Below are 57,671 nucleotides of genomic sequence, written 5' to 3'. Positions count from 1 at the left end.
AGGCGTCGAAGGAATATTCTCCGCGCCGCATCTTCAGCGAGAAGTTGGTCATGCCGATCAGCGGCAGAGCGAAATAAAGAAGGCCGAAGACCAGCGCGCCCCAGGCGAAGAAACGCTTCATTTCAGCCACCTTTCGCTGCGGGCTCGCAGCCAGATATAAAGCGCATTGGCAATGCCGGTGACGACGATCATGCCGAAGGCAAGCGCGTAACCGAGATGCGGATTGCCGAGAACGTCACCACGGATCTGCGCGAAGAGCAGGATAGGCACGATGTTGAGCGAGGAGCCGGTGAGCGCGATTGCGGTGGCCACCGCGCCGAAGGCATTGGCAAACAGCAGCGACATGGTGCCGAGCAGCGACGGCAGCAGGATGGGGAAGGCCACCATGCGCCAATATTGCAGGCCGGTGGCGCCAAGGATTTCCGCAGCCTCGCGCCATTCGCGCTTCAGCCCGTCCAGCGCCGGCGTGATGATGAGGATCATCAGCGGTATCTGGAAGAACAGATAGGTGACGGTCAGGCCCCAGAAGGACAGGATGTTGAAGCCGAGGAGCCTCAGATCGATGCCGATCTGCGTCTTCAGAAACACGGTGAGCAGGCCGACCGGGCCGAGCGTCGCGATAAAGGCGAAGGCGAGCGGCACGCCGGCGAATTGCGAGGCGACGCCCGAAAAGGTCAGAAGCGGTCCGCGAATGCGCTGCGGCAATCCGCCCAGCACCACGGCGGCGGCGACGGCAAAGCCGATCAGGCAGCCGAGAGCCGCCGAGGCGAGGCTGATCTTGATCGAAATCCAGTAGGCCGCGAGAATGGAAGAGGTGAAAAGTCCGGCAATGTTTTCCAGCGTGAAGCTGCCATCGGTACGCTGAAATGCGCCGATGACGATCTTCATCGTCGGCATGATCAGAAACAGCAGAACAAAAACGGCAAAAGGCAGGACGCCTATCCAGTGAAGCGGCAACTTCCTGCCCGCATCGGATGGTCCGCCGGTGTTGGTTGATGGCATGCCTTGTCCCCAAACGCCGTTTTTAAAACGGTCTGTCTATTAAGGTCTTTTCTCGAGCTCGTCCGGTCAAAACGGAAATGTCGGACGCGCTCTCGATTTTTGTCTTGCGCATTTTCCGGACGTAAAACCGCTACGCACTTTTACTGGAAATGCTTTTAAAGAAAGCACCCCGGCTTTTGACCGGCCGGGGTGCGTTTTCAACAGTTTACTTCACGTTTGCGCCGACGACGCTGTCCCAGCCGCCGGTAACGGCAGCCTTGTTGGCATCAACTTCCTCGAGCGTCGGGAAGATTGCCTTTTCATAGGCTGCTGCCGGCGGCAGGCTGTCGATCAGTTCCTGCGGAACCTTGCCGGCCTTGACCATGGCGTTGAAGCGGATCGGGTGGCAATAGCCCTTCAGCCAGCCAAGCTGACCGTCGTCGGAGTAGAGGTGTTCCATCCAGAGCTTGGCAGCGTTCGGATGCGGGGCGTAAGCGGAGATGCCCTGAACATAAACGCCGGCCAGAACGCCCTTTTCAGGAACGACAACTTCTGTCGGCGGGTTGTCGTTCAGCGTCTTCTTCCAGGACAGCGCGTTATAGTCCCAGGCAACGATGATCGGGGTCGCGCCCTGCGCCAGCGTGCCGGCTTTGCCGATAACAGGCAGGAAGTTGCCAGCCTTGTTGAGATCGGCAAAATATTTCAGGCCAGCTTCACCGGCTTCCTTGCCGGACTTCGCGCCCGTGGCAAGACCGGCGGCGAGAACGCCGAGGATAGCCTGGTTGGAAGCGCGCGGGTCACCGGCGAGCGCTACCTGACCGGAATATTCCGGCTTCAGCAGGTCGGCCCAGTCCTTCGGTGTGTTCTTGACGAGGTCCTTGTTCACGAACATCGACATGACGCCGTAATAGTCGCCGTACCAGTAACCGTCGGCATCCTTGACGTTGTCAGGAATTTCGGACCAGGTGGAGACCTTGTAGGGCTGCAGCAGGCCTTCGGCCTTCATCTGCGGGCCGAAGGCAAGACCGACGTCGATCACGTCAGGAGCCTGCGGGCCCTTGTTGTCCTTGTTGGCCTTCACCGCTTCCACTTCGTCGGCGGAGCCGGCGTCGGGGTTCAGCTCATTGACGGTGATTTCCGGATACTTCGCCTTGAAGGAGGCGATCACGTCACCGTAACCGCACCAGTCGTGCGGCAGCGCGATGGTCGTCAGCATGCCTTCCTTCTTGGCGGCAGCGATCAGTTCGGCGCTCGGCTCAGCAGCAGCGATCGCGGTGGAGGCGATGACCAGTGCGGTGGTGGTAGCAAGCAGTCGGCGGCAGTGAGAGATCACTTTTTTCTCCTCTTCGTGTTCTCATATTGCGGACGCTGATACGGATTGTAGATGAAGCTAATGTGACGGTTGGATTGCAATTTATTTATCCGGATTCCGTCACTTTACGCCCATTTTCCGCCATCGTCAGGCTTTATGCCTGCAATTGCGGGAGAATCCCCTCATCATCCATTGGTCAGATATGTTCCCCAGCTTGGTCATTTATCCTGTTTTATCGTGCTGGTAGCGATTACAGGTATCCAATCAGCGAGTGGCATCCGCGTCAAGCAAGATGCCGGCTATATAGTTTTCAAGTCCGGTCAGGTCTGCGAAACAGGCGTGTCTGCTCAAACAGACCCTCCAGCGCATTCATACGCTCCTTCGTTTCATCCCACGTGCCGCTCTGCACCGCTTCGATCAGCGCTTCGACGACAAACAAGGTGACAACAGAGGAATCCCATGCCGAGGGCGCTTCGATCTTCACACGGAATGTGTGGAGCGCGTGACGCGCGACGGGCGACGTCCATTGATCGGTGAAGAGGATGATCTGCACGCCGTTTGCTTTCGCCACTTCGGCGAGCGTCGTCATGTCGTGTTCGTAGCGGCGGATGTCGAAGATGACCAGCACGTCGCCAGCGCTCATATTCAGCATATATTGCGGCCAGGCGCTGGAATTCGACGACATCAACGTCGTTTTCGGGCGGATCACCTGCATATGGGTGAAGAAATATTCGGCGAGCGCGCCGGTGATGCGCCCGCCGACGAAATAGATGCTGCGCTTGCGGTCAGAAAGCAGTGCCGCGGCATTGTCGAAGACGGCGGTGTCGAGATCACCAAGCGTATCGCGCAGATTGCCGGTGATGGCGTCGGCGAAGCGGTTGAGAATGTGGAGGCCGGGGGCATTGGTGGCCCAGCGGTCATGTTTCGCAATCGGGCCCGATATCGTTGCTTCCAGTTCCTGGTGCAGATGCGCCTGAAACTCCGGGTAACCCTTGTAGCCGAGCTTCTGCACCATGCGCGCCACTGTCGGCGTCGAGACGCCGGCATTTTCCGCGATGGTGGTAATGCTGCCAAGGCCGGAGACGGGGTAGTTGCCGAGCAGGCTCTCCGCCAGCCGTTTTTCCGAACGGGTCAGCGCGTCGTAATGGGCATGGATGACATCCGACACGGTCGCCGTCGTGCTGCGCAAATCTTTCCCCTTCCGGTCTTTCTGCCGGTGTAACCGCTAAAATAAACATCTGCGCCAGCTATCGAGTCAATGGCAAAATGAAGAGAAAATTTCAAAATTCCATTTGACACTCGCAATAATGTGAAGAATTCTTTTCGTCATTGGCGGGACGGCGGGTTGCCGGGTGGGGTTCGTGCATGACGGTGCGTTCACGGTTTTTCACAGAAGCGGAAGGGCAGGCGGTTGACGTCGAGAACGCCGCAGCGAAGGGCGACGTCCTTCTTGTCTGCGAACACGCTTCCGCCACCATCCCGGAAAAGTTCGGCACGCTCGGTCTTTCGCAAGAGGTTCTTTCCAGCCATGCGGCATGGGATCCGGGGGCGCTGGCCGTTGCGAGGCTGCTTTCGCAGAGCCTCGACGCGACGCTTATCCATCAGCGGTTTTCGCGGCTTGTCTATGATTGCAACCGTCCGCCCGAATCACCTTCCGCCATGCCGGTGAAAAGCGAAATCTATGACATTCCCGGTAATTTCGATCTGAGCGAAGCGGAGCGTTTCGCCCGTACCTCCGCGCTTTACGTGCCGTTTCACGACCGTGTGAGCGAGATCATCGCCGAACGGCAGGCGACCGGTCGCCGAGTGGTGGTGGTGACCATTCATAGTTTTACGCCGGTCTATCACGGTAAATTCCGCGAGGTGCAAATCGGCATCCTGCACGATACCGACAGCCGTCTGGCCGATGCGATGCTTTCGGATGCTGAAGGCTCCGCGCTCACGGTCCGGCGCAATGATCCCTATGGTCCGGAAGACGGGGTGACGCATACGCTGCGGTTGCACGCGCTGCCGGACGGACTTTTGAATGTGATGATCGAGATCCGCAACGATCTGGTCGCCAATGAGCAGGACCAGTCGGCCATTGCCGGCTTCCTAAACGAACTTATGGGGAAGGCGCTCTCATCAATCGATGAGTGAGGGAGCAAGGGCCGGCCGACGGTGAAAACACCGCGGCCGGCCGTCAAAACGAGACTGCCGCCATCGAATAAAAGCCGGCCATGAAGCCGAAAAGACATGCAGCGGCAAGGGAACAGCAAGTGCGTGCGGCACAGGGCGGGAAACCTCGCGAAGGTGCTGAAAACTGGGGCACAATCGGCCAATAATGGCTGACTGGCTTGTTTTTTTCTTATTCAGGAGAGAAGGGCATGGACAGTTCATCATCAGGCGTCAGCTACAAGAAGGCTGATGCATCCTATTTCGAAAAACGCGGACTTTCCCGTTATGCGGGCGTGTGGTCGCTCTGGTCGCTGGGCGTCGGCGCGGTTATTTCCGGGCATTTTTCCGGATGGAATTTCGGCTTTTCCACTGGCGGCTGGGGCGGCATGCTGGTGGCGGGCATCATCATCGCCATCATGTATCTCGGGCTGACATTTTCGATCGCGGAAATGAGCCCGGCATTGCCGCATACCGGTGCGGCCTATTCCTTCGCCCGCACGGCCATGGGCCCCTGGGGCGGCTTCATTACCGGGCTTTGCGAGAATGTCGAATATGTGCTGACGCCGGCGGTCGTCGTCACCTTCATCACGGCGTATGTGAACTCCATTCTCGGGCTCGATCCGGCCTATTCACCTTTCGTGTGGATAGTCTTTTATGCAATTTTCCTTGCGCTCAACGTCTTCGGGCTTGAGCTTTCCTTCAAGGTCACGCTGGTCATCACGCTGATTTCGCTCACGGTTCTGGTGTTCTTCTGGATCAGCGCCATTCCCAATATCGATTTTTCGCGTTTTGCGCTCAATATCGGTGTCGGCCCTGACGGCAAGGCGGTGGAGCTGCCGGAAGGCGGCGGTTCCTTCTTCCCCTTCGGTTTTTCGGGCGTTCTCGCCACGCTGCCCTTTGCGGTCTGGCTGTTCCTTGCCATCGAGCAGCTGCCGCTGGCGGCGGAAGAATCGGTCGATCCGAAACGTGACATGCCGAAGGGCATCATTCTCGGCATGGTGACGCTGATGGTCTCGGCCTTCATGATCGTATTGCTCAACCCGTCCCTGCCGGGCGTCGGCGCCTTCCATCTCAGCTCCTCGCTCGAGCCGCTGCTTGATGGCTTCAAGGCGATCTATGGCGATGGCGGCGTGGTGGTGCTGGGTCTCGTTGCCTTGACCGGCCTGATCGCCAGCTTCCATACGATCCTCTATGCACAGGGCCGGCAGATCTATTCGCTGTCGCGTGCCGGTTACTTCCCGACCGTGCTGTCGATCACCCATTCCAAATACCGCACGCCATACGTTGCCAATATCACCGGCGCGATTGTCGGTCTCGCGGTCATGCTCGTTATCTGGTTCTCGCTGGGTGCGGAAGAGGGCGGCAGCATCATCGGCAGCGTGCTTTTGAACATGGCCGTGTTCGGCGCCATGTTCTCCTACATCATGCAGGCGATTTCCTTCATTCTGCTCAGGAAAAACCTGCCGCATATCGAGCGGCCGTTCCGCTCGCCCTTCGGCATTCCGGGCGCGGTGCTGACGGTCATCATCGCCATCGTCACGCTGCTTTACCAGATCCAGGATCCGAACTTCACCAAGGGCGTGCTCTGGGTCGCCGTATGGTTCGCCGTGGCGATCGCCTATTTCGCCTTTGTCGGACGCCATCGCCTCATCCTGTCGCCGGAAGAGGAGTTCGCGCTGGAGCACAAGCAGGCTGCGGTTGCCGCAGCGGCTGCAAAGGCCTGATGCTCAAACGAAACGGGCGGCCGTATCCCGGCCGCCCGGTCGCCACAATAAGAGGGAACGGACAAAATGACGAGCTACACATTCGACGCGCTTAAAATGGATGTCGCCGAGGGGCGCATCGACACGGTTCTGGCCTGCCTTGTCGACATGCAGGGGCGTCTGATGGGCAAACGGTTCCAGGCGGAATTCTTCGTTGAAAGCGCCTTTGAGGAAACCCATAGCTGCAATTATGTGCTTGCCACCGACATGGAGATGGAAACCGTTCCCGGCTACAAATCCTCCAGTTGGGAAAAGGGCTATGGTGACTATGTGCTGAAGCCCGATCTTTCGACGCTGCGGCGCGTGCCGTGGCTGGAAGGCACGGCGCTGGTGCTGTGCGATGTGCTCGATCATCACACCCATGAAGAAGTGCCGCATTCACCGCGCGCGCTCTTGAAAAAACAGGTGGCGCGGCTGGAGGCCATGGGGCTAAAGGCCTATATGGCGACCGAACTGGAATTCTTCCTGTTCGACCAGACTTTCGATGCGGCGCGCGCCAACGGTTACAAGGGCCTGAACCTCGCCAGCGGTTATAATGAGGATTACCATATCTTCCAGACGACCAAGGAAGAGGATGTCATGCGGGCGCTGCGCAAGGGCCTGCAGGGCGCAGGCATTCCGGTCGAAAATTCCAAGGGCGAAGCATCCGCAGGTCAGGCGGAAATCAACGTGCGTTATGCCGATGCGCTGACCATGGCCGACCGGCACGCCATCATCAAGAATGCCACCAAGGAGATCGCCTGGTCAAAGGGCAAGGCGGTGACGTTCCTCGCCAAGTGGAATTACAACGCCGCCGGCAGTTCCTCGCATATTCACCAGTCGCTGTGGAGTGCCGATGGCAAGACGCCTGCTTTCCTCGACAAGGACGCCAAGCACGGCATGTCGGAACTGATGCGGCATTATGTTGCCGGGCTTCTTGCCCATGCCAGCGAGATCACCTATTTCCTCGCGCCCTATATCAATTCCTACAAGCGGTTCATGGCCGGCACCTTTGCGCCCACCAAGGCGATCTGGAGCCTCGACAACCGCACGGCCGGATACCGCCTCTGCGGCGAAGGCACCAAGGGCATCCGCATCGAATGCCGCGTCGGCGGCTCCGACCTCAATCCCTATCTCGCCATGGCGGCTTTGCTCGCGGCAGGCATTGACGGCATCGAAAATAAACTCGAACTTGAGCCCGCTTTTGTCGGTGATGCCTATGGCGGCAAGGACGTGCGCGAGATACCCAAGACCCTGCGTGACGCCACTGCCTTTCTGGACGGATCGAAAATGCTGCGCAACGCCTTTGGTGACGATGTGATCGATCATTACGTCCATGCCGGACGGTGGGAACAGGAAGAATACGACCGCCGCGTGACCGACTGGGAAGTGGCGCGCGGTTTTGAGAGAGCGTGAGATCATGGCGTTGTTGAAATCTCAATTTTAGAGTAGATTGTTGCTATTACCTCAATGGAGGCGTGACAATGATCGGTGATCGGATTGATAAGGCGTGGTTTTCACAACAGTTGAAAAAAAGGGGCGGGAGTCAGGCTGACCTGGCTCGCTTCCTGATGCTGGACCGAAGCGCGGTGACGCGCATGTTGAATGGGGAACGAAATATGAGCGTTGAGGAGCAGGACCGGATTGCCGAATATCTCAACGTTCCCGTCGGCGACGTCGCTCTTCATCGTCGGGGCGGTGCCGCCGGTTTTTCGGAAAACAGCCAGTCGACCTATGCCGGGCCTGCTTCGTCCGGAGGAGCAGGTCGCGACGTGCGTAACGTCGGTGCGGCTGAGCGTCGACATCCGATTTTCGGCTGCATGAAAGGCACGATCACCGTCATGCCGGATGTGGACCTGACCGAACCCGTTGATTTTGAATGGGGAGAAAAGCTCTACAATGAGTGACGGCTTTCTTCTCGATACGTGTGCTGTGATCTGGATGTCGCAAGGTGAGCCGGTTTCGGATGACGCGGTTAATGCCTTGAGCCGATCCTACAAGACGGGCGAGCCTGTTTGCGTTTCCGCCGCCACCGCATGGGAAATGGGCATGCTGGTTGCGAAGGGACGCATCAGCGAGACCAAAAGTCCGAAGCGCTGGTACGACGATTTCCGAAGGGAGGCAGAAGTTGTCGAGCAACCGGTGACTGCGGATATTTTTATCGCATCCTGTTTTCTTCCCATGCTTGCTCACAAAGATCCGATCGATCGTATTTTAATTACGACTGCGCGAGAACACGACCTGACGATCATCACGCGAGATCGCGCCATATTGGCTTATGGCGAGGCCGGCCATGTGAAGACGTTGACCTGCTAGAACCGGAGTTTTTCAGTATGACCATGATCCAGAATATCTCGCCCATCGACGGCTCGGTTTATGCCGAGCGGGAGGCGATGTCGCTGGAGGCGGCGCGGGCCGCCGTTTCGAAGGCGCGCAAGGCGCAAAAGGACTGGGCGCGGCGTCCGCTTGAGGACCGCGTTCAGCTGGTTCTGAAGGGTGTCGCCCGCCTCAATGAAATGGTGGCGGAAGTCGTGCCGGAACTGGCGCATATGATGGGCCGTCCGGTTCGTTACGGCGGCGAGTTCAAGGGATTCAACGAACGCTCCAACTATGTCGCCTCCATCGCGGCCGATGCGCTGGCGCCGCTCGTCATCGAGGAAAGCGGCAATTTCGAACGCCGCATCGAGCGCGAGGCGCATGGCGTGGTCTTCGTCATTGCGCCGTGGAACTATCCTTACATGACGGCGATCAACACCGTCGCGCCTGCTCTGATGGCGGGAAATACGGTTGTCATCAAACATGCGGCGCAGACGCTGCTGGTGGGCGAGCGGATGGTGCGGGCTTTCGTTGAGGCCGGCGTGCCTGACGATGTCTTCATCAACGTCTTCCTCGACCACGGCACGACTTCGGCGCTGATTTCCGAAGGTCTGTTCAATTTCGTCAACTTCACCGGTTCGGTGGAAGGCGGCCGCGCCATCGAGCGCGCCGCTGCCGGTACCTTCACCGGTCTCGGGCTTGAACTCGGCGGCAAGGATCCCGGCTACGTGATGGAAGACGCCGATCTCGACGCCGCCGTCGACACGTTGATGGATGGCGCCACCTACAATTCCGGGCAGTGCTGCTGCGGTATCGAACGTATCTACGTCAACGAGAACCTCTATGACGCATTCGTCGAGAAGTCCGTGGCGTGGGTTTCCAACTACAAGCTTGGTAATCCGCTGGAGCAGGAAACGACGCTCGGGCCGATGGCCAACAAGCGGTTTGCCAAGGTGGTGCGGGCGCAGATTGCCGACGCCGTTGCCAAAGGTGCGAAGGCATTGGTCGATCCCAAGCTTTTCCCTGCCGATGACGGTGAGAGCGCTTATGTCGCGCCGCAAGTTCTCGTCAATGTCGATCATTCGATGGAGTTCATGACCGAAGAAACCTTCGGCCCGGCCGTCGGCATCATGAAAGTGAAGAATGACGATGAAGCCATCGCGCTGATGAATGACAGCAAATATGGCCTCACCGCCTCGCTGTGGACGCAGGATGCCGCCCGCGCCGGGCGCATCGGTCGCGAGATCGAAACCGGCACCGTGTTCATGAACCGCGCCGATTATCTCGACCCCGCCCTTTGCTGGACCGGTGTGAAGGAAACCGGCCGTGGCGGTTCGCTTTCCGTCCTTGGTTTCCAGAACCTGACCCGACCGAAATCCTACCATCTGAAGAAAGTCACGAAATGAATATCGTCGCCAACTGGAGCTACCCCACCGCCGTCAAGCTTGGCCGTGGCCGGATCAAGGAACTGGCGGAAGCCTGCAAGACGCTCGGCATCAGGAAGCCGCTGCTTGTCACGGATCGCGGCCTTGCCAATATGGCGATCACCGCGCATGCGCTCGATGTGCTGGAAGAGGCTGGCCTTGGCCGTGCAATTTTCGCCGAGGTCGATCCGAACCCCAACGAGATCAACATGGAAGCTGGCGTGAAGGCCTATCGCGATGGCGGCCATGACGGCGTCGTCGCCTTCGGCGGCGGCTCTGGCCTTGATCTGGGCAAAACCATCGCCTTCATGGCCGGGCAGACGCGCCCGGTCTGGGATTTCGAGGATATCGGCGACTGGTGGACGCGGGCGGATGCCTCGAAGATCGCACCGATCGTCGCCGTTCCAACGACAGCGGGCACCGGTTCGGAAGTCGGCCGCGCCAGTGTCATTACCAATTCGCAGACCCATGTGAAGAAGATCATCTTCCATCCAAAGCTCTTGCCCGGCGTCGTCATCTGCGATCCGGAGCTGACGGTCGGCATGCCGAAGGTCATCACGGCGGGCACGGGCATGGATGCCTTTGCCCATTGCCTGGAAGCCTATTCGTCGCCCTTCTATCACCCGATGAGCGCCGGCGTGGCGCTGGAGGGCCTGCGTCTCGTCAAGGAATTCCTGCCGCGCGCCTATAAGGACGGCACGGATATTGAAGCGCGCACCAATATGATGGCAGCGGCGGCGATGGGGGCGGTTGCCTTCCAGAAGGGTCTCGGGGCCATTCACTCGCTGTCGCACCCAATCGGGGCAGTCTACAACACCCATCACGGCATGACCAATGCCGTCGTCATGCCGGCGGTGCTGCGCTTCAACCGCCCGGCCATCGAAGACAAGATTGCCCGTGCGGCCGCCTATCTCGGCATCTCGGGCGGTTTCGACGGCTTCTATGACTATGTGCTCGAGCTTCGCAAGGAACTCGGCGTGCCGGAAAACCTGACCGCCATGGGCATCAAGCCTGATCGTATCGACGAACTGACGGCGGAAGCTATCAAGGATCCGAGCTGCGGCGGCAATCCGGTGCCGATGACGCTGGAGAATACCAGGAAATTGTTTGAGGACTGCTTTTAAAGGGTCGTTATGGCAACGATGAGAGTTTCAGTCTTTTCGCCATTGCTTGCAGTGGCGTTTTTAAGCCTACCCCTTGTGGCGCAGGCCGCTTCTTTCAAGGAGCTTTCCGGTCAGGGTTACAAAGTCGGAGCTCTGTCGAGCAATAAAGCAGGAATCCGGGGATGGAATTTGTCCAAGGGCTCAGACCGCTATTTCTGTGAAATGCGCGCGACTATGGCGTATTCCGGAAAGAATGGCATGGTGTCCTTCACCAGTGCCGGACGCATGATCACGCTTGATCGTGCAACCGTTGAGAAAAGGCTGGGCAGCTCCCTGAATTTGCCGAAGTACGAAGATCTCAAAGCCGGCCGCCTTAGGACGGATGATGTGGGGTCGTGCCGAAAGCTGGTGTGATCAATCAGATGTCAGAAGCCCGCGATTTATCGCGGGCTTTTTTGTTGTCCCCAAAAACGATCTTAGTCTTTTCTTAACCATGTTCGTTAAGGTTATAGAAAGCACCATGATCGGCTCGGTGTGTGAATGAGCATGAAACGGCTCTGACCAACAGGGGGTATCATGTCAGTCATCACTTTCGCCAACACCAAGGGTGGCGCGGGAAAAACCACTGCGGTATTGCTCCTGGCAACCGAACTGGCCCGCAGCGGCCACCGCGTGACGGTTCTGGATGCCGATCCGCAATTGTGGATTTCCCGCTGGCACGAATTATCAGGCGAGATCGAAAATCTCTCGGTGATTTCGCATGTAACGATGGCTTCGCTTGAAGGCCATATTCGCGAGAATAAAACCAATACCGACTGTTTCATCATTGATCTGCCGGGTGCGAAAAGCCCGCTGCTGACCATGGCGCTTGGTATTTCCGATCATGTGCTGATCCCCGTGCAGGGCTGTGCCATGGATGCGCGCGGGGCCGCCGAGGTTCTGGACCATATAGAATTCCTGAACCGCAAGATGGGCAAGGCGATCGCCCACTCCATCGTGCTGACACGGGTCAACGCCATGGTGGCGACGCGCTCACTGCTGCTCGTCAAGATGCTGCTGGCTGAGAAGAATGTTTCGGTTCTGAATACGCCGATTGTCGAGAGGGCGGCCTATCGCGATATTTTCGACTACGGCGGCACGCTTCTCTGTCTCGATAAGGACAAGGTCAGCAATATCGACAAGGCCGTGGAGAATGCGAAGACATTCGCCGGCGAAGTCATCGGCCTCCTGCCGAAACGCCTGTCGAGGCTCGGCACGCAACCCGCGCGCCTTCTGACCCGCAAGGCGGCTTGAACGACATTCCCAATGCCCGGGCCCTTTGCGGTGCGGGCATTATTTTCGCTTGATTTGGAAATGATCGTTTCCTATATTGCCGCCATGACCAATATTCACCAGCCCAACGCCCCGGAACAGCGCCATCGCGGCAGGCCGCGCGAATTTGACATTGATCGTGCGCTCGACGGCGCGATCCGCATTTTTTCGAGGCGAGGGTATCACGCCACCTCCGTCGGTGATCTCACCGATGCGATGGAACTGGCGCAGGGCAGTCTTTACAAGGCTTTCAAGGACAAGAAGGCCGTGTTCATCGCCACGATGGAGCGTTACCGGATCATACAGACCGAGCGCTTCGAAGCTGCCGTTGCCGGTTACGCGACTGGTCGTGAGCGACTTAGGGCCGGCCTGATGTTCTATGCGGAGCGGTCGCATGGCGGTTCGGGTTCCGAGGGGTGTCTTGTGGTCGGCGCTGCCGCCGATCTTGCTGCTCTGGACGATGACATCGCGGTCGTGGTTGATCGGGCGGTGAGGGCGAGGGAGCAGATCGTCGCCCGGCTTGTGGCTGAGGGGCAAAAGGACGGTTCTGTGCAGTCAAAAGCCGATTCCGAAGATCTTGCCAGAGCGATGTTGTGCATGATGTACGGCATGCGCGTTGTGGGAAAGACCGGGCGGAGCCTGGAAGAAATGACGGCCGTGGTGAATATCGCCATGAAGCTCGCCGAATGATTTTGTGATTATTTAGGAAACATTCGTTTCCATATTGGAGAAAATGATGACGTCGCGTGTCGTTGATGGGGAGGATGTTTACGAAACATCCATTTCCCCGGCCCTTACTTTTTTGCTGGCAACCGCCTGCGGATTGATTGCGGCCAATCTTTATTATGGCCAGCCGCTTGCCGGCATCATCGGCGGGGAGCTCGGCCTTTCTGCCGGCGCGACCGGTCTGATCGTGACCCTGACGCAGATCGGTTACGGTGTCGGCCTGCTGTTCGTGGTGCCGCTTGGCGATCTCGTGGAAAATCGCAAACTGGTCGTCAGTGCTGTCTCCATGGCTGTGCTTTCGCTTGTGGCGGCGGCATTTGCCCCGCATGCCGCGCCGTTTCTGATTGCCGCATTTCTGGTCGGCGTCAGTTCCGTGGCGGTGCAGGTCATTGTTCCCTATGCAGCACACATGGCGCCGCATGCCATTCGCGGGCGGGTGGTCGGCAATGTCATGAGCGGGCTGATGGCCGGCATCATGCTGGCGAGGCCGGTTTCCAGTCTTTTGTCCGAAGTGGTGTCCTGGCGCGGTGTCTTCATGATATCGGCTGGCGTCATGGCCGTCCTTGCCGTCGTGCTCTTCCGGCTTTTGCCGGCTCGTGTGCCTGAGGCGAGGCTGGGTTATGGTTCCCTGATGGCCTCCATGGGCAGGCTTGCCCTCCACACGCCGATCCTGCGGCGGCGGGCAATCTATCACGCCTTCCTGTTCGCCGCCTTCAGCCTGTTCTGGACCACGACGCCGCTTTATCTGAGCGGGCCGCATTTCAATCTCAGCCAGGGTGAGATCGCGCTGTTTGCGCTTGCCGGTGCGGCGGGCACCGTCGCCGCGCCGATTGCGGGGCGCATGGCCGACCGGGGCTGGACCTATGCGGCCACGTTCCTGGCATTGGTGGCGGTGGCGCTGTCATTTGCCGTCACCCATCTTGCGCCCGAAGGATCACATCTTGCGCTTGGGATATTGGTGATTGCGGCCATCGTTCTGGATTTCGGCGTGACCACCAATCTGGTGCTCGGTCAGCGCGCCATCTTCACGCTCGGAGCAGAATTCCGCAGCCGCCTGAACGGCATCTATATGGCGACATTCTTCATGGGCGGGGCGATCGGCTCCGCCGTGGGCGGCTGGGCCTATGCGGTCGGCGAGTGGCAAGCCGCCTCGTGGATCGGTTTCGCCTTGCCGGTGGCCGCCCTTCTATATTTTCTCACGGAAAAGCGCGGCTGAAATTCCAACAAAGAAAAAGCCAGGCGGACCCAACCGCCGGGCTTTTTCTTTTTTACTCTGGTCGATCCTATTCCGCGAATTCGACCACAACGCCGGGGCGGACCATTTTTGCCAGCTCCGTCGCGTCCCAGTTGGTGAGGCGGATACAGCCGTGGCTATTGGTCTTGCCGATCTTGGACGGCTCAGGCGTTCCATGGATGCCGTAGGTCGGCTTCGACAGCGCGATCCAGACCGTACCGACCGGGCCGTTCGGACCCGGCGGGATCTGCAGGATCTTGTCGTTCTGACCCTGCTTGAAGTTGATCTTCGGATTATACGTGTAGCCCGGATTGAGCGCGATGCGCTCGACCGTGTGCGTGCCGCTCGGCGAGGGCGTATCCGTGGAACCAATGGTGGCCGGGTAGGCGGCGATCAGGTTGCCGTCCTGCCCGTAAGCGAAGACCTGCTTGATGCCCTTGTGGGCGACGATGCGGGCGACCTGGCCTTTTTTCGCCTCACCCGGATTGACGACCTTGATGATGGTGCCGGGCACGGAGAAATCTATGCCGGGGTTCAGTTCCTTCAGATAGTTTTCGTCCATATGGAAACGTTCGGCGAGCGCCTCCGAGGTCTTCGTGAAGGAGAGGGCGGGCAGCTGCGATTTCTCGGCATAGTCATCCGGAATGGAGGCGACATAGGGACCTGCGGCATCGGCCGCGGTGATCGTGTAGTCCACGATCGGCATGCCGCCGGAGGCGCGCAGGCGCTCCAGAATGTCATCGGAATTGTTGGGGTCGAGCTTTTCGCCCGTCATGTCCTGCCAGGCGGCAATGGCCTTGTTGACGTTGTCACCCATCTTGCCGTCGATGACGCCGGGCGAGATGCCCTCGCGATCGAGGAAGGTCTGGAGCGCGACGATTTCCTGGCGGGAACGGTTGACCGGCGTGGTCACCGGTGTGTGGCGCTCGATCAGGTGCTCCGGCTGCGGAACGGCGGCCGTGGTGCTTTCGCCGGGCATCGGCTGGCCGAGCGGGCCGCTTTCCACCGCACCGGGTGCGGGAACGGAGCCGGTGTAGACATTGTCGTCGGAACCATTGCCGCGATATTCTCGGTAGTCGCGTACGCTGCCATTGTCCTGATAACCGTAATCACGTTGCGGCTCACGATACTGGCCGCCGGGGGCGGGGGGATAATAGGTAGTGTCGCGCTGGCGCGCCTGCTGGCGCCGTTGCTGCTGGTAACCCGATGGCATTTCGGTGGCCAGCAGATTGCCGTACTGGTCGTAGAAGACAGTACGGCCCATCGCGTCGCGGCTGATGACGATATCACCGCGTTCGGGAACGAAATCGAGAACGCGGCCATCCGGCGTCACCAGAACCGGCTGCTCATAACCATAACGCTGCTGCGCACCAGCCTGTAGCGGGGCGAAAACCGACGCAACGGCGACCGTCAGACCCAGAGCTGCGTTAAGAAACTGTTTCACGATTCTGCTATCCCTTACTTCGTTCACCGATAAACACACCGCAATCTTGACCCTATTGTGAAAAAGGTGAATTCGCGGTTAATGCAATCTTAATTTCCGTCACGGTTAGTAGCGTTTCCGTGAGTTATGCGTTTTTACTGCCACAGGGAGGTTGTCTTGCGCTCGTTTCAGGCTGGCAAATCGCCACGCATTTTCCTCGATGAAACCTCCGTTTTCGATATTGGCTCCTGTTTCGTCGACGGCATCGATATCGCGCCCGGCCGCGCCATTCCCGACGATGGCGATGCGCGCATCGACCACTCGCTGGAAGGCTTTCTCTTCACCTGCGGTCCCGATCATATCCGCCACCCCGAGCCGATTGACGGTGACGGAGAGGGGCGTCGATATCCGTTGCATGGGTCTTTCTCCTCACATCCCGCAAAGATAACGGTCTTTGAACTCAACGAGTCCAATGCGCTGGCACGGGCCGAGGTTCCCGTGAACCTTGCCGATGGCGGCACCGCCCTTCTGGAACGGACATGGCGTATCGACGGGGAAAGCGGCGAAGTCAGCCTCGATGACCGGATCGTCAACACGAGTGCGCGGCCGATGCCGGTCTTTCTCATGTACCACATGAATGTCGGCGCACGCCTTTTTGACGACGCCGTTCGCCTTGAAGGTGCGATGCTCGATGACGGTGGCCATGGCTGGCGTTTCGGCGAGGAGCCGGGCACGGTATTCTGCGTGCCCGCCGGCAAGGACGAGTGGGCGTCACTTACGCTTGGTCCGATTGCGGCCATTGGCGGCAGGACGCTGACCGTGCGTTTTCGCACGGAGACGCTGCCCTATCTTCAGATGTGGCGCAACCAGAAGGAGCCGGCCAATGTCCTCGGCATCGAGCCGGTTTCGCATCGCTGGGTCGGGCGCGGGGAGCTGGAGGCTTCCGGCGAGTTCAACATGCTGCAGCCGGGCGAAAGCCGCTCCTATGGGCTGCGCTTTTCCATCCTCTGAATGGCGTACCGAATGAAGACGCCGTATCATTGACGCAGGGGTTTTGACCGCTTACATCGGATGCGGATTTCAGACGGTGGCGAGAGCGTGCCAGCGGCGCGCAGGCGCCGGTTTCAGCGGAGGCATTAAGATGGATATCAGGCGTATAGACGACGAATATTCGGTCACGGGACAGATCAGCGTTGCCGATCTCGACGAGGTGAAGGCACTCGGCTTCAAGTCGATCGTCTGCCATCGCCCGGATGGCGAAGAAGAGGGCCAGCCGCTTTTTGCCGATATTGCCGAGCGTGCCGAACAGCTGGGCCTCACCATCATGCATGTGCCGGTCGGCCGCTATGGCGTCGATGCCGATGCCGTTACCGGCATGGTGGATGCGCTGGACGAATTGCAGCGCCCGATGCTCGGCTATTGCCGTTCCGGCGCCCGCTCAACGGCGATCTACGAAAAGACCCATCACCTGCGCGGCTGATTTTCCGCGCATTCTTCGATTTTCAAATGCCAATCAACAGGAGTTTTCCATGACCATCAAGCGTATCGAGCCCGGCAAGCGCATGAGCGGCGCCGTCGTTCACGGCAACACCGTTTATCTGGCCGGCCAGGTTGGCGAAGGCACGAGCGTTACGGAACAGAGCAAGTCTGCTCTCGCTGAAGTCGACCGCCTGCTGGCCGCTGCCGGTTCGGACAAGTCGAAGATCCTGCAGACGATCATCTATCTCTCCGACATGTCTACCTTCGGCGAAATGAACGCCGTCTGGGAAGGCTGGATCGACCCGGCAAACCCGCCAGCCCGCGCCACCAGCGAAGCAGCGCTTGCGACCCCGGACTACAAGGTTGAGTTCATCGTTACCGCGGCTCTCTGAGCGACGGTTTGATTTGTGACAAAAGGCCGGGTCGCGGAATGCGGCCCGGCCTTTTTTTGATGAAAAAGCCCCATCTGCCCACGGTCGTCATCCTCGGGCTTGCCCCGAGGATCCACACGATACAACGCGGCCGTGGATCCTCGCCTCAAGGGCGAGGATGACGGAAGAGAGGGATTGCGTTTACCAGATTTTCTTTCCGTATGAATCGCTTGTGCCCTTCACTTCAACGGTTGGGCGAGTGCCTTCTCAAGCTGATTCAACGTCTTCACCCTTTCCGCGAACCACAGCCTCGCCAGATCGCTGCTCGATGCGAGGTCGATGCCATCGGGGTCGATGGATGTGATTTTCCAGCGTCCGGTTTTAGCGCCCGCTAGAGTGGCCAGCCGTGATGCCTCGCCCTTGATGGCGTTGAGGCGTGCCGCCTCATCCGATGCCACCGCCATCAGCTGTTCCGCGCCGGAAAGGTCACTGCGCAGATCGGTTGGGGTGATGTTGCTGGCATTGCGGGCCGGGCCGCCATTGATCTGCACACCTTCCGTCCGCAGCCGGTAAAGCCTCGTATCGGGAAGGGAGAGATAAAGTTTCGCTTTGGGGTAGCGGGCAATGTAGCGCGCGATGGCGAGCGGCACTTCATCCGGGCCGATTTGTTCCGCCTTGCCCACCAGTGTCAGCCGCGGCAGCGTCAGCGCGTCACCCTTGCCGAAGGGGGCGAGCGTCAGCGAGATGCGCGCGTCCGCCTCCATGTTGCGGGCATGCAGCGTCAGCCCTGCCGCGAAGAAGAACGGCGTGCCATCCGGTTCGATGCCGATATTGGTGGCGGTCGTATAGGGATAACCACTGACGGGATCGAGGGTCGCAAGCGCTGCCGTGCGGGAAGTGTGCAGCACATCCCGTGCCACGCGCACGGCCTCGAAAGGCGCACCGGCCGAGGGTTCGATTTTCGCGCCGCGCGGGGTGATGACGGGAGGGGCTGCATCCGACATGTCGTTTCCTAAGCTGTAAGTTTCAGTCAGGATTTACACCATGCCGGAGCCGTGTCCATGCGTAATATCAGCTTCCGGTCCTGATCTGCGTCAGGGTACGCGTCGGCGTGATCGCTTCCGCATCCAGCTTCACCTCGATGATGGCCGGCTTGCCGCTGGCCCGCGCCCGTTCGAAGGCGGCGGCGAAGTCTTGCGTTCTTTCCACCGTTTCGCCGTGGCCGCCATAGGCTTTGGCAAAGGCGTTGAAATCCGGATTGACAAGATCGGTGCCGCTGACACGGCCGGGATATTCCCGCTCCTGATGCATACGGATCGTGCCGTAAGTGCCGTTATTGACCAGTACCGTGATGATCGGCAGGCCGTACCGCACGGCGGTGATGAATTCCTGCCCATGCATCATGAAACAGCCGTCGCCGGCAAAGCAGATCACCTCACGCTCGGGGAACAGATGCTTGGCGGCGACCGCCGCCGGCAGGCCGTAACCCATCGAGCCTGATGTCGGGGCCGATTGCGTGTTGAAGCGACGGAAGCGGTGGAAGCGATGGACCCAGGTGGCATAGTTGCCCGCGCCGTTGGTGAAGATCGCATCATCGGGCACATTGGCCTCGATCCAGTCCATGATCGGACCCATCTGCACCGCGCCGGGGCCGGTCTGCGGTGGGGTTGACCAGGCGAGGTAAGCCGAATGCATGCTGGCCGTGCGGTCCGCCCAGGCGGCATTGGCCGAAAGCGTGACGGAGGAAAGGGCGGCGACGAAATCATCGGGCGAGGCGCAGATTGCGAGATCGGGACGATAGACGTGGCCGAGTTCTTCGGCTTCCGGATAAATGTGGACGAGTTTCTGCGACGGGTAAGGAATGTCGAGCAGCGTATAGCCGGAGGAGGGCATTTCCGAGAGGCGGCCGCCGAGCAGCACCACGAGATCGGCTTCCTTGATCTCCTTCGCCAAGGCAGGGTTGATGCCGATGCCGACATCGCCCGCATATGATGGGCTCAAATGATCGAACAGCATCTGGCGGCGGAAGGAACAGCCAACGGGCAGTTTGTTCTTTTCCACAAATGCCTTGAAGCCTGCGACGCTTTCCTCGGACCAGCGCGTGCCGCCGATGATGAAGATGGGCCGCTTGGCCTCGCCCAGCATTTTCGAGAAGGCGGCGATCTGCGACGGACCGGGATGCGCTTCCACAGGCGTATAGGGCTTTGCTTCCGGCGCCTCGACCTCTTCCACCAGCATGTCTTCGGGCAGCGTCAGCACCACGGGGCCGGGGCGGCCGGAGGTGGCGACGGCAAAGGCGCGGGTAACGAATTCCGGAATGCGGCGCGCATCATCGATTTCACCCACCCATTTGGCAAATTCGGTGAAGGCGCGGCGATATTCCACTTCCTGAAACGCCTCGCGCTCGCGGGCCTCGCGCTGCACCTGGCCGATGAACAGGATCATCGGAATGGAATCCTGCCTTGCGATATGCAGCCCGGCCGAGGCGTTGGTCGCGCCCGGGCCGCGGGTCACCATGCAGATGCCGGGTTCGCCGGTCAGCCGACCCCAGGTGTCGGCCATCATGGCGGCGCCGCCTTCCTGGCGGCAGACCACGGTTTCGATGCCGCTTTCATAAAGCGCATCCAGCACGGCCAGATAGCTTTCGCCCGGAACGCAGGAAACGCGGGAGACGCCATTGGCTTTCAGCGCTTCGACGATCAGTTCTCCGCCGGTTCTTTTCATTCCGGTTCCTTTCATGGCGTCGTGGTCCTTTCGATGTTTTCCAGTTCGGCCAGCACCTGTGCCTGATGCTCACCGAGCTTCGGGCTCGGGCGTTCGTAATGCAACGGGGTCTGGGACATGATAATGGGTGTCCGCACGCCGGGGATGACGGTGCCATCCTGTGCCTCGAGATCGACGCGAAGGCCGCGGGCCTTCACCTGTGGGTCGGCGAACATTTCCTCGATGGAATTGATTGGTCCGGCCGGCACGGCATTTTTCTCGCAGGCGGTCAGAAGATCGCGCTTCTGCCATTTCAGCGTCTCGGTGGACACGATCTGTCGCACGTCCTGCTTGTGCGCCACGCGGGCCTTGTTGGTTGCAAAACGCTCGTCATCGGCAATCGCGCCGATGCCAAGAATGTTGCAGAGACGCCGGAACTGGCCGTCATTGCCGACCGCAAGGATGAGAAAACCATCGGCCGTCGGCACCACTTCATAGGGTGAGATGTTCGGGTGGGCGTTGCCGAGCCTCACCGGGGCCTTGCCGGAAATCAGGTAATTCATGTTCTGATTGGCGAGCACGGCCGATTGCACATCGAGAAGCGCCATATCGATATGCTGGCCTTCGCCGGTACGGATGGCGTGGATCAGTGCGGCCTGAATGGCTGACACGGAATAGATGCCGGTGAAGATATCGGCAACCGCCACACCTGCCTTCATCGGCTGGCCGTCGGGCTCGCCGGTGATCGACATGAAACCGGACATGCCCTGCACAATGTAATCGTATCCGGCGAAATCGGCATAGGGCCCGGTCTGGCCGAAGCCGGTGATCGAGCAATAGATCAGCTTCGGATTGAGCGCTCTCAGGCTCTCATAATCGAGGCCGTATTTGGCAAGTCCGCCGCGCTTGAAGTTCTCGATGACGACATCGGCTGTGCGCACGAGCCGACGCACCAGCTCGCAGCCTTCCGGTGTCTTCAGATCGGCGACGATGGAGCGTTTGCCGCGATTGGTGGCGTGATAATAGGCGGCGGAGAGGTTCTCGCCATCCGTACTTTCGACAAAGGGCGGTCCCCATGTGCGGGTGTCGTCGCCACCCTCGGGGTTTTCGACCTTGATGACGTCGGCACCCATATCGGCCAGCACCTGCCCTGCCCAGGGACCGGCCAGAACCCGCGCCAGCTCGATGACGCGAATGCCTGATAGCGGCGGTTTCCTGTTCGGCATGTCGGTCATCGGTCCCCCGGTATTTTGTGTCTGCCGGTTTATAGACCGCTGCTTGCCGCGTCGCATGTGATTTTATCTCATGGACTTATTCCGTTTCGGCAAAGGCCCCTCAATCGCCGACGATGCGGCCGCACCAGGCGGCAAAGTCCGCCGCGACGGCCTGCCAGCCGATCTCGTTCAGCGTCTCGTGCCGCATGCCCCGATAGATCGTATGTTCGACATGGCTGAAACCCGCCTGGCGAAAGCGCTCGGCAAGCCAGACGATTTCCCTGCCATCATTGGTGGCGGCGTCCTGATCACCGCTGACGAGCAGCAGCGGCAGGGTTTTCGGCAGGCGCTCGATGAGTCTTGGCCCGCGATAGGAAAGTTGGAAAACATCCTGCCAGAGAGAGACGCTGGCCTCGAACTGGCAAAGTGGATCCTCCGCATAGGCGTCCACCGCCGCCTTGTCGTGGCTCAGCCAGTCCGCATGGGTGCGTTTTTCCGGCATTCGGGCATTCCATGCGCGGAAGGTTGCCTTCGGCAGAATGGCGCTCGGCACATCCGAGCCTTTCAGCATCTTTTCGAGACGCAGCAGAACCTGCGCGACACGGCCCATGAAGCCGGGATTGAGGTTGGAATTCCAGATGGAGAGACCATCGAAGGCATCCGGGTGGCTGACGGCGGTGTTAAGGGCCACGAGGCCGCCCATGGAATGGCCGAACAGGATTACCGGCAGGCCGGGATGTCTTTCGCCGACCATCCGCCGCATCGCCATGACATCGGCGACGACCTTGCCGGCTCCGTCTTTCCAGGCGAAGCGACCGAGAGGCGCGTCGGCAGCCTTCGTGCGGCCATGGCCGCGGTGATCGTGCGCATAGACTTCGAAACCCTGCTTCGACATGACGTCGGCAAGACGGCGATAACGTCCGGCATGGTCGACAAGGCCATGGCAGATCATCAGCACGCCGCGCGCCGGGGAAAGAAGGGAGGGCTGGTGGCGAAAGGCGATGGATGCGCCGGAGGGGGCCTCCAGCCTTTCAATCCGGCCGAAGGCGAAGTCGTCCGTCGTGTCGTTCGTTATCGCGCCTGCCATAATGTCCCTTGTCATAATCATGGGGTCATAATCGTGCCAGAGGTTGCCCCAAGGTCCTATTTACCCTACATAGCGGCAAATTTCCCGATACGTACTCTTAAAAATCCGATGTGGAGCATTCGCTACAATGGCACGTCAATTCATCTATCACATGGCCGGGCTGAACAAGGCCTATGGCGCGAAGAAGGTTCTGGAGAACGTTCATCTCTCCTTCTACCCCGACGCCAAGATCGGTATCCTCGGCCCTAACGGCGCCGGTAAGTCGACTGTTCTGAAAATCATGGCCGGCCTCGACAAGGAATATACCGGCGAGGCCTGGCTCGCCGAAGGTGCTACGCTCGGTTATCTCGAGCAGGAGCCGAAGCTCGACGAAAACAAGACCGTGATGGAAAACGTCATGGAAGGCGTGGCCAGCAAGACGGCGATCGTCGACCGCTACAACGAATTGATGATGAACTATTCCGACGAAACGGCGGATGAGGGCGCGAAGCTTCAGGACATCATCGACAGCCAGAACCTGTGGGATCTGGAAAACCAGGTTGAAATGGCCATGGACGCCCTGCGTTGCCCGCCCGGCGACTCGGCCGTTACAGGTCTTTCGGGCGGTGAACGCCGCCGTGTGGCGCTCTGCCGTCTGCTGCTGTCGCAGCCGGACCTGCTGCTGCTCGACGAACCGACCAACCACCTCGACGCGGAAACCATCGCCTGGCTTGAAAAGCACCTGCGCGATTATCCCGGCGCCGTGATGATGATCACCCACGACCGCTACTTCCTCGACAACGTCACGGGCTGGATTCTCGAGCTCGACCGTGGCCGCGGCATCCCTTACGAAGGCAACTACTCCGCTTACCTGCAGGCGAAAGCCAAGCGCATGCAGCAGGAAGCCCGTGAAGATGCCTCCCGCCAGAAGGCCATCAGCCGCGAAAGCGAGTGGATCGCCTCCAGCCCCAAGGCCCGCCAGACGAAGTCCAAGGCTCGTATCAAGGCCTATGACGAGCTCGTTGAAGCGGCGGAAAACCGCCGTCCCGGCGATGCGCAGATCGTCATTCCGGTTGCAGAGCGTCTCGGCCGCGTGGTTATCGAGGCCGAGAACCTCACCAAGTCCTATGGCGACCGCGTGCTGATCGAAAACCTTTCCTTCAAGCTGCCGCCCGGCGGCATCGTCGGCGTCATCGGTCCGAACGGTGCGGGTAAGTCCACGCTGTTCAAGATGATCACGGGTCAGGAACAGCCGGATAGCGGTTCGGTCACGGTTGGTGAGACGGTGCAGCTCGGTTATGTCGACCAGAGCCGCGATACGCTGGCGGGTGACAAGACCGTCTGGGAGGAAATCTCCGGCGGCAACGACATCATCAAGCTCGGCAAGTTCGAAGTGAATTCGCGCGCCTATTGCGGCGCCTTCAACTTCAAGGGCGGCGATCAGCAGCAGAAGGTCGGCAACCTCTCGGGTGGTCAGCGTAACCGCGTGCACCTCGCCAAGATGCTGAAGGCCGGCGGCAACGTTCTGCTGCTCGACGAACCGACCAACGACCTTGATACGGAAACGCTGGCAGCGCTCGAAGAAGCGCTGGAAGCCTTCGCCGGCTGCGCCGTTATCATCAGCCACGACCGCATGTTCCTCGACCGTCTGGCAACCCACATCCTTTCTTTCGAGGGTGACAGCCACGTGGAATGGTTCGAAGGCAACTTCGAAGACTACGAAAAGGACAAGGTCCGCCGCCTCGGCCCGGAAAGCATCAAGCCCGGCCGCGTGAGCTACAAGCGCCTGACGCGCTGATCCCTTTTACGCATTCGATCAAAAAAGGCCCGCCCCAAAGCGGGCCTTTTCTCATGCAATAAATGGGACCGAAGGAAAGCGAGCAGCAAAATGCGCTTGCATCCGAAGTCGCATCGACATAAAGATATCTTTATATGTTGATTAGCTTGCGAGGTGCGGCAGACGTGGCGTTCGGTTTGGACAAATTGGTGGATCTCTTGAAGGCGGCCGGAGAGCCGACGCGCTTTCGCTTGCTGGCGCTTCTGGCGGCCGGCGATCTGACAGTCACCGATCTTACCGAAATTCTCGGCCAGTCGCAGCCGCGCATCTCCCGTCATCTCAAGCTCTTGACGGAAGAAGGGCTGATCGAGCGTTATCAGGAAGGGGCCTGGGCGTACTTCCGCTTGCGGCAGGATGGCGAGCCAGCCGTCGTCGTCAGGCAGCTGCTTGGCGCTACATCGCCCTCCGACGCCGTGCTCCAGCGCGATGGCGAGCGCCTTGCTGCCGTCAAGCGGGTGCGGGCGGAGCGGGCGCAGGATTATTTCAGCCGCAATGCATCCGCCTGGGACGAGCTGCGCCGCCTGCATGTGAGCGACGAAGCCGTGGAAGGCGCGCTCTTGAAGCTGGTGGGCACCACGCCCATCGATTCGCTTCTCGATCTCGGCACCGGCACCGGCCGCATCCTCCAGCTTCTGAGCGGCATCTATCGCCGGGCAATCGGCGTGGATGCCAGCCGTGACATGCTGTCGGTGGCGCGCGCCAATCTCGACAAGGCGGGCGTGATCAATGCATCCGTTCGCCATGGCGATATTCTCAACCTGCCGCTGGAGGGCCAGGATTTCGATCTTATCGTCATCCATCAGGTTCTGCATTTTCTCGACCAGCCGGAGATCGCGCTTTCCGAGGCAGCACGCATGCTGCGTCCCGGTGGCCGGCTGATCGTCATCGATCTTGCGCCGCATTCCTTCGAATATCTGCGCGATGAACATGCGCATGTTCGGCTCGGCTTTTCGCATCCATTGATGGAAGAATGGCTGAAAAAGGCCGGGCTTTCTCTGGAGCGCGCCGTCGATCTTCATTCTGAACGAGCGTCCGATGAATCTCTGGACGTGACAATATGGGTTGCCCGCGACCAGCGGCTGCTGATGGCAGACGATGTGGTGCAAGAGGTGGTTTTACTTGGCTCCGGGAGGGCATGATATGTTGAGGTCGGAAACCGCGCGCCGCGATGGCGATATCCGGTTATCTTTCGAATTTTTCCCGCCCAAGAATCCCGAGATGGAAACCCACCTCTGGGAGACGGTTGAAGAGCTGAAAAAATGGAACCCGGATTTCGTCTCCGTCACCTATGGCGCTGGCGGATCCACCAAGGCGCCGACGCTGGATGCGGTGCGTCGGATGATCGGGGACAGCCATCTGCCGACCGCCGCGCATCTGACCTGCGTGGATGCCAGCCGTGACGATGTGCATCAGGTCGTCGAGGAGTTTCGCAATGCCGGCGTTCGCCATTTCGTGGCGCTGCGCGGCGATCCCTCGACCGGCATCGGCACGGCCTACAAGCCGCATCCTGAAGGTTATGAGAACGCTGCCGCATTGGTGAAGGGGCTGCGCGAGATCGGCGATTTCGAGGTCTCCGTTTCCGCCTATCCGGAAAAGCACCCTGAAAGCGCGAGCGAGGCAGTCGATATCGATATGCTGAAGCGCAAGGCGGATAATGGCGCTACCCGTGCGCTGACACAGTTCTTCTTCGATAATGACGTGTTCGAGCGTTATATGGAGCGGGTGACAGCGGCTGGCATCACCATTCCGGTGGTTCCTGGCATCATGCCGATCCAGAACCTCACCCAGCTCAAGCGTTTCGCCGGCCGCTGCGGTACGAGTGTTCCCGGCTTCCTGGATGAGCGTTTCGAAGGCTATGACGATGACATTGAAGGGCGCGCCCGTGTGGCCGCTGAGGTCGCTGCCGAGCAGATCGCCGATCTTCAGCGGCGCGGTGTCAACGAATTCCATCTCTACACCATGAACCGTGCGCCGCTGGTCGATGCGGTGCTTGAAAATCTCGGTCTGGAGCGTCTGCGCCGCAGCGCAGCCTGACTTCACCCAGCAGATTACCGACATGAAAAAAGCGCAGGTCCCGTGGGGCCTGCGCTTTTTAAATTCGTGTCATCTACGGTTCTTAATTGCGTTTGGTCTTCACGTCTCGTCAGATGAAAAGCATCATCGCTACGAACAAAAACGCCAAACCGACTGCCAAGGCATTGAGAGATTTTGTAAGTCCCATGGGTGCCTCCTGTTGTTGACAGGTTCGATAATATGACCGTTTTGTGGCAGTTGAAAAGCGGTTTCTGTGACGCAGTGCAGCACGCTTTGGCCCAGCGTAAAAAGGATACTCGCGTAACAAATTGAAATTAAATGATTATTTTCTTATCACGCAGTGCTTCATATCTTTAAAAAAAGTAAATGACCGGGGTGTTATCCCCAGTCATCCGGTCGAGATTAACGATTTCCGCCTTGATTCCGGCCCATAGATTAAAGGCCTGACAGCGCCGTTAAGATTGCTTAAAGCGCCTGCAGAAGTGCTGCAGACGGCCAGCCATCTGCGGGTATTCCGAGACGCTGCTGTTCCTTCTGGATAGCGACGCGGGTGCCGGAACCGAGAATGCCATCCACCTTGCCGACATTGTGTCCGCGCGCTTCAAGCTTGGTCTGAAGTTCCTTCATGGTCGCGTCATCGAAGCCCGGCTCGGGGTTCCCCTTGTTATAGACGGGGGCGCCCATCAGGCGGGTGGCGAAATAGGCGGCCGAGGTCGTGTAGATGAACGACTGGTTCCATTCCAGATAGATGTTGAAGTTGGGGTAGGTGATGAAGGTCGGTCCCTTGCGGCCCTGCGGCATGATGAGGGCTGCGGGCAGGGAAGCGAAATTCCTGTTGCCGTCGCGCGGCGTCACGCCAAGCGCAAACCAGTCGCCGGCGGTGAGCGAGCCACCGAGGCCGGATTTTTCCCACGGCAGGTTTTCCGGCACGGAGACTTCCTGGATCCAGGGTTCGCCCTTCTTGAAGCCGAGATGCTGGATGAACTTTGCAGCCGTCAGGATCGCATCCGGGCCGCTGCTCTTGACGTTGATATGGCCATCGCCGTCGCCATCTACGCCGAAAGCGATGATATCTTTCGGCAGCATCTGTACCTGGCCGATTTCACCGGCCCATGCGCCAGTATTGGCGGCGGGGTCGAGATCGCCGTGCTGGACCATTTCGATGAGCGCCAGCAATTGCGGCCGGAAGAGTTCCGGGCGGCGGCAATCATGGGAGAGGGTCACCAGCGCGTTGCGGGTGTTGAAATCACCCTGGACGGCGCCGAAATCGGTTTCCATGGCCCAGAAGGCGGCGATGACGCCAGCCGGTACGCCGAATTCATTTTCAGCGCGGGTAAAGGTGGAGGACAGTTCCTGAAGCTTCTTGCGGCCGATATCGAGACGGGCCTGGCTGACGGTACGCTGGGAGAATTCCAGGAAGGTCTGGCGGAAGACGCCCTGGGCGCGGTCACGCGACAGCACCTTGGGGTCGATCTGCGCGCCGGCGAGCGCCTTCTGGATCGCATCGGCTGGAACGCCCTTGGCTGCGGCATCGGCTTTCACGCCCTCAAGAAATGCGCCGAGATCGCCGCCGCAGGCCACCTGCTTGGGATCCTCAGGCGAGGCAACGGGTGGCGTGGCGAAAGCCGAGCTGGAAGACAAAAGGGAGAGAGCGGCGGCAAAAAGGATGCTGCGCGACCGGAACGTGGGCATGGGAATTTCCTCAATAGGTTGTTGGCCCGCTTTACCCATATGTTTGCGACAAAAAAACGGACCGAGCGATCTGACGTTGCAGAACAACGCCGATTTTTCGAAAGTGTTGCTTCTTGGCCGTCTTATTTGGCGGAAGCGATCCATTGACGCCAATTTTTCTCCGTACCGGCAAAGACATTGATGTCCGTTGGGCCGTTGACGCCGGGCACGACGCCGGTTGCCGTATATTGCCAGAAGGCCCATTTCCGGTCCTCGTAAATCTTGGCCGGATGGGCGGCGACGGAGCGCACCCAGAAATGGTAATCCTGGAACTGGCCGACCAGATTGTCGCGGTGGAAGTCGACCGAGGTATAGATGATCGGGCGCTTGCCGTAGTGGGCTTCGATGCGGTCGAGGAAACGCTGCATCTCCGCGCGAACGATGCCAGGTGCCGGGCGCGTCTTGCAGGTGGGCGAGGAGGGGTTCCACTCCACGTCTAGAACCGGGGGCAGGGTGACGGCATCTTTCGGCACGTTGCGAATGAACCAGTCGGCCTGAGCGTCTGCCGTCGAGCAGAAATAATAGAAATGATAGGGCGCGTGCAGAATATCTGCAGCTGCCGCGCTGCGCCAATGGTCGCCGAATTTGGGATCGATGCGGTCTGACCCTTCCGTCGCCTTGATGAAGACGAAGGAAACGCCGGATTTGCGCACGGTACGCCAATCGACATCACCGTTCCACTTGGACACGTCGATGCCGTGCACCTCGTGGCGATGCGGGTTGTTCATGCCGAAATCCTGCGGATCGGTATCGGAAAATTTCGGCTTGGACACGGACGCGGTTTCAAGCAGGTCGTAACTCGTGGACGTGCAGCCGCCGATCAACAGCAAAGCCGACAGTAGTGCCGATAAACGCAGCCGCATTGGAACCCTGAATGAAAGTGTTGCCCATCCCGCAGCCGCAAATGGCGCGCTGCATCTCCCGATTTACCCATAACATGGTAAACAAGCGGTTATGGCAAGGGGTAACCGCTTTTTTCGACCGCGCAAGCCGCTGTATTTGAAGCGATTTGCAGTCATAAGGCTGGGATGACGGCAAGAATTCCCGAGTGGAAAGCCCTGGTCGCAGCACCACACCTGCCTTTGCCGAGACGCCGGAAGCTCTTCGAGGATCAGGCGTCGGCGAGGATGCGACTGATTTTCGGCTGTGTTTCGGTTACCGGGAGCGTGATGACGGCACGCCAGGCATAACCCCGAGCGATCTCTTCGAATTCGAGATTGCCATCAAAGCGGCCGGCCATATTGGCGAGGACGTAGCGAAGATTGGCACGGGGCGTGACGTGAAAACGGGTGAGCCATGCCTGCAGAAGTGTGCGGAACCACTTCGGCAATTGTTCCTGCTGGCCGAAATCGACAATATGCAGGGAGCCGCCGGGCTTGAGCGCGGAAAGGGCCTGTTCGATCGCCTTTTCCCAATCCGGTATCATCGACAGCGCATAGGGGATCATGACGCGGTCGAAACCGTCGGGCTGGCCGAATTCGGCGGCGCGGAAAGCGGTGGCGTCGGCCACACGAAGAATGGGTCGCTCTGCCTTGCCGGCAAAATTCTCGGACGCGGTCAGCAACATTTCGGAGGAGATATCGAGGCCGAACAATCTTGCCTGCGGAAACTTCCGGCTGGCCAGAAGCAGGTTGCGGCCGGTGCCGCAGCCGATTTCAAGCAGCGTGCCGTCTTTCGGCACGTCCAGGCCGGAAATGGTCCTGTCACGGCCGAGAAGGTAATATTTGCGGGTAATATCGTAGATGTGCCGCTGGTGGCGATACATGCGGTCCATCAGGCCCGCATGGGCTTCATCTGCAAGACCCACATTCTCGCCGACGGTTTTCATGCCATAGCCCTCTGATAGATATGGAAGCCACCATAGATGGCTGAGCGATCCATGGCGTTCAGTTCCTGGGAACGCTCCTCGAGATAGACCCACTGGTTGCGGATGTCAGTGGAGAGCCTGCCTTCGATGACGCTCTTTTCGGCGGCGGTGCGGAAGATGACACGCGCACCGGGAGCGGCGGTGCGGCTGATCTGCGACCACAATTCGTTGAGCTGCACATCCGTCATCCAGTCCTGCGCGTCGAGGAGGATATAACGGTCGACGCCGTTTGCCGGCTTCTTGGAAAGAAGCTCGGTATAGGTGGCGTGATGCACGGCGACGCGGGCGGTGTTGTTGCGGATCGTCTCGTAATATTCCGGCTTGAGATAGGCGGGCAGGGCACCCTCGTGCGGCTCGGGATAACGGCGCGCGAAGGCCTGCCAGGCGAAATAATTGTCGCTGAGCGGGAAGTTGCAGGCGAGCTTTTCCAGCCGCTCCTTGAGCACGGAGGCAACCGTGCCGTCGTTCGAAAGGCTTGCCAGTTCGTCATATTGCCGGGGCGGAATGCCAAGGCCGAAAAGCGAGCTTTTGCGCTTCGTCAGCCAGCGTACCACGGGCTTGTCGAATAGCGGCGCGACCTTGCTGTCGAAAAACTGGCGCTGTTCGGCAATCGAGCGGCTCTGGGCCATTTCCGTCAGCTTGACGCCGTGCAGGCGCGCCATGAGGTGGCCGGCGCCGATGAAACGGCCAAGCAGGCCGGTACGGTAGATATTCCTGTCGAAGACCGTGATGCGGCGACGGCCAGACAACGTGCGCTTCGACCAGTAGGCTTTGGTGGTGTCGTCGAGATGCTCGGCGATGAAACGGTCATAACCACGGCTGTTGCTGCGCGTATTGGCGCGGCCGAACTGGCGCACGACGTCCTGATGGGCGGGAAGGTGGCGGAAGGCGGCGAGCTTCAGCTTGTTGAGGGCGATGTGATGCGGGTTCAAATCCACCACATCGATGCTGGCCGGATTGCGGGAGAGATAGGCCAGCATGTTGCAGCCGCCCGAGCCGATGGTGACGATGCGGTGGCCTTCGCCAAGCTCCATCGCTTCCATGTCGATTTCCGGGTCTTCCCAGATCTGCGGATAAACGAGGCCGGAAAACAGGACGCCGAAGAACCGTTCGGAAAGACCGCTTTTCGAGAGTGCCTTGTGCTGGAGCAGCGCGGACTTCAGTTTTGTGTTTTTGCTGAAGCCGGTCTTGGGTGCCGCACTCGTCATATGTTCACCTCTCAGTCGATTGAGAGGCGTCTACAGCCGTGACGCTACAGTTTGATGACAGGGGCTGTGGGCGGAAGCAACGAATCGAAAAGACGCATGAAACGGATCGACTTTGCAGTGCGCTGAGGGTGTTCTCACCGGTCGTGACGTCATCCTCGGGCTTGACCCGAGAATCCATGAGTACGTCGAAATCGTCATCCTCGGGTCAAGTCCGAGGATGACGGACAGGTTTTTCGGCGCTTTTCGCCACCAGTCTCAAGAAACCAGCCTGATCTGGATGGTGTTCCCGATGCAGCCTCGAAGCAATCACTTGCGCAGAACGTGCAGCATGCCCTTGCGCTTGGCGTCGTAGTAATAACCGCGTGCATAAAGACGGACTGCGTTGTCACGGTTGCTATCGGCCACAAGCCATGCGCCACGCAGATATTTGACGGCGTATTTGAGGTTTGTTTCGGCGTCGAACAGGCCGGAGGCGGGGCCATCAAAGCCCATGGAGCGGGCAGTGGCGTGCTTGATCTGCATCAGACCGAAGTGGCCGCCATTATAGGCGCCGGGATTGTACATGCTTTCACGCTGGACAACGCGGTGCACCAGATCTTCCGGCACATTATACATGACCGCATATTTCGAAATCAGCCCACTCAGCTTTTCGCGCCCGGCCGGTGCCGACTTGAGAGGAGCCGTCACGGTTTCATTCTGCCGGATGGCGGCAAGGGCGGCGTTGGTCGGGCCCGCGGCATAGGCGAGAACCGTGCTGTCAGGCTTCGGCAGCGGAATGACCTTGCGCTCGGCCGTCAGTTCGGTGCCGATCGATGGGGTGCCAGGTGGCGGCGGCGCGGGCGGGAAGCTGCCCTTGACGGCAACCACCTGCGGCAGATCGGCGGCGGCGTTGTGGGTGGACGATTGTGCTGCGGCTCCAGCTGTCTCGATCGCGGTTGCTGCCGGCGTTGCGGCATGGGGTGCGAGAGCAGCCGCTGTGGCCGGCGCGGACGTCGTCACGGTCGCCAGCGCCATCTCTGCCGGTTGCTGCATCTGGGCGCTGATCGCCGCTGCTGCTGCGATTTCAGAGGCTGGCGGCAGGGCCACACGGCCACCCTTGACGGCGACGGCGGTAGGAAGCGTTGCAGGTTGCGAAGCGGTGGCGGCGTCTGTCGCCGGTGCGGCCGGCGTTACGCCTGCTGCGGTTTCAGCCGTTGCCGGCTGTGTCGATGCCTGCGCAGGAGCGGCAGTGGGGTTGACTGCCGCAATTTTCGGGCCGTCCGGCCCTTCCTTGGCGGTATATTCGACACTTGTGCATCCAGCCAATGCCAGTGCGAGGCCCACGGTGGAAGACAGAAGAACTGCACTTCTTCCGCGGAATTTGCCCGAATTTCGCATGTTGCCGCCTTCGTTATGCCTGTCTCTCGATACCCCCGCGTCAAGCGAAGCAGGCAGTGTCCCGTCGAGCCTTCATTAACCTATTGTAAGGATAGCGGCAAGCCGGGACGTGGCTCCCCGGCTTTCAGGCGGTTTTTCAGGCCGCGATGCGCCTGTAGCCGGCGCTGACGGCGCGGCCGGAAATGAAGTGGGTGCGGTATTTCGGCCGGATTTTTTTGTTGCCGGACATGCGGCGCACCAGCGAAAGCGTGGAGCTGAAAAACAGCGCCTGCAGGGTGAGAACGGCAAGCGCCACCAGCATGATTGCGGCCTGAGCCGTGGCGAATGTTTCGATGGCATTGCCGGAGGCGGAAACAAACTGCGGTAACAGCGCCAGGAAGAACGCGAAATAGCGCGGGCGCAACGCGGCCATGGCGTAGCAGTCGCGGAAAATGCCGCTCCAGGACTTGCCCGGCAGATTGTCGTTATCCGCATTGGCCGCCTGGGCTGCGGGCGTGGCAAAGGTCCAGAGCAGGAACAGCATGAGCCAGCCAAGGCCGGCCCATTGAACGATCTCCACGAAGGATTGCGGCAAATAGGTGAGCCCGGCCACCGGAATGGCCGAAATCGTCATGGCCGTGACAATACCGAGCGCTCCGCCGCTGACGGAGGCGAAGACCGTTTTCCTGCCGCGAATGCCGGCATAGGAAGCCACGGAGAATACAAGGGGAGAGGGAAGTGCGAACACAACGGCACATGCTGCACAAAAAATCAGCCAGGCCTGTCCAGACATTCTCTTCCTCCTTGCCCTCCCTGTCACCGCATTAATTAGCCTATCGTAAAATTAGGCCGCTGTGAACGGTTGACCGACGTGTTCCATCACTTCGGTAAACCATTTTGCAGAAAGGTCGAAATGCTTTCCGCCCTTGATACGCGGAAACTCGATGGTCCGCAATTTGCCGTTCTGATCTTCGTCATGGCCGGTGACGCCCGAGACCTTGTTGAGCGCGCTTTCGACGGCGAGATCGACCATGCCCTGGATGAGGCGCAGATCGTCGCCATTGGCGGGCGCGGAGCGGGCGAAATAGCCAGACTTCTGCACCATGGAGCGTTCGGCGCCAATGAGGCCGGCAAACTGCTTCTGGAACCAGCCGCCGACATTGATGGTGTCGATCTTCACATGCCCGAAGGCATCGCGCTTGACGGCCTCGCCGGAGGCTTCACGCTCGGCAACGATGGAATCGAGGCCAGCACCTTCGGAAACGAACAGCGTGACATAACCGTGCCTGTCCATGATGGCCTTCAGGCGCTCGGCTTCCGCCTCGATGTCGAAGGCCATTTCCGGCAGGTAGATGCCGTCGATATTCTTCATCTGCGTGTTCATCATCAGGCCTTCGACATATTCATTGCCGCTGGTCTTCTGGATATAGGCGCGCGCGGTCGCGGCCGTCAGCCAGCCGCAGTGACGGCCCATGACTTCGTGGATGACAAAGGTCTTCGGGGCAGCGCTCTGTTCGTTGCTGACATTGTCGAAGAAGGAAGCGCCGACTTCGGCGGCGGTCCAGGCGCCCAGCGACTGCTTGATCGGTACGACGTCATTGTCCACCGTCTTCGGCAGGCCGACGACGGTCAGGTCATAGCCGTTCGCGCCGAGATAGGCGGCAAGGTCGGCGGCCGTCGTGTTGGTGTCATCGCCACCGATGGTGTGGAGAATGGTGATGCCGTCTGCGGCCAGCCGTTCGGCGGCGACGCGCAGCGGGTTGTCACCCTCTTTCACCAGTCCGCGCTTGGCGCAATCGGCGGCATTGGTGAGCTTGACGCGGCTGTTGCCGATCGGCGATCCGCCGTAACGGTGCAGCAGCGGGGCCTTTTCACGCATGTCCTTGGTGATCTCGATGCGGTCACCCAGAAGCACGCCCTGGTAACCGGAGCGATAGGCCACGATGTCGATCTCAGGCGCAATGTCGCTGTAGCGTTCGATCAGGCCGCCAACGGCGGAAGAGAGACAGGGCGCAAGGCCACCCGCGGTCAGCATTGCGACTTTCTGTTTGGCCATCGTGGCTCTCCTTTTGCGTATATTCAAAGACATGTCTGGCAAATGGATGCGACAGCCACGTGTAGGTGTAAAGTGAATTTATCAAGAAAAACGCCGATTTCTCGCGGTTTTTCAGCGGCTTGAGGAAGGAGTCCGAATATAATCGTTTCAATCCGTATCGTCTGTCCCGTGTTCGCGCAGCCTGTGGAAAACTGCAGTCGTGTCGGTTGCCGCGCTCTTGTTCCTGAAGCAAAACTGTCGCAAAGATGAATAAAAGTTAATGCCGCAGCGTTGCCGGGCATATTGCATTCGCGGCAATATCCCGTCATGCTTGCTGCATGATGTTCGATTTCGCCTGTCTGCAAATTTCATCCCTGTGGGAGCGGCTGCTCGGCGCAATCGGCGACGCGGCAGGCGGTGCGCTCGGGCGCGTGGTGGAAGCAATCCGCACGCTGTTCGAGGGAGATCCGGAAACCCGCCGCAAGGTTTCCTTTTCGGTTGCGATCATCGCGCTGTCCGCCAAGATGGCCAAGGCCGATGGTGTCGTCAACGATGCCGAGGTTCGCGCCTTCCGGCAGATTTTCGATTTTCCCGAAGAAGAAGCGAGAAATGTCGCCCGTCTTTATAACCTTGCGCGTCAGGACGTTGCCGGTTTTGAGGCCTATGCCGAGCGTCTTGCCGGTCTTTGCGGTTCCGGCCATGACAATTGCGAGATGCTGGAAAGCGTCATTGACGGTCTGTTCCACATCGCCAAGGCTGACGGGTTGATCCACGAGCGGGAACTGGCTTTCCTCGGCCGTATCGCGGAAATCTTCCATATCACCGAAGATCACTTCGAAACGATCATGGCGCGACACGTTCACATGGATGGGCGCGATCCCTACCGCGTGCTCGGCGTTTCGCCCTCGGACGACTTTCTGGATATTCGCAAGCGTTACCGTTCGCTGGTTGCCGAACACCATCCGGACAAGCTCATCGCACGCGGTGTGCCGATGGAATTGCATGCCGCCGCGAATGAGCGTATGGCGGCTCTCAATGCCGCCTATGCGGCCATCGAGAAAGAACGCCGCGTCGCATGAGTGAATTTCTGCCGGACTTCAAGGGCGCAGCCGTTGCGCCTTCGCCCAACCATGGCGAAAGACAGGGCGTGGCAGGCCCGGATATCATTCTCCTGCATTATACCGGCATGACGACCGCCGATGGCGCGCTTTCGTGGCTCTGCAATCCCGAAAGCCAGGTTTCCAGCCATTACTTCGTCTTCGAGGACGGGCGCGTCATTCAGATGGTTCCTGAAACCCGCCGCGCCTGGCATGCGGGCAAAAGCACCTGGGCGGGCGATGAAGACATCAATTCCCGCTCCATCGGCATCGAAATCGCCAATCAGGGGCATCCCGGCGGCCTGCCGGAATTTCCGGAAAAACAGGTGGCCGCCGTCATCGAATTGTGTCGCGATTGCGGCCAGCGCTGGAATATCGCCCCTGAAAGGGTGCTTGCGCATTCGGATGTGGCCCCTATCCGCAAGGTCGATCCGGGTGAAAAATTCCCGTGGGACATCCTGTCGCAGCACGGTGTCGGCCATTGGGTTGAACCCGCGCCGATACGCGGCGGACGCTTTTTCCAGCGCGGCGACCATGGCCAGCCGGTTGAGGCGTTGCAATCGATGCTTTCCATATACGGATACGGCGTTGAAATAACAGGCGCTTATTGCGAGAAGACGGAGGGTGCGGTCGCTGCCTTCCAGCGGCATTTCCGCCCGGCGCTGGTGGATGGCATAGCGGATTTCTCCACGATTGACACGCTGCATCGACTGATTGCCAGCCTGCCGAAATTTTCGGCCGCTTAAACGCGAATTCTGGAAAATAGTTCCCCGTTTTCGGGGGTGTTCAAGTCGCTTTTTTTGATGTGCCACAGTTAATCCGCATTGAGGAAGTCTAAGAACGGCACTGGACGCGGTGCTGTTCTTCAGGGGAACTTACCGTCAATATCAATCAAGGAGACTGGACTGTGGAAGGTCGTGATCGACTTTCCACGCGCTGGACATTTGTATCGTTTCATTGTTCCGGTTATCCGATCTGGAGACTTTTTCAGCATATGAACAGAGTTTTTGTTGCTGTCGCAGCGGGCGTTGCTATGCTCGTTTCGCAGGCGGGGATTGCTTTTGCCAAAGACGAGGACGTCAAGACCAAGACCGTGACGCTGGAGACCTTCTTCCGCAAACCCGGTTATCCCATTCCGGAAAAGAGTCTGCCTTCGTCGCTCAAGAATGATTATTCCGATCTGATCGTCAAATATGCCAAGCGTTACGGCGTTCCCACCAATCTGGCGCATGCGGTCGTTTCGGTGGAAAGCAAGTTCAATCCCCGGGCCCGCGGCAGCGCAGGCGAGGTCGGGCTGATGCAGATCAAGCCGGCAACGGCGCGCATGATGGGCTTTCGCGGCACGACCAAGGCTCTTTATGATCCCGAGACCAATATTCGCTGGGGCATGCAATATCTGGCGACCGCCCATCAGCTTGGCGGCGGCGAGGTTTGCAGCACGATCCTGCGTTACAATGCCGGCCATGGCGCCACGCGGATGAACCCGGTGTCCAAGCGTTATTGCGGCAAGGTGCAGGCGCTTCTGGCCAGCTGAGGTCTTTGCCAAAGCTCGCCGCAATCTTTCAGATTCGCGCGCCACATGGTTCGTACCTGCGGAAATCGATTCCGGTTCATGCCCGCATGCTGTAGTCAGGAATAAATCTGATACGGAGCATGGCATGCCGGATTTCAAATATATCGTCGTCGGGGCTGGAATGATGGGTGCGGCGGCGGCGCGGCACCTTTCGGCGCAAACGGATGGCGTGGCGCTGATCGGACCGGACGAACCCGCCGATCGCAAAACCCATACCGGCGTGTTTTCAAGCCACTACGATGAAGCGCGCATCACCCGTGGTTTGGACGGCGATCCCGTCTGGGCGGAATTGGCGCAACGCTCCATCCGGCGCTATGCGGAGATCGAGGCAAAAAGCGGCATTCGTTTCTTCACCGAAGCGGGCTGCCTGTTTACCGGAAACGGCAAGGGGCTTGCCGGAGACTATGTGTCGCGCGCGCTTTCCTCAGCGGGCCGTCTTGATCTCGGCGTGGAAACGATCGGCAGCGACGGGCTTGTCGGCCGCTTCCCGATGTTTTCCCTGCCTGCCGATCACAACGGTTATTTCGAGGCGCGCAATGCCGGGCACGTCAATCCACGCGCCCTGGTGAAGGCGCAATGCACCGTTGCCGCGGCGCAGGGCGCGCGGCTGGTGCGCGAGACGGCGGCGCATATTCGCGATACCTCCAACGGTGTGGAGGTTTCGACCCGGGAAGGGGCCGTGCACACAGCTGAAAAGGTCATCGTCGCAGCGGGCGGTTTCACCAACATGGCCGATCTTCTGCCGTCGCCGGTCGATATGGCGGCGACGGGCCGCACCATTGCCTTTTTCGAGCTTGATGACGCAAGGCAGGCTCTTTTCAGCGCCATGCCCTCGACCATCGTGCTGGCGGAGACTGAGGACGATATCGTCTATATTCTTCCGCCCGTGCGTTACCCCGACGGCAAGGTCTATCTTAAGATCGGCGGCGAAAGCGAAAAGGGCAGACTCGAAACGCTTGCCGAGGCTATCGACTGGTTCCATTCGGACGGCACACCCGGCGAGGTCGAGTTCCTGAAAAAGCGGGCGCTGTCGTTGATGCCGGAACTTGCGGGTTGCCCGGTGACATCGGGCTCCTGCGTCGCCTCCATCACCCGCAGCGGCTATCCCTATATCGGCTATACGCAATCCTCCAATATTGCGGTGCTGACCGGCGGCAATTTCGTTTCCGCCAAATCGTCGGACGAGATCGGACGGCTGGGTGCGGTGCTGCTTCTGGACGGCCAGCTGACCGAGAATGATTTTGCCGCCGAAATGTCGCCGGTTTTTATCTGACATCCTTCTGTGGAGCCGCTACAAGGTTGCGACTGAACAGAGCGGATGAAGAGGGCGGCATGTCGGGGCATTTCAAATATATCGTCGTCGGTCGCGGCATGATGGGTGCCGCCGCCGCCCGTCATCTGGCGGAAAAGGTGGATGGTGTCGCGCTGATCGGCCCCGGTGAGCCTGCCGACATCAAATCGCATCAGGGCGTTTTCGCCAGCCACTACGACGAAGCGCGTATTACCCGCACCATCGACAGCGATGCCGATTGGGCCCTGCTCGCCAATCGCTCGATTGCACGCTACGCCGATATAACGGCAAGGAGCGGAGTGGAGTTTTACGCGCCTGTCGGCTGCCTGATCGTCGGGCCGGAACGGGGAGGCGACAATCCCTTTATCGACAATGTCCTCAAGGCTGCGGAACGGCTTGGCGTCTCCACGGAGCTCATGAATGACGAGAGCCTGAGAAATGACTTTCCCTATTTCTCCTTCGAGCCGGGCAGCGAGGGCGTGTTCGAAAAGGACAATGCGGGTTACGTCAATCCGCGCGCGCTGGTGAAGGCGCAGAGCATTCTGGCGAACAAAGCCGGTGTCACGCTCATCGACGATATCGTCGTATCGACGCGGGAAGAGGCTGGCAGGGCAATAGTGGAGACGGCCTCGGGTGCGGTCTACGCGGCGGACCGGGTGCTGGTCGCGGCTGGCGGTTTTTCGATCACGAAGGATCTTCTGCCGCAGCCGGTTGCTCTCAATGTGTATGCGCGCACTGTCGCTTTCTTCGAGATCGATGAAGCGGATCTGGAGCAATATGCGGGCATGCCGTCGCTGATCTATGAGCCTCACGACACGACGAAACATATCTATCTGCTGCCGCCCGTGCGGTATCCCGACGGCAAGTTCTACCTGAAGATCGGCGGCGATCCCGACGACAAGCTCGTCGGCAGCGATCCCGAGATCCGCGCATGGTTCCGCTCCGGCGGGCGCGAAAGCGCGCGTGACCATCTCTCGGACATCGTCGCGACTTTGGTGCCGTCCATCGACCGCTCGCGCATTTCTATGGCTGCCTGCGTGGTTTCCAAAACGCCGGGCGGTTATCCGGCCATCGGCTTTACGACGTCACCGCGCATTGCGGTTCTGACCGGTGGCAACGGCACGGCGGCCAAGAGTTCCGACGAGATCGGGCGGCTGGGTGCCGCGCTGCTGCTTGATGGAGAAATTGGCGACGAAGCCTATGCCACGGATTTCAAACCGGCATTTCTTTGATCCTTGCCTGCGCTTTTCGGTGGCTTTCGCCCCGGAACATGGTTATGCAGCCCAAGCCAGTTGGCCGGGCAGCCGCGCTTTACCAATGTCGAAAGACGGTAAGGTGAGGAAAGTCCGGGCTCCACGGAAATACGGTGCCGGATAACGTCCGGCGGGGGCGACCCCAGGGAAAGTGCCACAGAGAGCAAACCGCCATGCTTTGCATGGTAAGGGTGAAAGGGTGGGGTAAGAGCCCACCGCGCCGCTGGTGACAGTGGCGGCAAGGTAAACCCCACCGGGAGCAAGACCGAATAGGGATGACATGGAACGGGCGAAAGCCCGTTTACAGCCGGTTTCCGGGCCCGTCATCCGGGTGGGTTGCGAGAGGCGGCATGCAAATGCCGTCCCAGATGAATGGCTGCCACGTTCCGGGTCAAACCGGGGCCATACAGAACCCGGCTTACAGGCCAACTGGCGAATTTTCCTTCCGATCCGTAGGCGGGTGCCACGGTATCGTGCAATCATTTCATTGTTTTAAAACAGAAAAACCGCAGTCTCACCGTGCCTTCCCGTGCGGTGAAAAAGCATCATGCTGTGTGAAGTAAACCATTCGTTAAACTTAACGGCTTATGAATTTCCGATGCGAAGTCGGCATCGTGCGGGCTTCTCCCATTGACGCCCATAGTGTCCCATGGTATCCCAAATGCACACCATATTGGGTCGTGTTTTTGACCCGCAATCGCTGAAACGAGTGAGGAGCCTGCGAGGGGCTGCTGCAGGGCATGTCGCCCTGGCGCTTGGCGATGTGTCGTGCGTACCGGTGTTGTCTGCAGGGCGGATGTTTCGCTTTGCAGAGTGCGGTTTTGGCGAGTTGAGTAATGGACCGCTTTTTATCGAACGTGACGAACAGGATCGACGCCAAGGGGCGCGTTTCGGTTCCGTCTCCGTTTCGTTCGGTGCTGGCCAGGCGCGGCATTCAGGAGCTTTATTGCCTTCAGGATTTCGCGTTTCCGGCAATCAGCGTCGGCGGTCCGGATTTGCTGGAGCGCTACGAGCGGCAGATAGCGTCCATGGATGCCTTCTCGCCGGAGGCGAACGCAATGTCGCTGCTGGTTCACGGCGGCGGCGTTTTCATGAAGCTCGACCAGGAAGGTCGGTTGATGGTGACGGATTTCGTGCGGGAATTTACCGGCATATCCACCGACGTCACCTTCGTTGGACGGGCGGATCATTTTCAGCTTTGGCAACCGAATGCGTTTTTGGCGGCGCAGGCGGAAGCAAGAGCGGGGCGCGGTTTTTCGGCTGCTCGCCCCGCATAGGACGGGGACACGGGATGGCGGCGAATTCTGGCGGACGATCTTCTGATGCCGGTGGCGGACCTCAACGCCACATCCCGGTTCTTCTTCGCGAAGTGATCGCCGCGCTTGAGCCCGCATCCGGAAAGATCATTCTTGACGGCACCTTCGGGGCCGGCGGCTATACCCAGGCCATTCTTGACCAGGGCGCGAGCGTGATCGCGCTTGACCGCGATCCGACAGCGATTGCCGGCGGTCAGGCCATGGTGGCCGCCAATGGCGGCAGGCTTTCGCTTATTCAGTCGCAATTTTCCGATCTGGCCAAACACGCGCCGCAAGGTGGCCTTGACGGTGTTGTTCTCGATATTGGCGTCTCCTCCATGCAGATCGACGAGGCCGAACGCGGTTTTTCCTTCCAGAAGAACGGCCCTCTCGACATGCGTATGTCGAGTTCGGGCGTTTCGGCGGCGGATGTCGTCAATCGCGCCAAGGTCGGCGATCTCATCCGCATCTTCGGCTTTCTCGGTGAGGAAAAACAGCCGGGCCGCATCGCCCGCGCCATCGAGAAGAAAAGGGCGGAAGAGCCTTTCCGCACCACGCGCGATCTGGCAGGCCTGATCGAGATCGTCACGCCGCGCAAGGCGAAGGACAAGATCCATCCCGCAACCCGCGTGTTTCAGGCCCTTCGCGTTTTCGTCAATGACGAACTGGGTGAGCTGGCGCAGGCCCTGTTCGCTGCCGAGCAGGCCTTGAAACCCGGCGGCCGGCTTGTCGTCGTCACGTTCCATTCGCTCGAAGACCGTATCGTCAAGAAATTTTTCGCCGATCGGTCGGGTAAAGCCGCCGGTTCCCGGCACCTGCCGATGGTGGAAGACAGGCCCGCCATTTTCGACACTATCGGCAAGCCGATGATCGCTGCCAGTGACGAGGAGGCGGACCTCAATCCGCGTGCCCGTTCAGCCAAGCTGCGCGCCGGTCTGCGGACCTCAGCGCCGGCGCGTGCTGCGGATTTTTCGATTTTCGAGCTTCCTGATCTCGCCAGCCTTGAAAAGATGGGAGGCTGATATGCTGCGTACATTCGATATCGTCTTGGTGGGGGTCATGGTCGCGGCGGCTGTCGTGACCTATTCGATCAAGCACAAGGCCGATCTGAAGCTGGAAGAGGTCCGCAAGCTCGAGGCTGAAATCAAGCTCGAGAAGGACACGATCGATCTTCTGCGGGCCGACTGGGCGCTGCTGACGCAGCCCAACCGCCTCCATCGTCTCGTCAATGCCTATCAGAATGAGCTCGGCCTTTCGCCGACGATGCCCACGCAACTGGCGCAGCCGCGCGAGCTTCCGATGCTGCGGTCGCAGTTGCCGCAGCCGCCCGAGCCGGAAGGCATGAGCGTGGAGGACGTCATCGCTGCGGCTGTCAACGGGTCGAAGCCGGGCGCCACGCTTGGTGGAGCATCCAAGCCGAAATCGCCGCCGGCCGGCCAGATCGCCGCCAATGGTGCGCCGATACCGACACCCAGGGCGCGTGTTTCCCGTCCCCCAGCGGCTCCAGCCGTCTCCGCCGTCGCGGGCGATGAAGCCGACGATATGGATGACACGATAACAGGATCGGTGAACCGCTGATGTCTTTTCTCTCCCGTGTCATGGTTTTGAAGAGCAAGGCTCACTTTTCCGCCAGCACCACCGGTGTCTATACGGATCATGCCGCCTTTGAGGGCGCGCGCAAGAAAAGGGCGGCCCAGGCGAAAAGCCGGGTCGGCCTCATCATCTTCGGTTTCGTCGCCTTTTATGGCGTCGTCGGCGGGCGTCTCGTACAATATGGCATGGCTGAACAGGAAACGGTTTCGAGCATCGCGCCCGCAGACCGGCTGATGGCATCGCGCCCGGACCTTCTCGACCGTAACGGCGAGGTTCTGGCCACCGATATTCGCACCGTTTCGCTGTTTGCTGAGCCGCATCGCATCGTTGATATTGACGAAGCCATCGAAAAACTGCGCACCGTGCTGCCCGACCTCGATCAGCGCGCCACCTATCAGAAGCTTTCCTCCAATTCGCGCTTCCAGTGGCTGCGCCGCCAGCTGACACCGAAACAGCAGAGCCAGATTCTGGCGCTTGGCATTCCCGGCGTCGGTTTCCGCCCGGAAAAGCGGCGCTTTTATCCCGGTGGGCCGACAGCGGCCCATATTGTCGGTCACGTCAACATCGACAATCGCGGCGTTGCCGGCATGGAGCGTTACGTCGACAGTCAGGGGCTTGCCGATCTCACGGCGCTGGGCATGACCAGCGACCAGCCGCTTGAGCCGGTGAAGCTTTCGATCGATCTGCGTGTGCAGTCCATCGTGCGCGAAGTCGTGACCTCAGCGATCGCCAAATTCCAGGCGATCGGCGCCGGCGCCGTGGTGATGGATGTGCATACCGGTGAAATTCTCGCCATGGCCTCGGTTCCGGATTACGATCCGAACAATCCGGCCGAGGGTGCGAAAGAGGGCTGGCTCAACCGCATGTCGAACGGCACGTTCGAAATGGGCTCCACCTTCAAGTCCTTCACAATTGCCATGGGCCTCGATTCGGGCCGCGTGCGTCTGAGCGACAGTTTCGATGCCCGTTATCCGATCCGGATCGGCGGTTTCACCATCAAGGATTTCCACGGCAAGAACCGCGTTCTGTCGGTGCCGGAAATCTTCCAGTATTCGTCCAACATCGGTACCGCCAAGATCGCCGATACGGTAGGCACCGAAGGCCACAAGGAGTTTCTGACGAAGCTCGGGCTTCTGACCCGCATGCAGACGGAACTGCCCGAAGTTGCACTACCGTCGCAGCCGCGCGAATGGAAGAAGATCAACTCCATCACCATTTCCTTCGGTCACGGCGTTTCGACGACACCGCTGCAGACGGCGGTTGCCGGTGCGGCGCTTGTCAATGGCGGCAAGCTGATCGAGCCGACCTTCCTGCCACGCACCCGCGAGCAGGCGGATCTGGTGGCCAAGCAGGTTCTGAAGCCCACCACAAGTAAGGATATGCGCTTCCTGTTCGAATGGAACGGGGTCAATGGCTCCGGCCGTAATGCGCGTGTCGATGGTTTCAACGTCGGCGGCAAGACCGGCACGGCGGACAAGGTCGTCAACGGCCGTTATGTGCGTGACAAGAACTTCAACGCCTTCCTGTCGGCCTTCCCGATCGACGACCCGCAATATGTGGTGCTGACCTTCATTGACGAACCGAAGACGGACAAGGGTAATGGTGCGGCTCTTGCTGGTACGTCTGCGGCGCCGATGGTGCACGATATCATCACCCGCACGGCGGCGGTGCTGGGCGTGAAGCCGAAGTTCGGCAAGGATGGCTCGGCCTTGCTCGTGTCTTATTGATTGTTAGAGCTTATGATGTTCCGGCGATTCGCGCCGGGGGGACAAGACGGACACAGTCGATGAATTTGCGAGATATATCCGGAAACGCGTTTCCGGAATTGAATGAATTGCTCCTGTCTGAGATCGGGGCGATCGAAATCGGGGGGATAACCGCAGACAGCCGCAGGGCGCAGCCCGGCAGCCTGTTCGTGGCGGTTGCGGGAACCAAGGCGGATGGCGCAGCCTATGTGGAGGACGCGGTTGCCAGGGGTGCGGTTGCCGTGGTTTCCGGACATGCGGTGGACGCCGATGTGCCGGTGCTTTCGGTTACTGACCCGCGCCTTTATCTCTCCCTTGCCGCTTCCCGTTTTTACGGAAAACAGCCCGAGACCATGGTTGCCGTTACCGGCACGGCGGGAAAGACCTCCGTTGCCTCCTTCGTACGGCAAATCTGGGCTTTCGCGGGCCATGCCGCAGCACAGATCGGCACGACGGGCGTGATTGCACCCGGCCGCGAAGATTATGGCGCACTGACGACACCCGATCCGGTAACGCTGCATGCGCTTCTGGCCGAGCTTGCGGCCGAAGGCGTGACCCATGCGGCCATGGAGGCTTCGAGCCACGGCCTCGATCAGCGCCGCCTCGACGGCGTGAAGCTTGCAGCGGCCGGTTTCACCAATCTCGGCCGCGACCACATGGATTATCATCCGACCGTCGAGGACTATATGGCCGCGAAGATGCGGCTGTTCGACACGCTGATGGAAAAGGGTGCGCCGGCTGTGATTTTTGCCGACGACCCGTGGTCGTATAAGGCCATCCGCGCTGCCGCAGATGCTGGCCTCAATGTGCGCACCGTTGGCCGCAAGGGCGACTATCTGACGCTGAAGCGGGTGGAGCATTTCCGTCACAGGCAGATGATCGAAGTGCATCATGACGGCGTGATCCACGAAGTCGACATTCCGCTCGCCGGCGATTTTCAGGTGGCCAATGCCCTGGTTGCCGCCGGTCTTGCCATGTCCACCGGCGTTCCCGCTGCCACAGCAATGAAGGCGCTCGAAAAGCTGATCGGCGCTGCCGGCCGTCTGGAGCTTGTCGGCCAGACGAAAAACGGCGCGCTTGCCTATGTCGACTATGCCCATAAGCCGGATGCACTGGAAAATGTGCTCACCTCGGTCAGGCCTTTCACCTCCGGCCGCATCATCACCGTGTTCGGTTGCGGCGGCGACCGTGACAAGGGCAAACGCCCGATCATGGGCGAGGTGGCGACGCGCCTTTCCGACATCGTCATCGTCACCGACGACAATCCGCGCTCGGAAGATGCCGCAACGATCCGTTCCGAGGTGATAGTGGCGGCACCGGGTGCATTGGAGATCGGCGACAGGGCAGAGGCGATCCGCCATGCGGTATCGCTGCTTTCCAACGGCGATACGCTCATCGTCGCGGGCAAGGGGCATGAAGAGGGGCAGATCGTCGGTTCCGTGACGCTGCCGTTTTCCGATCATGAACAGGTGCGCGCGGCACTCGCAGGGCTGGAAGGATTGAAGATTTGAGCTGGTTATGGACAGTCGCCGACATGATCGCCATTACGGCAGGACGCCCCGTGGGCAACCTGTCGACCGGAATCACCGGCATTTCCATCGACAGCCGGACTGTCAAAGCCGGCGAGGCCTTTTTCGCCATCAAGGGCGACCGGGTCGACGGCCATGACTATGCGAGTTTTGCCGTCGCGAACGGGGCCAGTCTTCTGGTCGTGGCTGAAGGCAAGCTGCCGGCTCTTGGCCGCCTGACCGTTCCGATGATCGTCGTGGAAGATGTTCTGGCCGCACTCGGCAAACTTGCCATCGCCGCACGCGAGAGAACGTCGGCCCGGATCATCGCGGTCACGGGGTCGGTCGGCAAGACGACGACGAAGGAAATGTTGCGGCAGGCTTTGGCCCCTTCGGGCCGGGTGCATGCGGCGGTTGCCTCCTTCAACAACCATTGGGGTGTGCCGTTGACGCTGGCGCGCATGCCAGCCGACACCGAATTCGGCGTGTTCGAAATCGGCATGAACCATTCCGGCGAAATTCGCCCGCTGGTCAAGATGGTGCGGCCGCATGTGGCGATCATCACGACGATCGCACCGGCCCATCTCGGCAATTTCAAGAATATTGAAGAGATCGCGAGCGCCAAGGCGGAGATATTCGAAGGACTGGAGGAGGGCGGTTCGGTCATCCTCAACCGTGACAATGCCCAGTTCGAGCAGCTTGAAGAGGCGGCGCAGGAGCAGGGTATAGAGCACATCCTGACCTTCGGGCAGCACGCCAAGGCCGATTTCCGGCTTGCCGATTTCGAGAGCACGCCGACAGGGTCGACCATCTGGGCGATCCTGAACGGCGAGACCAGCGAATTGCATCTCAACGTTCCCGGCCGCCACATTGCCGACAACGCCATGGCGGTGCTCGGTGCGGTTGCCATCACCGGCGCCAATCTCGACCGGGCCTTCGAGGCGCTTGGAACGCTCGAGGCGGTGAAAGGACGCGGCCAGCGTCACCGCCTGACGATTGAAAGCGGATCTTTCCTGCTGATCGATGAAAGCTACAACGCCAACCCGGCCTCCATGCGCGCGGCGATTGCCGTGCTGGCGGAAACGGAAACGCAGGGCCACGGCCGGCGCGTTGCCGTTCTTGGCGACATGCTTGAGATGGGCGAATTTTCCGCGCAGCTGCATGAAGAGCTGGCCGGGCCGCTGCTTGCGGCCGGCATCGAGCATGTCTGGCTGGCGGGGGAGGCGATGGCGGCGCTGCGCGATGCGCTGCCGGACAGTGTCACCGTCATCTGGTTCCCGACGACGGCGGAACTCACCGATTTTGCCCTGCAATGGGTGCAACCGGGAGACGCGCTGATGGTAAAATCGTCACTTGGCCTCGGTTTCGGCAAGATTGTCGCCGCCCTGCTTGACAAGTATCCGGCATTCCCCGAGACGGAACGCCAAGTCTGAAATAGCCTTTTGAAAGGGCAATTATGCTGATCTGGCTCGTCGAACTGTCGGATAAAGTTCAAGTCTTCAACCTCTTCCGCTACATCACCTTCCGGGCGGGTGCGGCGATGTTCACCTCTGCGTTGATCGTTTTCCTGTTTGGACCGGCGATCATCAACTCGTTGCGCGTGCGCCAGGGCAAGGGCCAGCCGATCCGCGCCGACGGGCCGCAGACCCATTTCAAGAAGGCCGGCACGCCGACCATGGGTGGCCTCATGATCCTTGCCGGCATTCTCGGCGGCTCGCTGCTGTGGGGTGACCTGTCGAACGTCTATGTCGTTGCCGTGCTGATGGTGACACTCGGTTTCGGAGCCATCGGCTTTTACGATGATTACCTGAAGGTAACGAAGCAGAGCGACAAGGGCTTTTCCGGCAAGGCGCGTCTTGGCATCGAATTCCTGATCGCGGCGATTGCCGTGTTCTTCATGATGAAGATGGCGCTCGCTTCCGCGCCGCATGGCGGCACGCTCGGCAGCTCCATCGCGTTTCCGTTCTTCAAGGAATTCGTGATCAATCTCGGTTATTTCTTTGTGCTCTTCGGTGCTTTTGTCATCGTTGGCGCGGGTAATGCCGTGAACCTGACGGATGGTCTCGATGGTCTCGCCATCGTGCCCGTTATGATCGCGGCTGCTACCTTCGGGGTGATCGCCTATCTTGCCGGTAACGCGGTTTTCGCCAATTACCTGCAGATCAACTTCGTGCCCGGTACGGGTGAACTCGCCGTCATTGTCGGCGCGGTCATTGGCGCGGGCCTCGGCTTCCTGTGGTTCAACGCGCCGCCCGCCGCCATCTTCATGGGCGATACGGGTTCGCTGGCGCTTGGCGGCCTCATCGGCTCCATCGCTGTCGCCACCAAGCACGAGATCGTCATGGTCATCGTCGGCGGTCTCTTCGTCATGGAAACGCTGTCGGTCATCATCCAGGTCTTCTGGTTCAAGCGCACCGGCAGGCGTGTGTTCCTGATGGCGCCGATCCACCACCATTTCGAGAAAAAGGGCTGGACGGAAAGCCAGGTGGTGATCCGTTTCTGGATCATCTCCGTTGGCCTCGCGCTGCTCGGCCTCGCCACCCTGAAGCTGAGGTGAGCGATGATCCCGGTCACGTCGTTCAGAGGTAAGAAGGTCGCGCTTTTCGGGCTTGGCGGTTCGGGTCTCGTCACCGCCCGCGCACTGGTCGCGGGTGGGGCGGAGGTTGTCGCCTTCGACGACAATCCCGATAGCGTCGCCAAGGCTGAAGCCGAAGGCATTACGACGGCGGACCTGCGGACGATAGACTGGCCCTCCTTTTCCTCCTTCGTGCTGGCGCCCGGCGTGCCCTTGACGCATCCGAAACCGCACTGGTCGGTGGATCTTGCGAAGGCAGCGGGTGTCGAGATCATCGGCGATATCGAGCTTTTCATCCGTGAGCGCCGTGCTCATGCGCCGGATTGCCCTTTCATCGCCATTACCGGCACCAACGGCAAGTCCACGACGACGGCGCTGATCGCGCATATTCTCAAGGCATCCGGCCGCGATACGCAGCTGGGCGGCAATATCGGAACGGCGGTGCTGAGCCTCGATCCGCCGAAGGCGCAACGTTTCTACGTGGTCGAGTGCTCGTCCTACCAGATCGATCTCGCGCCGACGATCAATCCGACCGCCGGAATTCTTCTTAACCTGACGCCCGATCATCTCGACCGGCATGGCACGATGCAACATTATGCCGACGTCAAGGAGAGGCTGGTGGCGGGCAGCGGCACGGCAATTGTCGGTGTCGATGACAGCCATTCGACATTGATCGCCGACCGTATCGAGCGTGCCGGCGTGAAGGTGGAGCGCATTTCCAAGCGCAACGTCGTTTCCGAAGGTCTTTATGCCGAAGGCAGCCGTATCCTGCGGGCGCATGGCGGTAAGTCCTCGCTGTTGGTCGATCTCGATGGCATCCAGACGCTTCGCGGCAGCCACAATGCCCAGAACGCGGCGGCGGCAATCGCCGCCTGCCTTGCGGTCGGTGTTTCCGAAGATGACATTCGGGCCGGGCTCAAATCTTTCCCCGGCCTCAAGCATCGCATGCAGCCCGTCGGACGGCGTGGCAACGTCACCTTCGTCAACGACAGCAAGGCCACCAATGCCGATGCTGCTGCACCGGCGCTTTCAAGCTTCGACCGCATCTACTGGATCGCCGGCGGCCTGCCAAAAGCGGGCGGCATCACCAGCCTTTCGCCGCTCTTTTCGCGCATCGCCAAAGCCTATCTGATCGGCGAAGCGGCAGCCGAATTTGCGGCGACGCTGGGCGAGGCCGTGCCTTATGAAATATCCGGTACGCTGGACAAAGCCATCCAGCATGCGGCCGCGGATGCGGAAAAAGATGCGACGGCCGGCAATATCGTGATGTTATCCCCGGCTTGCGCAAGCTTCGATCAATATAAGAACTTTGAAATCAGAGGTGATTCGTTCGTCGCGCAGGTTGCGGCGCTCGATGGCGTGACGATGCTGGTTGACTCTGGAAAAGGGGGCTGAAGGCCATGGTAAGCCGAGTTGATCGCGGTCCGGTCGCGGAATGGTTCTGGACCATCGACCGTTTCTTTCTGGCGGCGTTCATCGCATTGATGGGCATCGGACTGATGCTGTCCTTTGCGGCGTCACCGGCGGTTGCCGAGCGTATCGGTCTCAACAGCTTCTTCTTCGTCGAGCGTCAGGCGATGTTCATGGTGCCGTCGCTGGCGATCATGGTCGGCCTGTCCTTCCTGTCGCCGCGTCAGGTGCGGCGCGTGGCGGTCATCATGCTGATTGCTTCGCTGCTGATGATGATCTTCGCGCTATTCTTCGGCATCGAGGTCAAGGGTGCGCGGCGCTGGATTTCCATCGGGACCTTTTCCATCCAGCCATCGGAATTCATGAAGCCGGCCTTCGTGATCGTCTGCGCATGGCTTTTCGCCGAACGGGCGCGTCATCCTGAAATTCCCGGCAATCTCTTCGCCATCATCACCTTCGGTATCGTGGCCGCACTGCTCATCGCCCAGCCGGACTTTGGTCAGACGATCCTCACCTCCGTGGTCTGGGGCGGCATGTTCTTCATGGCCGGCGTGCCGTGGTTCTGGATCATCATGCTCGGCGGTCTCGGCGTCGGCGGCATCATCTCCGCCTATCTGCTGCTGCCGCACGTTGCCGGGCGTATCGACCGTTTCTGGACGGGCGAAGGCGATACGTTCCAGGTGGATACGGCGCGCGAGGCGATCATTCGCGGCGACTGGTTTGGTCGGGGACCGGGCGAGGGTATCGTCAAGCGTATCATTCCCGACAGCCATACCGACTTCATCTTCTCGGTGGCGGCGGAAGAATTCGGCATCGTCTTCTGCATGTTCCTGGTGGCGATCTTCGCCTTCATCGTGCTGCGCGGCCTTTCGCACGCCTTCAAGGAAAAGGACGACTTCTGCCGCTTTGCCGTGGCCGGCCTCGTTTTGCAGATCGGCATGCAGTCGATGATCAATATCGGCGTCAATCTGGAACTGATGCCCGCCAAGGGTATGACGCTGCCGCTGATTTCCTATGGCGGTTCGTCGATGATGGCGATCTGCGTGACCGCCGGCTTCCTTTTGGCGCTGACACGCCACAGACCCGAAAAGCGGGCGCAGGAGCGGAGTTTCTTCCGCGTCGGTTCCGGCGTTCCCGCGGAGTAAAGTATCATGAGCAAGGGTATTGTTCTTCTTGCCGCCGGGGGAACCGGCGGCCATGTCTTTCCAGCCGAGGCCCTGGCGCATACGCTGAAGGAGCGCGGTTATCAGGTGCATCTCGTCACCGACAGCCGCGCCGAGCGTTATGCCGGCAAGTTCCCGGCGGATGAAATTCATGTGGTGCCGTCTGCCACGATCGGTTCGAAGAACCCGATTTCCGTGGCGCGTTCGCTGTGGAAACTATGGACAGGGCTGCGTTCAGCCCGCCGGCTGGTCACGAAGCTGAAGCCGGTTGCGGTTGTCGGCTTCGGTGGTTATCCCACCGTGCCGCCGCTTCTGGCATCGACCGGGCTTGGCGTGCCGTCGATCATTCACGAGCAGAATGCGGTTATGGGCCGCGCCAACAAGGCGCTGGCCGGCCGGGTGAAAGCAATCGCCGGCGGTTTCCTGCCGCCCGCCAACGGCCAATATTCCGACAAGACGGTGGCCACCGGCAATCCCGTTCGCCCGGCGGTGCTGGCTGCGTCGGAGATACCCTATACGCCCTCGCAGACGGATGAACCGTTCCAGCTCGTCGTTTTCGGCGGCAGCCAGGGCGCGCAATTCTTTTCCAGCGCCGTGCCGGCAGCGATCTGCCTGTTGAAGAACGAGCAACGCAAGCGCATCGTCGTCACTCAGCAGGCTCGCCCCGAAGACAAGGACAGCGTGATCGCCTCCTATCAGAAGCTCGGCGTGAAAGCGGATGTTTCGCCCTTCTTCGGCGATATGGCCTCACGTATTGGCGAGGCCGATCTGGTCATCAGCCGTTCCGGCGCTTCGACGGTGTCGGAACTGTCAGTGATCGGCCGTCCGTCGATCCTTGTGCCCTATCCGCATGCGCTCGATCACGATCAGGCCGCCAATGCCGCAGCGCTTTCAGCAGCGGGCGGCGCAAGCGTCATCAAGCAGGCCGAACTATCGCCGCAGAAGCTTTCCAGCCTTCTGTCCTCGGCGCTTTCCGAGCCTGACCGTTTGAGCGCGACGGCGGCAGCGGCAAAGGCCACCGGCAAACCGCATGCGGCGGATGTGCTGGCCGATCTGGTAGAAGCGATTGCTTCCGGCCAGTCCGTACAGGAATTCAAGAAGAAGAATGAAGGAGTTGGGGCATGAAGATGCCGAAAGCCATAGGCCTTGTCCATTTCATCGGCATAGGCGGGATCGGCATGAGCGGCATTGCCGAAGTGCTTCACAATCTCGGCCATCGCGTTCAGGGGTCGGATCAGGCCGATAGCGCCAATGTGCAGCGCCTGCGCGAAAAGGGTATCGAGGTTTTTGTCGGCCATACGGCGGATAATATCGGTGATGCCGAGGTCGTGGTGGTTTCCACCGCCATCAAGAAGAGCAATCCGGAACTCATCGCCGCGCGGGAAAAACACCTGCCGATCGTTCGCCGTGCCGAAATGCTGGCCGAGCTGATGCGTTTCCGCAATGCCATCGCCATCGGCGGCACCCACGGCAAGACCACGACCACCTCCATGGTCGCGACGCTGCTGGAAGCCGGCAATCTTGACCCGACCGTCATCAATGGCGGCATCATCAACGCCTACGGCACCAATGCCCGGATGGGCGAGGGCGAGTGGATGGTGGTCGAGGCCGATGAATCCGACGGCACCTTCCTGAAGCTGCCGGCCGATGTGGCCGTCATCACCAATATCGATCCCGAGCATCTGGACCATTACGGCAATTTCGATGCCGTGCGCGCCGCTTTCCGCCAGTTTGTCGAGAATGTGCCGTTCTACGGTTTTGGCGTCATGTGCCTCGACCACCCGGAAGTGCAGGCACTGGTCGGCCGGATCGAGGACCGCAAGGTCATCACCTATGGCGAGAACCCCCAGGCCGACGTGCGTTTTTCGAATGTGCGCATCGACGGCACGCGGTCGATCTTCGACGTGGAGATCCGCCGCCGCCGCACCGGCAAGATATTCTCCTTCAAGGACCTCGTCCTGCCGATGCCCGGCCGCCACAATGTGTCGAATGCGACGGCCGCGATTGCGGTCGCCAATCGTCTCGGCATTTCGGAAGCCGACATCAAGAAGGGGCTTGCCTCCTTTGCCGGCGTCAAGCGCCGCTTCACGCTGACGGGCGAAGCCAACGGCGTACAGGTCTTCGATGATTACGGCCACCATCCGGTCGAGATCAAGGCCGTGCTGGCGGCGGCGCGCGAAGCCTGCAAGGGCCGCATCGTCGCCGTGCACCAGCCGCACCGCTACAGCCGGCTTTCCAGCCTGTTTGATGATTTCGCGCATTGTTTTAACGATGCCGACACGATTATCCTTGCTCCCGTCTATGCTGCGGGCGAAGATCCGATCGAAGGCGCGAGTTCGGAAGCGCTGGTTTCGGCCATCAAGGCCGCCGGCCACCGCGACGCCCGTTTTCTCGAAAAACGGGAAGATCTCGCCTCGGTGGTTGCAGGCATTGCGAATCCGGGTGATTTCGTGGTTCTCTTGGGGGCTGGGAATATCACGCAATGGGCGGCAGCGCTGCCTTCGGAATTGAAGAGCATATCAGGAAAGTCTGAATGAGACAGGTCGATGGGGTTAAATTGCTGGGGAGGCTCGGCGACGGGGTAAATGAATTGCGGGGACGTCTGACACCGGATGCGCCCATGGACCGCGTGACGTGGTTCAGAGCCGGCGGTCTTGCGGAGGTGATGTTCCAGCCGCACGATGCCGACGATCTGATTACCTTCCTGAAAATTCTGCCGGAAGACGTGCCGTTGACCGTGGTCGGCGTCGGCTCGAACCTTCTGGTGCGCGATGGCGGCATTCCCGGCGTCGTCGTTCGCCTCTCCGCCAAGGGTTTTGGCCAGGTGGAGCTTGCCGGTGAGAACCGCATCAAGGCGGGCGCGATCTGCCCGGACAAGCATATTGCGGCCATGGCCATGGATAATGGCATCGGCGGCTTCCATTTCTATTACGGCATTCCCGGCTCCATCGGCGGTGCGCTGCGCATGAATGCGGGCGCCAATGGTGGCGAGACGCGCGAGCGTGTCGTGGAGGTCTATGCGGTCGACCGTCAGGGCAACCAGCATGTGCTTTCCAATGCCGACATGGGTTACAGCTATCGCCATTCCGGCGCGGATGCGGGCCTGATTTTCACCGGCGCGCTGTTTGAGGGTTATCCCGAAGACCGTGCGAAGATCCGCGCGGATATGGATGCCGTGCGCCATCACCGCGAAACCGTTCAGCCGATCCGTGAACAGACCGGCGGATCGACCTTCAAGAACCCCGAAGGTCATTCCGCCTGGGAATTGATCGACGAGGCCGGTGGCCGTGGTCTGGTCATTGGCGGCGCGCAAATGTCGTCGCTGCACTGCAATTTCATGATCAATACCGGCCATGCGACCGGTTATGATCTGGAATATCTTGGTGAGACCATCCGCAAGCGGGTGTTCGAGAAGTCGGGCATCCGGCTGGAGTGGGAAATCAAGCGGCTGGGGCTTTTCATGCCGGGCCGTGAGGTGGAGCCGTTTCTAGGGAGCTGATGTTTGCTTTTCCGGCCGGGTGTTTATCGTAACGCCCGGTCAACACTTATGTTTTATTGTCAGGCGACAAGAATAGCTGGGTTCATTCTCCAGATTTTTTGGTATTTTAGGCGATTTTAACTCACGCGACATCCAAACCCGTTGGGGGTTAAGTTGGGTCTCTGGCATAAACTGATCCAAAGCATAAGTTTTTCGGTTGCGACGCCTGAAGGCCGCCAGCGGCTGGAACCGCTCGACTTTGCGCTGCGTGTCGCCGTTCTGGTTACCGCTATTGCTGTCATCATCGATATGGCGGGGCTGTTCATTCTGTCGAAGTTCGGGCTGGTGACCGATCTTGTGAACGGGCTGATGCTCGGCGTGACCCTGACGGTGACGACCGCATTTTCGATAACCTTGCTGGTCTGCTGGCTCAATGCCCGTGAGGTGAAGCTCCTTGCCCAGTCGCATGAGCGGTTTCTGCATCTCAGCCACACCGACGCCCTGACCGGTCTCAACAACAGGCTGGGACTTTACGCCAATTGCGTCAATCTCGATACGCAATACTGCGTCGCGTTCTTCGATATCGACCATTTCAAGTCGGTGAATGACAGGTACGGTCATCTGGCCGGCGACATGGTTATTTCCAGTGTCGCCACCATCATACGCGATAGCTTCGACGAAACCGCGCATGTCGCGCGGTTGGGTGGTGAAGAATTTGTCGTGGTGCAGGCGCTTGCTCCGCAGTACTTTCTGGAAGAGTGCGAAAGGGTACGTGCAAGGATTGCTGCCTCGGCTGTGGATTTCCAGGGCATGCGGATCAATACCACGGTCTCGATTGGAGTGGCTTTCCGGGAAAACTGGGAGATTTTCGAGAGGGTATTGCACAATGCCGATACGGCGCTTTACGAAGCGAAACGAACAGGGCGCAATCGCGTCTGTCTTGCGGGCCATAAAGTCAGCCGCCAGACCGTTGCCTAGGTTTTGATATCGAAATGCAAAAGGCCCGCGAAACAGGTGTTTCGCGGGCCTTTTGCTGTCGAGATTTTATTTGGTTCAGACTTCGTCCTTGCGGGAAAGCAGGATGCACGCCAGCGTGATGATGGCGGAGACGCAGAGGTAATAACCAACATATCCCATGCCGTAATTCACCTGCAGCCATGTGGCGATGTAGGGCGCCAGCGATGCGCCGAAGATGCCGGCCATGTTGAAGGTGATGGACGAGCCGGTGTAACGCACGCGGGTCGGGAAGGGCGCGGCGAGCGCCGTTCCGATCAGACCGTAGGTCATGCCCATCAGCGTCATGGCAAGGGCCGCGAAGATGAAGATCGAGCCCTCGCCGCCAGTCATCAGGCTGGGCAGCAGGAAGGAGAACAGGCCGATCAGCACCGTCGTCAGGATCAGGATCTCACGACGGCCGAATTTCTCGGCGAGCTTGCCGGCGATCGGGATGAAGATACCGAAGACGATGGAGCCGAGGATCTGCACTTCCAGTGCGTCGAGGAACGGAATTTTCAGAACCTTGACGTTGTAGGAAAGCAGATAGGCAGTGCCGATATAGAACAGAACGAAGGTGGCCAGCGCCACGAAAGTGCCGAGCACGAGGCTGCGCTTGTGGTTGCGGAACAGTTCCGCGACCGGCACGGCCACACGCTCTTCCTTTTCGATAGCCTTCTGGAAGTCGGGCGTTTCGGTGATCGACAGGCGAACCCACATACCGACTGCGATCAGGATGATCGAGGCGACGAAGGGAATGCGCCAGCCCCAGCTCAAAAGGGCTTCCTGCGACATGAAGTGCAGGAGGATCCAGAAGACGCCCGAGGAGAGGAACAGGCCGACAGGTGCGCCGAGCTGCGGGAACATGCCGTACCAGCTGCGTTTGCCGGGAGGAGCGTTTTCCGTAGCGAGAAGAACTGCACCGCCCCATTCGCCGCCAAGGCCGAAGCCCTGACCGAAGCGGCAAAGCGCCAGGAACAGCGGCGCCAGAACGCCTGCCGTCTCGTAGGTCGGCAGAAGGCCGATCACGACCGTCGACACGCCCATCGTCAGAAGGGCTGCGACAAGCGTGGTCTTGCGGCCGACACGGTCGCCATAATGGCCAAAGACGACCGCGCCGAGCGGACGGGCAAAAAAGGCGATGGAGAAGGTGGCGAAGGAGGCCAGAAGCGCCGTCATCGGATCGTTGTTCGGGAAGAACAATGCCGGGAACACGAGCACTGCGGCCGTGGCATAAACGTAGAAATCGAAAAACTCGATGGTCGTGCCGACCAGGCTGGCAGTGAGAACTCGTGCAGGCGAATTTGTCTTTACAACGTTCGAATTGCCAGCTGTCGACGATACCGAAGATATCGCGTCAGTCATGGTTTGGTTCCATTTCAGAGGAGTGGAATGTAGTGCCTTGGGAGGCGATGACTGCGTTAACGCAATTTTTGTTCCTATGGAATGCTAAAAAAGAAATATTGCAAATAATGTGATCTATGAATGCGACAGTTGCTGTTGTGCCTTCCTGAAGCGCGATCCGGCGATTGAGAGACTGATTCAGGCCATCGTTTTAAAACGCTGAAACGGCAGATTATTTTCGCTGGGGAAAAGCGCCTCCCGTTAACGTTTCGGTCTTGCCTTCATCGGGTAAAAGCGGGCGCAGTGCTGCCATTTTATTTCCGATCATTGAAAAGCTGCATGTTGCAATCCGTGCAACTCTCTGATTCCAAGGAGGGAATCCGGATCGATGCTGATTCTTTAACGGAACTCGGCATGTTGGGCGCGGCGGTTAACGAAAGTAAACGATTCATTAACCTTAATGGCGTTTAACTGATCTCAAGGATCATGTGCCAGAATCACCGTTCGTAAATTCGGTCGGTCTGGGCGTGGTTTGTAACGGAGAGTTGGTGTCAGAGGTATCGATGAGCGGCAAGCACGTAGCTGTTCTTATGGGTGGGTTTTCTTCGGAGCGGCCGGTTAGTCTGTCGTCGGGGAACGCTTGCGCGCTCGCCCTTGAGGGTGAGGGGTACAAGGTTACCCGTGTCGACGTGGGCCGCGATGTCGCCGCCGTGCTCGATGAAT

53 protein-coding genes and 1 other RNA gene (2 of these 54 only partly in view) are annotated in these 57,671 nt (G+C 59.7%); 37 read left to right on the top strand and 17 right to left on the bottom strand.

Features of this window, described 5'->3' with window-relative positions:
- From OK142_RS11200 to OK142_RS11185, 4 genes are all read right to left on the bottom strand, one after another.
- On the bottom strand, positions 1-121 hold the 5' end (the start) of the coding sequence (locus tag OK142_RS11200; protein ID WP_003494794.1) for an ABC transporter permease. 662 nt of this gene lie to the left of the window's left edge; the window shows 121 of its 783 coding nt (coding positions 1-121); it begins with the start codon at positions 119-121; its stop codon lies beyond the left edge, outside the window.
- Positions 118-1,002: an ABC transporter permease gene (locus tag OK142_RS11195; RefSeq protein WP_313613863.1), complete on the bottom strand. Its 885-nt coding sequence runs from the start codon at positions 1,000-1,002 to the stop codon at positions 118-120. Before OK142_RS11195 ends, OK142_RS11200 begins: the two co-directional genes overlap by 4 nt.
- A gap of 205 nt (positions 1,003-1,207) precedes the next feature.
- Positions 1,208-2,314, bottom strand: coding sequence for an ABC transporter substrate-binding protein (locus OK142_RS11190; protein ID WP_082182674.1), 1,107 nt, complete (start codon positions 2,312-2,314; stop codon positions 1,208-1,210).
- Between the two features lie 289 nt (positions 2,315-2,603).
- Entirely contained in the window at positions 2,604-3,482 is an 879-nt protein-coding gene (locus OK142_RS11185; RefSeq protein ID WP_082182673.1) for a MurR/RpiR family transcriptional regulator, read from the bottom strand.
- A gap of 176 nt (positions 3,483-3,658) precedes the next feature.
- Here OK142_RS11185 and OK142_RS11180 point away from each other — a divergent pair, with 176 nt between their 5' ends.
- From OK142_RS11180 to OK142_RS11130, 11 genes are all read left to right on the top strand, one after another.
- Complete coding sequence (locus tag OK142_RS11180) at positions 3,659-4,432, top strand: N-formylglutamate amidohydrolase (protein WP_498682773.1); 774 nt, start codon at positions 3,659-3,661, stop codon at positions 4,430-4,432.
- Between the two features lie 227 nt (positions 4,433-4,659).
- Complete coding sequence (locus OK142_RS11175; protein ID WP_035220370.1) at positions 4,660-6,174, top strand: amino acid permease; 1,515 nt, start codon at positions 4,660-4,662, stop codon at positions 6,172-6,174.
- A 66-nt stretch (positions 6,175-6,240) separates the two neighbouring features.
- Positions 6,241-7,608, top strand: a complete 1,368-nt coding sequence (locus OK142_RS11170) for a glutamine synthetase family protein (protein WP_003494807.1) — start codon at positions 6,241-6,243, stop codon at positions 7,606-7,608.
- A 68-nt stretch (positions 7,609-7,676) separates the two neighbouring features.
- Positions 7,677-8,099: a helix-turn-helix domain-containing protein gene (locus OK142_RS11165; RefSeq protein WP_498682769.1), complete on the top strand. Its 423-nt coding sequence runs from the start codon at positions 7,677-7,679 to the stop codon at positions 8,097-8,099.
- Entirely contained in the window at positions 8,092-8,508 is a 417-nt protein-coding gene (locus OK142_RS11160; protein ID WP_498682766.1) for a type II toxin-antitoxin system VapC family toxin, read from the top strand. The genes OK142_RS11165 and OK142_RS11160 overlap by 8 nt, the downstream gene beginning before the upstream one ends.
- A gap of 17 nt (positions 8,509-8,525) precedes the next feature.
- Complete coding sequence (locus tag OK142_RS11155) at positions 8,526-9,914, top strand: aldehyde dehydrogenase family protein (protein ID WP_144577314.1); 1,389 nt, start codon at positions 8,526-8,528, stop codon at positions 9,912-9,914.
- Positions 9,911-11,056, top strand: a complete 1,146-nt coding sequence (locus OK142_RS11150) for an iron-containing alcohol dehydrogenase (RefSeq protein WP_498682762.1) — start codon at positions 9,911-9,913, stop codon at positions 11,054-11,056. Before OK142_RS11155 ends, OK142_RS11150 begins: the two co-directional genes overlap by 4 nt.
- Positions 11,057-11,065: 9 nt before the next feature.
- Positions 11,066-11,449, top strand: coding sequence for a hypothetical protein (locus tag OK142_RS11145; RefSeq protein ID WP_137037980.1), 384 nt, complete (start codon positions 11,066-11,068; stop codon positions 11,447-11,449).
- A gap of 162 nt (positions 11,450-11,611) precedes the next feature.
- Complete coding sequence (locus OK142_RS11140) at positions 11,612-12,328, top strand: ParA family protein (RefSeq protein ID WP_498682760.1); 717 nt, start codon at positions 11,612-11,614, stop codon at positions 12,326-12,328.
- Between the two features lie 60 nt (positions 12,329-12,388).
- Positions 12,389-13,036 (top strand): TetR/AcrR family transcriptional regulator, encoded by a 648-nt coding sequence (locus OK142_RS11135; protein WP_498682758.1) that lies wholly within the window; start codon positions 12,389-12,391, stop codon positions 13,034-13,036.
- Positions 13,037-13,082: 46 nt separating this feature from the next.
- Positions 13,083-14,288 carry an MFS transporter gene (locus tag OK142_RS11130; RefSeq protein ID WP_498683216.1) on the top strand — a complete coding sequence of 402 codons (1,206 nt, stop codon included), beginning with the start codon at positions 13,083-13,085 and terminating at the stop codon, positions 14,286-14,288.
- 67 nt (positions 14,289-14,355) lie between these two features.
- On the opposite strand, the gene OK142_RS11125 is transcribed toward OK142_RS11130, so the two are convergent.
- A complete protein-coding gene (locus tag OK142_RS11125; protein WP_082182664.1) occupies positions 14,356-15,750 on the bottom strand; it encodes a L,D-transpeptidase family protein in 1,395 nt (464 codons plus the stop codon).
- A gap of 156 nt (positions 15,751-15,906) precedes the next feature.
- Here OK142_RS11125 and OK142_RS11120 point away from each other — a divergent pair, with 156 nt between their 5' ends.
- The 3 genes from OK142_RS11120 to OK142_RS11110 all read left to right on the top strand — a co-directional run bounded on the left by OK142_RS11120 (position 15,907) and on the right by OK142_RS11110 (position 17,600).
- Positions 15,907-16,740 carry an aldose 1-epimerase family protein gene (locus OK142_RS11120; protein ID WP_498682756.1) on the top strand — a complete coding sequence of 278 codons (834 nt, stop codon included), beginning with the start codon at positions 15,907-15,909 and terminating at the stop codon, positions 16,738-16,740.
- Between the two features lie 130 nt (positions 16,741-16,870).
- On the top strand, positions 16,871-17,209 hold the full coding sequence (locus tag OK142_RS11115; RefSeq protein WP_082182662.1) for a protein tyrosine phosphatase family protein: 339 nt from the start codon (positions 16,871-16,873) through the stop codon (positions 17,207-17,209).
- Between the two features lie 49 nt (positions 17,210-17,258).
- Positions 17,259-17,600, top strand: a complete 342-nt coding sequence (locus OK142_RS11110) for a RidA family protein (protein ID WP_004442838.1) — start codon at positions 17,259-17,261, stop codon at positions 17,598-17,600.
- A gap of 218 nt (positions 17,601-17,818) precedes the next feature.
- Here the strand turns inward: OK142_RS11110 and OK142_RS11105 are convergent, their stop codons facing one another.
- From OK142_RS11105 to OK142_RS11090, 4 genes are all read right to left on the bottom strand, one after another.
- The gene (locus OK142_RS11105; RefSeq protein WP_498682752.1) at positions 17,819-18,583 is read right to left on the bottom strand and encodes a HugZ family pyridoxamine 5'-phosphate oxidase; all 765 of its coding nucleotides are present in this window, start codon (positions 18,581-18,583) and stop codon (positions 17,819-17,821) included.
- A gap of 67 nt (positions 18,584-18,650) precedes the next feature.
- Entirely contained in the window at positions 18,651-20,318 is a 1,668-nt protein-coding gene (locus tag OK142_RS11100) for a thiamine pyrophosphate-binding protein (protein WP_498682750.1), read from the bottom strand.
- On the bottom strand, positions 20,315-21,517 hold the full coding sequence (caiB, locus tag OK142_RS11095; protein ID WP_498682748.1) for a succinate--glutarate CoA-transferase: 1,203 nt from the start codon (positions 21,515-21,517) through the stop codon (positions 20,315-20,317). The genes OK142_RS11100 and caiB overlap by 4 nt, the downstream gene beginning before the upstream one ends.
- Before the next feature lie 100 nt (positions 21,518-21,617).
- Positions 21,618-22,583, bottom strand: a complete 966-nt coding sequence (locus OK142_RS11090; RefSeq protein ID WP_498682746.1) for an alpha/beta fold hydrolase — start codon at positions 22,581-22,583, stop codon at positions 21,618-21,620.
- A 127-nt stretch (positions 22,584-22,710) separates the two neighbouring features.
- Here OK142_RS11090 and ettA point away from each other — a divergent pair, with 127 nt between their 5' ends.
- From ettA to metF, 3 genes are all read left to right on the top strand, one after another.
- Positions 22,711-24,360, top strand: coding sequence for an energy-dependent translational throttle protein EttA (ettA, locus tag OK142_RS11085; protein ID WP_003494839.1), 1,650 nt, complete (start codon positions 22,711-22,713; stop codon positions 24,358-24,360).
- 164 nt (positions 24,361-24,524) lie between these two features.
- The gene (locus OK142_RS11080) at positions 24,525-25,538 is read left to right on the top strand and encodes an ArsR/SmtB family transcription factor (protein WP_035242208.1); all 1,014 of its coding nucleotides are present in this window, start codon (positions 24,525-24,527) and stop codon (positions 25,536-25,538) included.
- Position 25,539: 1 nt separating this feature from the next.
- Complete coding sequence (gene metF / locus OK142_RS11075) at positions 25,540-26,433, top strand: methylenetetrahydrofolate reductase [NAD(P)H] (RefSeq protein WP_498682743.1); 894 nt, start codon at positions 25,540-25,542, stop codon at positions 26,431-26,433.
- Positions 26,434-26,898: 465 nt separating this feature from the next.
- Here the strand turns inward: metF and OK142_RS11070 are convergent, their stop codons facing one another.
- The 7 genes from OK142_RS11070 to OK142_RS11040 all read right to left on the bottom strand — a co-directional run bounded on the left by OK142_RS11070 (position 26,899) and on the right by OK142_RS11040 (position 34,651).
- A complete protein-coding gene (locus OK142_RS11070) occupies positions 26,899-28,125 on the bottom strand; it encodes a lytic murein transglycosylase (RefSeq protein ID WP_498682741.1) in 1,227 nt (408 codons plus the stop codon).
- A 122-nt stretch (positions 28,126-28,247) separates the two neighbouring features.
- Positions 28,248-29,027, bottom strand: coding sequence for a glycoside hydrolase family 25 protein (locus OK142_RS11065; protein ID WP_498682739.1), 780 nt, complete (start codon positions 29,025-29,027; stop codon positions 28,248-28,250).
- Between the two features lie 248 nt (positions 29,028-29,275).
- Positions 29,276-29,992 carry a class I SAM-dependent methyltransferase gene (locus OK142_RS11060; RefSeq protein WP_216330010.1) on the bottom strand — a complete coding sequence of 239 codons (717 nt, stop codon included), beginning with the start codon at positions 29,990-29,992 and terminating at the stop codon, positions 29,276-29,278.
- Positions 29,989-31,239, bottom strand: coding sequence for a BtaA family protein (locus tag OK142_RS11055; RefSeq protein ID WP_313609885.1), 1,251 nt, complete (start codon positions 31,237-31,239; stop codon positions 29,989-29,991). The genes OK142_RS11060 and OK142_RS11055 overlap by 4 nt, the downstream gene beginning before the upstream one ends.
- Positions 31,240-31,545: 306 nt before the next feature.
- Positions 31,546-32,616, bottom strand: a complete 1,071-nt coding sequence (locus OK142_RS11050) for a lytic transglycosylase domain-containing protein (protein ID WP_082182657.1) — start codon at positions 32,614-32,616, stop codon at positions 31,546-31,548.
- A gap of 136 nt (positions 32,617-32,752) precedes the next feature.
- Complete coding sequence (locus OK142_RS11045; RefSeq protein WP_082182656.1) at positions 32,753-33,388, bottom strand: LysE family translocator; 636 nt, start codon at positions 33,386-33,388, stop codon at positions 32,753-32,755.
- Positions 33,389-33,439: 51 nt separating this feature from the next.
- Positions 33,440-34,651 (bottom strand): pyrophosphate--fructose-6-phosphate 1-phosphotransferase, encoded by a 1,212-nt coding sequence (locus OK142_RS11040; protein ID WP_003494859.1) that lies wholly within the window; start codon positions 34,649-34,651, stop codon positions 33,440-33,442.
- A 317-nt stretch (positions 34,652-34,968) separates the two neighbouring features.
- Between OK142_RS11040 and OK142_RS11035 the strand changes: the two genes are divergently transcribed.
- From OK142_RS11035 to OK142_RS10945, 19 genes are all read left to right on the top strand, one after another.
- Positions 34,969-35,709 (top strand): J domain-containing protein, encoded by a 741-nt coding sequence (locus OK142_RS11035; RefSeq protein ID WP_003494861.1) that lies wholly within the window; start codon positions 34,969-34,971, stop codon positions 35,707-35,709.
- Complete coding sequence (locus OK142_RS11030; protein ID WP_035220426.1) at positions 35,706-36,473, top strand: N-acetylmuramoyl-L-alanine amidase; 768 nt, start codon at positions 35,706-35,708, stop codon at positions 36,471-36,473. Before OK142_RS11035 ends, OK142_RS11030 begins: the two co-directional genes overlap by 4 nt.
- Before the next feature lie 248 nt (positions 36,474-36,721).
- Positions 36,722-37,261, top strand: a complete 540-nt coding sequence (locus OK142_RS11025; protein ID WP_498682735.1) for a lytic transglycosylase domain-containing protein — start codon at positions 36,722-36,724, stop codon at positions 37,259-37,261.
- 124 nt (positions 37,262-37,385) lie between these two features.
- Complete coding sequence (locus OK142_RS11020; protein WP_498682734.1) at positions 37,386-38,573, top strand: FAD-dependent oxidoreductase; 1,188 nt, start codon at positions 37,386-37,388, stop codon at positions 38,571-38,573.
- Positions 38,574-38,632: 59 nt separating this feature from the next.
- Positions 38,633-39,823, top strand: a complete 1,191-nt coding sequence (locus OK142_RS11015) for an NAD(P)/FAD-dependent oxidoreductase (RefSeq protein ID WP_498682732.1) — start codon at positions 38,633-38,635, stop codon at positions 39,821-39,823.
- 56 nt (positions 39,824-39,879) lie between these two features.
- Positions 39,880-40,281: RNase P RNA component class A (gene rnpB, locus OK142_RS11010), an RNA gene on the top strand.
- Between the two features lie 399 nt (positions 40,282-40,680).
- Positions 40,681-41,121: a division/cell wall cluster transcriptional repressor MraZ gene (mraZ, locus tag OK142_RS11005; protein ID WP_080835188.1), complete on the top strand. Its 441-nt coding sequence runs from the start codon at positions 40,681-40,683 to the stop codon at positions 41,119-41,121.
- A gap of 14 nt (positions 41,122-41,135) precedes the next feature.
- On the top strand, positions 41,136-42,161 hold the full coding sequence (gene rsmH, locus OK142_RS11000; RefSeq protein WP_498682731.1) for a 16S rRNA (cytosine(1402)-N(4))-methyltransferase RsmH: 1,026 nt from the start codon (positions 41,136-41,138) through the stop codon (positions 42,159-42,161).
- A gap of 1 nt (position 42,162) precedes the next feature.
- Positions 42,163-42,717 (top strand): cell division protein FtsL, encoded by a 555-nt coding sequence (gene ftsL / locus OK142_RS10995; protein ID WP_035220451.1) that lies wholly within the window; start codon positions 42,163-42,165, stop codon positions 42,715-42,717.
- Positions 42,717-44,459 carry a peptidoglycan D,D-transpeptidase FtsI family protein gene (locus tag OK142_RS10990; protein ID WP_498682728.1) on the top strand — a complete coding sequence of 581 codons (1,743 nt, stop codon included), beginning with the start codon at positions 42,717-42,719 and terminating at the stop codon, positions 44,457-44,459. Before ftsL ends, OK142_RS10990 begins: the two co-directional genes overlap by 1 nt.
- Before the next feature lie 59 nt (positions 44,460-44,518).
- Positions 44,519-45,988, top strand: a complete 1,470-nt coding sequence (locus OK142_RS10985) for a UDP-N-acetylmuramoyl-L-alanyl-D-glutamate--2,6-diaminopimelate ligase (protein ID WP_498682726.1) — start codon at positions 44,519-44,521, stop codon at positions 45,986-45,988.
- On the top strand, positions 45,985-47,418 hold the full coding sequence (locus OK142_RS10980) for a UDP-N-acetylmuramoylalanyl-D-glutamyl-2,6-diaminopimelate--D-alanyl-D-alanine ligase (RefSeq protein WP_035242228.1): 1,434 nt from the start codon (positions 45,985-45,987) through the stop codon (positions 47,416-47,418). The genes OK142_RS10985 and OK142_RS10980 overlap by 4 nt, the downstream gene beginning before the upstream one ends.
- A 23-nt stretch (positions 47,419-47,441) precedes the next feature.
- Complete coding sequence (gene mraY / locus OK142_RS10975) at positions 47,442-48,542, top strand: phospho-N-acetylmuramoyl-pentapeptide-transferase (RefSeq protein ID WP_003494882.1); 1,101 nt, start codon at positions 47,442-47,444, stop codon at positions 48,540-48,542.
- A 3-nt stretch (positions 48,543-48,545) separates the two neighbouring features.
- Positions 48,546-49,955: a UDP-N-acetylmuramoyl-L-alanine--D-glutamate ligase gene (gene murD, locus OK142_RS10970; RefSeq protein WP_498682723.1), complete on the top strand. Its 1,410-nt coding sequence runs from the start codon at positions 48,546-48,548 to the stop codon at positions 49,953-49,955.
- 5 nt (positions 49,956-49,960) lie between these two features.
- Positions 49,961-51,115, top strand: a complete 1,155-nt coding sequence (gene ftsW / locus OK142_RS10965) for a putative lipid II flippase FtsW (RefSeq protein WP_003494886.1) — start codon at positions 49,961-49,963, stop codon at positions 51,113-51,115.
- Positions 51,116-51,121: 6 nt separating this feature from the next.
- Positions 51,122-52,258, top strand: coding sequence for an undecaprenyldiphospho-muramoylpentapeptide beta-N-acetylglucosaminyltransferase (murG, locus tag OK142_RS10960; protein WP_035220466.1), 1,137 nt, complete (start codon positions 51,122-51,124; stop codon positions 52,256-52,258).
- Entirely contained in the window at positions 52,255-53,670 is a 1,416-nt protein-coding gene (murC, locus tag OK142_RS10955) for a UDP-N-acetylmuramate--L-alanine ligase (RefSeq protein ID WP_498682719.1), read from the top strand. The genes murG and murC overlap by 4 nt, the downstream gene beginning before the upstream one ends.
- Positions 53,667-54,632 (top strand): UDP-N-acetylmuramate dehydrogenase, encoded by a 966-nt coding sequence (gene murB, locus OK142_RS10950; RefSeq protein WP_035242231.1) that lies wholly within the window; start codon positions 53,667-53,669, stop codon positions 54,630-54,632. Before murC ends, murB begins: the two co-directional genes overlap by 4 nt.
- Positions 54,633-54,785: 153 nt before the next feature.
- The gene (locus tag OK142_RS10945) at positions 54,786-55,589 is read left to right on the top strand and encodes a GGDEF domain-containing protein (RefSeq protein WP_082182646.1); all 804 of its coding nucleotides are present in this window, start codon (positions 54,786-54,788) and stop codon (positions 55,587-55,589) included.
- 75 nt (positions 55,590-55,664) lie between these two features.
- Here the strand turns inward: OK142_RS10945 and OK142_RS10940 are convergent, their stop codons facing one another.
- The gene (locus OK142_RS10940; RefSeq protein ID WP_498682717.1) at positions 55,665-56,969 is read right to left on the bottom strand and encodes an MFS transporter; all 1,305 of its coding nucleotides are present in this window, start codon (positions 56,967-56,969) and stop codon (positions 55,665-55,667) included.
- Between the two features lie 542 nt (positions 56,970-57,511).
- Between OK142_RS10940 and OK142_RS10935 the strand changes: the two genes are divergently transcribed.
- Positions 57,512-57,671, top strand: partial view of a D-alanine--D-alanine ligase gene (locus OK142_RS10935; protein ID WP_035242234.1) — the 5' portion only. 767 nt of this gene lie beyond the right edge of the window; only the first 160 of its 927 coding nucleotides appear in the window; the start codon lies at positions 57,512-57,514; the stop codon falls past the right edge of the window.

It is taken from the genome of Agrobacterium sp. BT-220-3 (assembly GCF_025910175.1).
Lineage (GTDB): Bacteria > Pseudomonadota > Alphaproteobacteria > Rhizobiales > Rhizobiaceae > Agrobacterium > Agrobacterium oryzihabitans.
Note: the sequence above shows the minus strand (reverse complement) of the source record. Positions and strands in the feature narration are given on the sequence as shown.

Bases quoted from the DNA above. Each gene is read 5' to 3' on its own strand.
- OK142_RS11065 (WP_498682739.1), bottom strand. From the start codon at position 29,027: ATGCGGCTGCGTTTATCGGCACTACTGTCGGCTTTGCTGTTGATCGGC.
- murD (WP_498682723.1), top strand. From the start codon at position 48,546: ATGATCCCGGTCACGTCGTTCAGAGGTAAGAAGGTCGCGCTTTTCGGG.
- OK142_RS11130 (WP_498683216.1), top strand. From the start codon at position 13,083: ATGACGTCGCGTGTCGTTGATGGGGAGGATGTTTACGAAACATCCATT.
- mraZ (WP_080835188.1), top strand. From the start codon at position 40,681: ATGGACCGCTTTTTATCGAACGTGACGAACAGGATCGACGCCAAGGGG.
- OK142_RS11140 (WP_498682760.1), top strand. From the start codon at position 11,612: ATGTCAGTCATCACTTTCGCCAACACCAAGGGTGGCGCGGGAAAAACC.
- OK142_RS11055 (WP_313609885.1), bottom strand. From the start codon at position 31,239: ATGACGAGTGCGGCACCCAAGACCGGCTTCAGCAAAAACACAAAACTG.
- metF (WP_498682743.1), top strand. From the start codon at position 25,540: ATGTTGAGGTCGGAAACCGCGCGCCGCGATGGCGATATCCGGTTATCT.
- OK142_RS11160 (WP_498682766.1), top strand. From the start codon at position 8,092: ATGAGTGACGGCTTTCTTCTCGATACGTGTGCTGTGATCTGGATGTCG.
- ftsW (WP_003494886.1), top strand. From the start codon at position 49,961: ATGGTAAGCCGAGTTGATCGCGGTCCGGTCGCGGAATGGTTCTGGACC.
- ettA (WP_003494839.1), top strand. From the start codon at position 22,711: ATGGCACGTCAATTCATCTATCACATGGCCGGGCTGAACAAGGCCTAT.
- OK142_RS11050 (WP_082182657.1), bottom strand. From the start codon at position 32,616: ATGCGAAATTCGGGCAAATTCCGCGGAAGAAGTGCAGTTCTTCTGTCT.
- rsmH (WP_498682731.1), top strand. From the start codon at position 41,136: ATGGCGGCGAATTCTGGCGGACGATCTTCTGATGCCGGTGGCGGACCT.
- OK142_RS11060 (WP_216330010.1), bottom strand. From the start codon at position 29,992: ATGAAAACCGTCGGCGAGAATGTGGGTCTTGCAGATGAAGCCCATGCG.
- murC (WP_498682719.1), top strand. From the start codon at position 52,255: ATGAAGATGCCGAAAGCCATAGGCCTTGTCCATTTCATCGGCATAGGC.
- OK142_RS11180 (WP_498682773.1), top strand. From the start codon at position 3,659: ATGACGGTGCGTTCACGGTTTTTCACAGAAGCGGAAGGGCAGGCGGTT.
- OK142_RS11035 (WP_003494861.1), top strand. From the start codon at position 34,969: ATGATGTTCGATTTCGCCTGTCTGCAAATTTCATCCCTGTGGGAGCGG.
- OK142_RS10940 (WP_498682717.1), bottom strand. From the start codon at position 56,969: ATGACTGACGCGATATCTTCGGTATCGTCGACAGCTGGCAATTCGAAC.
- OK142_RS11145 (WP_137037980.1), top strand. From the start codon at position 11,066: ATGGCAACGATGAGAGTTTCAGTCTTTTCGCCATTGCTTGCAGTGGCG.
- OK142_RS11195 (WP_313613863.1), bottom strand. From the start codon at position 1,002: ATGCCATCAACCAACACCGGCGGACCATCCGATGCGGGCAGGAAGTTG.
- OK142_RS11155 (WP_144577314.1), top strand. From the start codon at position 8,526: ATGACCATGATCCAGAATATCTCGCCCATCGACGGCTCGGTTTATGCC.
- OK142_RS11175 (WP_035220370.1), top strand. From the start codon at position 4,660: ATGGACAGTTCATCATCAGGCGTCAGCTACAAGAAGGCTGATGCATCC.
- OK142_RS11015 (WP_498682732.1), top strand. From the start codon at position 38,633: ATGTCGGGGCATTTCAAATATATCGTCGTCGGTCGCGGCATGATGGGT.
- OK142_RS11025 (WP_498682735.1), top strand. From the start codon at position 36,722: ATGAACAGAGTTTTTGTTGCTGTCGCAGCGGGCGTTGCTATGCTCGTT.
- caiB (WP_498682748.1), bottom strand. From the start codon at position 21,517: ATGACCGACATGCCGAACAGGAAACCGCCGCTATCAGGCATTCGCGTC.
- OK142_RS11045 (WP_082182656.1), bottom strand. From the start codon at position 33,388: ATGTCTGGACAGGCCTGGCTGATTTTTTGTGCAGCATGTGCCGTTGTG.
- OK142_RS11115 (WP_082182662.1), top strand. From the start codon at position 16,871: ATGGATATCAGGCGTATAGACGACGAATATTCGGTCACGGGACAGATC.
- OK142_RS11170 (WP_003494807.1), top strand. From the start codon at position 6,241: ATGACGAGCTACACATTCGACGCGCTTAAAATGGATGTCGCCGAGGGG.
- mraY (WP_003494882.1), top strand. From the start codon at position 47,442: ATGCTGATCTGGCTCGTCGAACTGTCGGATAAAGTTCAAGTCTTCAAC.
- OK142_RS11090 (WP_498682746.1), bottom strand. From the start codon at position 22,583: ATGGCAGGCGCGATAACGAACGACACGACGGACGACTTCGCCTTCGGC.
- OK142_RS11150 (WP_498682762.1), top strand. From the start codon at position 9,911: ATGAATATCGTCGCCAACTGGAGCTACCCCACCGCCGTCAAGCTTGGC.
- OK142_RS10990 (WP_498682728.1), top strand. From the start codon at position 42,717: ATGTCTTTTCTCTCCCGTGTCATGGTTTTGAAGAGCAAGGCTCACTTT.
- OK142_RS11110 (WP_004442838.1), top strand. From the start codon at position 17,259: ATGACCATCAAGCGTATCGAGCCCGGCAAGCGCATGAGCGGCGCCGTC.
- OK142_RS11040 (WP_003494859.1), bottom strand. From the start codon at position 34,651: ATGGCCAAACAGAAAGTCGCAATGCTGACCGCGGGTGGCCTTGCGCCC.
- OK142_RS10985 (WP_498682726.1), top strand. From the start codon at position 44,519: ATGAATTTGCGAGATATATCCGGAAACGCGTTTCCGGAATTGAATGAA.
- OK142_RS11105 (WP_498682752.1), bottom strand. From the start codon at position 18,583: ATGTCGGATGCAGCCCCTCCCGTCATCACCCCGCGCGGCGCGAAAATC.
- OK142_RS11030 (WP_035220426.1), top strand. From the start codon at position 35,706: ATGAGTGAATTTCTGCCGGACTTCAAGGGCGCAGCCGTTGCGCCTTCG.
- OK142_RS11135 (WP_498682758.1), top strand. From the start codon at position 12,389: ATGATCGTTTCCTATATTGCCGCCATGACCAATATTCACCAGCCCAAC.
- murG (WP_035220466.1), top strand. From the start codon at position 51,122: ATGAGCAAGGGTATTGTTCTTCTTGCCGCCGGGGGAACCGGCGGCCAT.
- OK142_RS11165 (WP_498682769.1), top strand. From the start codon at position 7,677: ATGATCGGTGATCGGATTGATAAGGCGTGGTTTTCACAACAGTTGAAA.
- OK142_RS11070 (WP_498682741.1), bottom strand. From the start codon at position 28,125: ATGCCCACGTTCCGGTCGCGCAGCATCCTTTTTGCCGCCGCTCTCTCC.
- OK142_RS11020 (WP_498682734.1), top strand. From the start codon at position 37,386: ATGCCGGATTTCAAATATATCGTCGTCGGGGCTGGAATGATGGGTGCG.
- ftsL (WP_035220451.1), top strand. From the start codon at position 42,163: ATGCTGCGTACATTCGATATCGTCTTGGTGGGGGTCATGGTCGCGGCG.
- murB (WP_035242231.1), top strand. From the start codon at position 53,667: ATGAGACAGGTCGATGGGGTTAAATTGCTGGGGAGGCTCGGCGACGGG.
- OK142_RS11100 (WP_498682750.1), bottom strand. From the start codon at position 20,318: ATGAAAGGAACCGGAATGAAAAGAACCGGCGGAGAACTGATCGTCGAA.